The following is a 57671-nucleotide window of genomic DNA, read 5'->3' on the forward strand; positions in this document are numbered from 1 at the left end:
CGTTCTTCCCGCGGCAAGGCAAGACGTGGATGGCCGGGCCAAGCCCGGCCATGACGAACGGCGACTGGCCTAACCCGGCCGGTACGCTCCGGTCACGGGGTCACGCTTCAGCGTCTGGATATTCCCCCTTTGCCTTGATTCCCACCCCCGCCGTCGATACGGTCCCGCGCGATTCAAAACCCCCGCGAGAGCCTGATCTGACGATGGACGCCTCATTGCCCGCCCATATGCACCCGGAACGCTCGTTCCAGGGCTTCATCCTCGCGCTTCAGCGGTTCTGGGCCGAGCAGGGCTGCGTGATCCTGCAGCCTTACGACATGGAGATGGGCGCAGGCACCTTTCATCCGGCCACCACGCTGCGTGCGCTCGGCCCGAAGTCGTGGAATGCGGCCTATGTGCAGCCCTCGCGCCGCCCTAAAGACGGCCGCTACGGCGAGAACCCGAACCGGATGCAGCACTACTACCAGTTCCAAGTCATCATGAAGCCGTCGCCGCCGAACCTTCAGGAGCTGTACCTGAAGTCGCTCGCCGCGATCGGCATCGATTGCGCCGTGCACGACATCCGCTTCGTCGAGGACGATTGGGAGAGCCCGACGCTGGGCGCCTGGGGTCTCGGCTGGGAGTGCTGGTGCGACGGCATGGAAGTCAGCCAGTTCACTTATTTCCAGCAGGTCGCCGGCTTCGAATGTGCGCCGGTCGCGGGCGAGCTCACCTACGGCCTCGAGCGCCTCGCCATGTATGTGCAGGGCGTCGATCGCGTCTACGACCTCAACTTCAACGGCCGCGAGGGCGACGCCAAGGTGACCTATGGCGACGTCTTCCTCCAGGCCGAACGGGAATATTCGCGGCACAATTTCGAAGTCGCTGATACCGCGATGCTGTTCGAGCAGTTCAAGATGGCGGAAGCCGCTTGCCGGAAATATCTCGAGTCCGGCTGGCGCGAAGGTAACCGCAGAGAGCATCTGATGGCGCTGCCCGCCTACGACCAGTGCATCAAGGCGAGCCACGTCTTCAACCTGCTCGACGCGCGCGGCGTGATCTCGGTGACGGAGCGGCAGAGCTACATCTTGCGGGTGCGCGAATTGGCAAAAGCCTGCGGCGAGGCCTGGATCCACACTGACGCGGGCGGAGCGGCCTGATGCCCGATCTTTTGCTTGAACTGTTTTCGGAAGAAATCCCCGCACGCATGCAAGGAAAGGCGGCCGACGATCTGCGTCGCCTGGTCACCGACAAACTGGTCGCCGAAGGCCTCGTCTATGAGGGCGCGAAAGCGTTCGCGACGCCGCGCCGCCTCGCGCTCACCGTGCACGGCATCCCGGCGCGTCAGCCTGACCTCAAGACCGAACGCCGCGGCCCGAAGGTCGGCGCGCCCGATGCGGCCGTGCAGGGCTTTCTGAAGGCGACCGGTCTGAAGTCGCTGGACGAGGCCAAGATCCAGCGCGACCCCAAGGGTGACTTCTACATCGGATTGATCGAGAAGCCCGGCCGCGACGCCATCGACGTGCTCGCGGAAATCCTTCCCGTCATCGTCAGGACCTTCCCCTGGCCGAAGTCGATGCGCTGGGGCGCACGCTCGGGCAAGCCGGGCTCGCTGAGCTGGGTGCGTCCGCTGCACGCGATCACCGCGACCTTCGGGCTCGAGACCGAAGAGCCCGATGTCGTGAAGTTCGAGGTCGACGGCATCGAGAGCGGCCAGACGACGTACGGCCATCGCTTCATGGCGCCTGCTGCGATTCAGGTCCGCCGCTTCGAGGACTATGAAGCCAAGCTGCTCGACGCGAGGGTCGTGCTCGATCCCGAGCGGCGCAAGGACGCGATCCTCACCGACGCCAAGCAGCTTGCCTTCGCGCAAGGATTCGAACTGGTCGAGGACCAGAACCTGCTCGACGAAGTCTCGGGTCTCGTCGAATGGCCGGTCGTGCTGATGGGCTCGTTCGAAGAGGAGTTCTTGAAGACGCCGGATGAGGTGATCCGCGCCACCATCCGCAACAACCAGAAATGCTTCGTGGTGCGCGACCCCAAGACGGGCAAGCTCGCCAGCAAGTTCATCCTGGTCGCCAACATCGAGGCCACCGACGGCGGCAAGACCATCATCGGCGGCAACGAGCGCGTGATCCGCGCGCGGCTGAGCGATGCGAAGTTCTTCTACGAGACAGACCTGAAGATCAAGCTCGAGGATCGGCTGCCGAAATTCGAGCAGATCGTGTTCCACGAGAAGCTCGGCACCCAGGCTGCACGCATCAAGCGCATCGAGCGTCTCGCCGCCGAGATCGCGCCGCTGGTCGGCGCCGATGCCGCCAAGGCCACGCGCGCCGCGCACCTGGCCAAGGCGGATCTGCTGACGGAAGTCGTTGGCGAATTCCCCGAGGTGCAGGGCCTGATGGGCAAATACTACGCGCTGGCCCAGGGCGAGGACGCCTCGGTCGCGGCTGCCTGCGAAGAGCACTACAAGCCGCAAGGGCCTGCGGATCGCGTGCCGGCCGATCCGGTCAGCGTTGCGGTGGCGCTCGCGGACAAGCTCGATACGCTGGTCGGATTCTGGGCCATCGATGAGAAGCCGACGGGATCGAAGGATCCATATGCGCTGCGACGTGCGGCGCTGGGCGTGATCAGATTGATCGCCGAGAACGCACTGCGTTTGTCGCTGATGAAGGTGGCCGCATCCGCGCTCGCCGGCTTGTCGGTGAAGCCAGTCGATGTGGAGAAACTCCCGAGCGATCTCCTCGCCTTCTTCGCCGACCGCCTCAAGGTCCAGCTCCGCGAGCAGGGCGCGCGTCACGATCTGGTCGATGCCGTGTTCGCGCTTGGTGGTCAGGACGATTTGCTCATGATCGTCCGCCGCGTCGAGGCGCTCGGCAAATTTCTCGAAACCGACGACGGCAAGAACCTGCTTGCCGGCACCAAGCGCGCCAGCAACATCCTCGCGATCGAGGAGAAGAAGGACAAGCGGACCTTCGACGGCGCGCCGGATGCCGCGCTCTATGGCCTCGCCGAGGAAAAGGCGCTGGCGAAAGCGATCGGCGAAGTGAAGGCGGAAGCAAGTGCCGCCGTCTCCAAGGAAGACTTCGCTGCCGCCATGAGCGCGATGGCCAAGCTTCGCCCGCCGGTCGATGCGTTCTTCAACAAGGTTCGCGTCAACGACGATGATGCGAAGGTGCGCGAGAACCGCCTGAAGCTGCTGAACGAGATCCGCAGCGCCACGCGTGCGGTCGCGGATTTCTCCAAGATCCAGGACTGAGGCGCGGTAAATAACGTTGTCATGCCCCCGGACGCAGCGCAGCGCTTCTTCAGCGGTGCGCTGCAGAGCCGGGGCCCGCGCTTGCCTCGTGCTCGGAGCTTCTGGGTCCCGGCTCGGCGCCGCAACGCTTCGCGCTGCGTCGCGTCCGGGACGCGAGAGCATGCACGTATGCCACAAAAATGCCCCGCCCGGCGGGGGGAGGACCGGACGGGGCCTGATGTCCGCTTACTCTGCTCGCGTCAGCCAGATTGATGTGACGCGCCGGACATCGAGTTGATTTCCAGGAGCGCTAGTCCATCACCTCGACGATGCGCCGCGAGCGCGGCTCGACTAGCACCGTTTCACCGTTCACGACCGTGTAGCGATAGGTCGTCGCGCCAAAACGTTGCGGCACGTCATAATAGGTGATGCCGGTTTCAGGTAAGGTGGCACCGACCACGACGCGGTCGGGAATGCTGAAGGCCGGCACGCGTTGCTCGACGACATAGTCCCGGAAAGCCGGCCGCTGCTCGACCGCAATGGTCGGGCCGCTATCGACCACCACGGGCGCGCGTCCCACTGTGATCCCGGTTTGCGCCTGCGCTGCGACGGGCGAGCCGATCGCGGCCGCGAGCGCTGCGAGGGCAAGAATCCTGTTTCGAATCCTGTTCCGCATGGGCAACTCCTTCGACGTGCTTTGCGACGTGATTGACGGGAAGCGCGAGTGGCGCGACCGGTTGCCAATGCTGCGGCGCGCGCGATGTTCCGAAAAAGCGCTGCCCTATCCGCGGCAATTTCGGGCAGTTTTCGCGAAGCCGGGAACTCGTGCCGCGTTTGTGCGTCTCTACCCGCCGAACCCGGTCCGCTATGATCCGCCCGCGATTCGCCCACGTCACGAAAGATAATTCATGCACATCACAGTCGCCCACATCTCGCCGCTCCTGTCACTGCTGGCGGGGGTGCTCATCTTGATCATGCCGCGGCTTCTCAACCTGATCGTTGCGATTTTTCTCATCATCAATGGTGCGATCGGGCTCGGTTTGTTGAAGTGGCTCCATCTCTAGGCCTTCATTTTCCGGAACTCTTCGACTTGCGCGGGCCCGCCCAAAATGGTGTAAGGCCCGCAATTTCCCGTCCCTCTCGCAGGTTGTGTGCAAGCTATGGCCAAAGCCGCCTCGAAGCCTAATAAAACTGCAGCGAAATCAAAGCCCTCCGCCAAGGCGAAAGCCGCGCCGGCGGCCCGCAAGGCGCTTTCCAAAAGCGCCCTGAAGCCGGTCGCCAAGGCTGGTGCCAAGGCTGGAGCCAAGCCGGCCGTCAAGCCGGTTTCGAAGCCGGCGGCCAAGCCGGTTGCGAAGGCTGCGACCAAACAGGCCGCGCCCAAGGTCGCTGCGAAAGCTGCTCCGGCCAAAAGCGCGCCGGCAAAGATCCCGGCCAACAAGTGGGTGTTCACGTTCGGCGACGGCAAGGCGGAAGGTCGTTCGGAGATGCGCGACCTGCTTGGCGGCAAGGGCGCCAACCTCGCCGAGATGGCCAACCTCGGCCTGCCGGTGCCTCCTGGCTTCACTATCCCGACCTCGGTCTGCACCTATTTCTATGCCCACGACAAATCCTATCCCAAGGAGTTGCAGTCGCAGGTTGAGAAGGCGCTGGACTATGTCGGCAAGTTGACCGGCAAGGTGTTCGGCGACACCAAGAATCCGCTGCTCGTCTCCGTACGGTCAGGTGCGCGTGCCTCGATGCCGGGCATGATGGACACCGTGCTCAATCTCGGCCTCAACGACCAGACGGTGGAAGCGCTGGCCGAGCTTTCCGGCGACCGCCGCTTCGCCTATGACAGCTATCGCCGCTTCATCACCATGTATTCGGACGTGGTGCTCGGTTTCGAGCATCATCATTTCGAGGAAATCCTCGACACCTTCAAGGACAGCCAGGGCTACACGCTCGACACCGACCTTTCGGCCGAGGATTGGGTCGAGCTGGTCGGCAAGTACAAGGACGCGGTCGCGCGCGAGACCGGCAAGGATTTCCCGCAGGACCCGCATGACCAGCTCTGGGGCGCGGTCGGCGCGGTGTTTTCATCCTGGATGAACGCGCGCGCGGTGACCTACCGCAAGCTGCACGACATTCCGGAATCCTGGGGCACCGCGGTCAACGTGCAGGCCATGGTGTTCGGCAACATGGGCGAGACCTCGGCGACCGGCGTTGCCTTCACCCGCAATCCGTCCACCGGCGAGAGCAAGCTCTACGGCGAGTTCCTGATCAACGCGCAAGGTGAGGACGTGGTGGCGGGCATCCGCACGCCGCAGGACATCACCGAGGAAGCGCGCAAAGAGTCGGGTTCCGACAAGGCGTCGATGGAATCGGCGATGCCGGAAGCCTTCAAGGAGCTGACGCGGATCTACACGCTGCTCGAGAAGCACTATCGCGACATGCAGGACATGGAGTTCACGGTCGAGCAGGGCAAGCTGTGGATGCTGCAGACCCGCGGCGGCAAGCGCACCGCGAAGGCCGCGCTGCGCATCGCGGTCGAGCTCGCCAATGAAGGCCTGATCAGCAAGAAGGAAGCGGTGACGCGGATCGACCCGGCTTCGCTCGACCAGCTCTTGCATCCGACCATCGATCCCAACGCCAAGCGCGACGTGATCGCGACCGGCCTGCCGGCATCGCCCGGCGCGGCCTCGGGCGAGATCGTGTTCTCCTCGGATGAAGCGGCCAAGCTCCAGGGCGACGGGCGCAAGGTCATTCTGGTCCGCATCGAGACCAGCCCGGAAGACATCCACGGCATGCACGCCGCCGAAGGCATTCTCACCACCCGCGGCGGCATGACCTCGCACGCGGCGGTCGTCGCGCGCGGCATGGGCAAGCCCTGCGTCTCCGGCTGCGGCACCATCCGCGTCGATTACGGCCGCGGCACCATGAGCATCGGCTCGCGCACCTTCAAGGCCGGCGACGTCATCACCATCGACGGCTCGCTTGGCCAGGTGCTGGCCGGCCGCATGCCGATGATCGAGCCGGAGCTGTCGGGCGAGTTCGGCACGCTGATGAATTGGGCCGACCAGGTCCGCAAGATCGGCGTCCGCGTCAACGGCGACACGCCTGACGACGCCCGCACCGCGATCAAGTTCGGCGCCGAGGGCATCGGCCTCTGCCGCACCGAGCACATGTTCTTCGAGGAGACCCGCATCCGCACCGTGCGCGAGATGATCCTCTCCGAGGACGAGCAGTCGCGCCGTGCCGCGCTCGCCAAGCTGCTGCCGATGCAGCGCGCCGACTTCGTCGAGCTGTTCGAGATCATGAAGGGCCTGCCCGTCACGATCCGTCTGCTCGACCCGCCGCTGCACGAGTTCCTGCCGCACACCCACGCCGAGGTCGAGGAAGTGGCGCGTGCCATGAACACCGATCCGCGGCGTCTGGCCGACCGTGCGCGCGAACTGTCGGAGTTCAATCCGATGCTCGGCTTCCGCGGCTGCCGCATCGCGATCGCCTATCCTGAAATCGCCGAGATGCAGGCGCGGGCGATCTTCGAGGCTGCGGTCGAAGCCGAGAAGCGCACCGGCAAGGCCGTCGGTCTCGAGGTGATGGTGCCGTTGATCGCGACCAAGATGGAGCTCGACCTGGTCAAGGCCCGCATCGACGCCACTGCGAAGGCGGTGATGCGCGAGACCAACACCAAGATCGCCTATCAGGTCGGCACCATGATCGAGCTGCCGCGCGCCTGCCTGCTCGCGGCCGAGATCGCGGAGAGCGCGGAGTTCTTCTCGTTCGGCACCAACGATCTGACGCAGACGACCTACGGCATCAGCCGCGACGACGCGGCAAGCTTCCTCGGCCCGTATGTCGCGAAGGGCATCCTCTCGGTCGATCCCTTCATCGCGCTCGATCAGGAAGGCGTCGGCGAGCTCGTCAAGATCGGCGTCGCGCGCGGCCGCAAGACGCGGCCCTCGCTCAAGGTGGGCATCTGCGGCGAGCATGGCGGCGACCCGGCGTCCGTCGCGTTCTGCCACAACATCGGCCTCAACTACGTCTCCTGCTCGCCCTACCGCGTGCCGATCGCACGGCTCGCCGCCGCGCAGGCTGCGCTCGGCAAGGAGATTGCGAGCCAGGCGTAAGGCGGAAGCGAGAGTGTGATGTGAAGAGGCGGAGCTGGGCTCCGCCTCTTTTTGTTTGAGGTGATCGCACAGCTGTTGAATTCACGCAGCTGTCTGCTCCGTCATCCTGAGGCGCGAGCGGCGCGACGCAAAGCGTCGCGCCGGGAGCCTCGAAGGATGAAGCGGCCGAGATGCAGTCGGGCCGTCGCCCTTCGAGGGCCGCTGAAGAAGCGAGCACCTCAGAGGGTGTGAATTTTTCGCGAAAACTGTAGGCGTGGCGGTCCCGGTGTGATTCCCTGCAAAGGCAGATGTGGAGGAGCGCGGGATGGCTGACGACAAGCTGTTTGGAGAACTGCCTGAGCAGCCGGCGCCGCGGGCTAATGCGGCGCCTTCGGGAGCACCGCGCCTGCGCGAACCGAAGCGCAATCAGATTGAGTTGCGGGCAGTGGATATCGAGAGCTTGATCGGGGAAGAGCATCCGGTGCGCGTGATCTGGGCTTATGTCGAAGGTCTCGACCTGAGCGAGCTTGAGGACCGGATCAAGGCGCGGGATGAGCGCCCTGGTCATCCGGCCACTTCGCCGCGGCTTCTGCTGGCGCTGTGGCTCTATGCCACCAGCGAGGGCGTCGGCAGCGGGCGTGCGCTGGAGCGGCTTTGCGAGAGCCAGGATGTGTACCGCTGGCTGTGTGGGGGCGTGTCGGTGAACCATCACACGCTAACGGACTTCCGGATTGAACACGCCGTTCTGCTTGACCGGCTGCTCGCCGAACATCTGGCGGCGTTGGCCAAGGCCGGCCTCGTCGACCTGGATACCCTGGCCCAGGACGGCGTGCGGATCCGGGCGAGTGCCGGCGCCGCTTCGTTCCGGCGGGAGGCGACGCTCGATCGTCATCTGGCGACGGCGCAAGCGGTTGTGGACGAACTCAGGCGAGAGGTCGAGACGCGCTCCGATGCCAGCAATCAGCGTATCAAGGCGGCCAAGGAACGGGCGGCGCGTGAGCGCTTGGAGCGCGTCAAGGCGGCGCAGGCGGCGCTCGCCGATATCAAGCGACAACGCGAAGCGCGCGAAGATAGGCGCAGCAACGGCAAAAAGCCGAAGGAGCCTCGCGCCTCCACCACCGATCCGCAGGCCCGCGTCATGAAGATGTCGGATGGCGGCTTCCGTCCTGGATACAACGTGCAGGTGGTCAGCTCGGCTGGCGAGCAAATCGTGGTCGGGTTCGAGGTGACCAATGTCGGCTCCGATCGGGGCCTGATGCGACCAATGCAGGATCGCCTGCGCGCACGAACGGGCCGTCTTCCACGACGCTATCTCGTCGATGGCGGCTTTGGCAGCGCCGAGGACATTGAGTGGGCACACGACCAAGGGATTGAGGTCTTTTGCCCGCCCACTCAGTCCAAGCACGGCACCGATCCCTGCCTGCCGCGGCGCGGCGACGGCCCTGGCGTATTGGCCTGGCGGACCCGAATGGCAAGCGAGGCGGGCAAGGCCCAGTACAAACCTCGCTCGATCTGCGAATGCATCCATGCCCGTTGGCGCAACTGGAACCTGCGGCTACTGACCGTACGCGGCATCGAAAAGGTCCGAGCCGCTGTGCTCTGGTACGCACTCGCCAACAACATCTTGCAAGGCCATCGGCTCGCCAACGCCTAAACGCGACACCAGCCCCCGGCCGAATCCTCGAAACCATCCCCATCGAACTTGCCCGCAGACGAAAACGCCGCGAAAATCCGAAAGCTTCAATGCTCTCAGGATGACGGTGAACTTTCGTGCGTCCCGTAATGATACGTGCGGGCAAGAACCGCCGGCAAGAGTTCCTTCACCATTCGCGTTGACCGATCGTTTACCGCTTCAAATGACGCGGCCTTTACCAACGCACATCGTCGCTCCGTGAAAACACCCGACATCGCTTGAGTGTGCCCCGCGCGCAACGCCGATTAACGCCCCGGCAACCTAAATTGGATACTCACGATAAAGATCGAATTGCACGGATGTACTGAGTTCGATCGGAGACTGGCGTAAGCGTAGCGTGAGCGTATCGATGTCAGTGTTGCGTAACCATCCGAAGGGCGCGCGGTTCGCGTCCTTCGGACTAGGTCTCCTGGTCTTCGCGCTGATGCCGCGGGAGACCGGCTATCAGGACATAGGCTCGCTGCTCGCGCGTCAGCCCGGCGTCGCCGAGCGCTGGCAGAAGCAGGTGTTCTCTGCGGCCTCTTCCATTCAGCTCGCCACTTACAGCTTCTCGCGCCCGATTGGGACCTCCGCGCCGCAGAGCGCGATGGTGCGTCTGGCGAGCCTCGATGGCCGCGACGTCACCGGCACGATTTCCCGCGGCAATCCGGTCTTGCAGGCGCCGACGCGCTACCAGGCTTCCGACTTTCCCAAGGTCGATCGCGCGCTGAAGGGCGATCGTCTCGCCACCGCGACGCCGGCACCCGCGCCGGAGACAGTTGCACCGGCTCCCGCGCCAGCGCAGCAGGATCCCGCGACATCGAACAGCTCCGTGTTCGGCGCCAAGACCGCTCAGCTTCCGCTCGCGCCGCCGCAGGCGATGTCGCCGGAATCCGCGGCGGCACTCGATCCGGAGCTCCAGGAAGCGATGCGCGCGCCGCCATTGGCTCAATATGCAAATCCGCCGAAGGCAGACGACAATGCGCTGTCTTTCGCCGCCCAACCGCTCAACACGCTGAAGCAGGCCACAGTCGCCCCGCCGCCGCGCGATGCTTTCAGCGTCAAGACGTCGAACCTGTTCTTCGGCAGCTCCTCGCTTGGCGGCAATCTCGAGAGCATCGAGAGCTGGCAACCCGGCGCCGAGCCGCTGATCGTGATGCCCGACCCGGACATGAAACTGGCCTCGCTGTCGCCGCCGAACGAGGACGTCGCGGCCGCGACCGAGAGCGGCGAGAGCGTCGCGCCGAAGGGCGAGGTCAATGCCGACAACCAGCGCGCCAAATCGCCGGCCGAGCGCCTGGCGCTCGACGAGAAGTCACGCGCCAAGTCGGAAAAATGTCTTGCCGAGGCGGTCTATTTCGAATCCCGCGGCGAAGCCGTGCGCGGCCAGATCGCGGTCGCGCAGGTCGTGATGAACCGCGTCTTCTCCGGCAAATACCCTGATACGGTGTGCGGCGTGGTCTATCAGAACAAATATCGTCACTTCGCCTGCCAGTTCACCTTCGCCTGCGACAACAATCCCGACGTGATCCGCGAGCCCGAGATGTGGGAGCGCGCCAAGAAGATCTCGAAGGCCATGCTCGACGGCCAGATCTGGTTGCCTGAGGTCGGCAAGTCGACGCACTACCACGCCTATTGGGTGCGTCCGTCCTGGGTCGCCGAGATGAAGAAGATGTACAAGACCGGCGTGCACACCTTCTACCGGCCGCGCAATTGGGGCGACGGAGCTGAGGAGCCGAGCTGGGGTACCCCGGCGCAGACCGCCGCGCTCTCGGCCGAGCTCGCGCAGGAGGCCAAGAGCTCAGCCGAGATGGGCGTGACCGAGCGAAGGTAGCCGCTCACATCTCGATATCCAGCGCGCAGTCCAAGTTTGGTGCCGAGTGCGTCAGCGCGCCTGACGAGGCGTAGTCGACGCCGGTGGCCGCGATCGCCGCAATCGAATCCGGCGTGACGCCGCCGGAGGCTTCCAGCTTCAGGCGGCCTTCCGTCATCCGGACGGCCTCGCGCAAGGTTGCGATGTCCATGTTGTCGAGCAGCACGGCATCGGCGAGGCCGGTGTCGAGCACCTCGCGTAGCTGTGCCAGCGTATCCACCTCGATCTCGATCTTGACCAGATGGCCGGCATGCGCCCGTGCCCGCTCCAGCACGGGGCGGATGCCGCCGGCGACCGCGATGTGATTGTCCTTGATCAGGATCGCGTCGTCGAGGCCGAAACGGTGGTTGAAGCCGCCGCCGCAGCGCACCGCGTATTTCTCCAGCGCCCGCAATCCCGGCGTGGTCTTCCGCGTGCAGCAGATGCGCATCTTGGTGCCCTCGGTGCGGGCGACGTAATCGGCCGTGAGCGTGGCGACGCCCGAGAGGCGGCCGACGAAATTCAGCGCCGTCCGCTCCGCGGTGAGGATGGCGCGGGCCGGCCCCGAGATCGTCAACACCTGCTGCCCGCGGGTTACGCGCGCCGCATCGCGGACATGCGCGCGCACCTCGATGTCTGCGGAGAGCTTGTGGAGCGTCGCCAGCGCCAGCGGCAGGCCGGCCATGATTCCGGACTGGCGTGCAACCAGGACGGCCTGCGCTTTGGTCGCTTCCGGGATCGTTGCGAGCGAGGTGACATCGCCGGCGCGGCCGAGATCCTCGTCGAGTGCGCGATGTACGGCCTCGTCGATGGCGAGAGGGGAAAGGAAGGCGTCGGGACAGAGCAGGGCGGTCGGGGTGATCATGGGAGTTCCTTCAGGCGATCAGGGTTTGCGCGACGCGGGGCGCTGCGTGCGCGGTGAGGCTGTGCGCGATCTCGCGCGCTTCAGCGAGTGTCGTCATGGTTCGGTGGGCCAGCGCGGGAACATCCGTCGGATGGTCCGAGCGGAAATGAGCGCCGCGGCTCTCGCGCCGGCTCCAGGCTGCGGAGGCAACGAGCAGCGCCGCGGTCGCCATGTTGCGAACAGTGACGCTCATGGCCGTGCGCTCGAGTGCAGCAAAACTGCGCACGGCCCCCGCAAGCCCGTCATGCTCGCGGATCACGCCGACCTTTGCGCTCATCATCGCGCGCAACTGCTTCACAGCGGCCGCATCCGGCGCGCTGCCGTGCGGCGTTACCAGTGCGGCTGGGAGGCAGGCGGGCGAGGGGATCGCCTGGCCGGCGATATCGTCGGCGATGCGCGCGGCATAGACCACGGCCTCCAGCAGCGAATTGGAGGCGAGCCGGTTGGCGCCATGCATGCCGGTGGACGACACTTCGCCGGCGGCCCAGAGCCCGTCGATCGAACTGCGGCCGCGTGCATCCACCGCGACGCCGCCCATGTGATAGTGAACGGCTGGCGCGATCGGGATGATCTGCGTCGCTGGATCGATGCCGGCGGCGATGCAGCTTGCATGCACGGTCGGGAATTTGTCGGCGAAACGGGCGCCCAATGCCTGTCGCGCATCGAGGAAGGCGCCGTGCCCCGCTGCAACCTCGGCAAACACGCCGCGGGCGACGATGTCGCGCGGCGCGAGTTCGGCGAGAGGATGCGTCGTGAGCATGAAGCGCTTGCCCTGACCGTTGATCAGCGTCGCGCCTTCGCCGCGCAGGGCCTCGGTCGCAAGCGGTGCCGGATCGCGGCCGACCATGATCGCAGTCGGGTGGAATTGCACGAATTCGGAATCGGTAATCACGGCGCCAGCACGCGCTGCGATCGCGAGGCCCGATCCATGGGCCTCGGCCGGATTGGTGGTGACGGCGTAGAGATGGCCGATCCCGCCGGTTGCGAGCACGACCGCGCGGGAAGCGATCATCAGCGGCCTTGCCGCAAAGTTGCCAGCCTCGCGCACCTGAAGGCCGGTGACGGCGCCATCCTCGGTGAGCAGCGCTTCGGCGACAAACCCTTCGATCAGCCGGATCGACGGCGTGCGGCGCACCGCTTCGCTCAGGGCCGCGATGATCGCGGCGCCCGCGCCGTCGCCGCGCACGTGCACGATGCGACGCGCGGAGTGTGCGGCTTCGCGTCCCACCGCGAGCCGGCCTTCGAGATCGCGGTCAAATGGCACGCCGTAGGCGAGCAGATCGTGTATCCGCGGGCCGGCCTCGCGCGCGATCCCGAGCGCGACCGTTTCATCGACGATGCCGCCGCCGACCGCGATGGTATCGGCGGCATGCGCTTCGGGAGTATCGCCTTCCGCGACGGCAGCCGCGATGCCGCCTTGCGCCCATGCGGACGACGCCCCTTGTCCGAGCGGCGCCGCCGAGATCAGCGTCACCCGCCGCGGCGCGAGCTTGAGCGCGCAGAATAATCCGGCAAGCCCGCCGCCGACGATGACGACATCGTCGGTTGAGCGGGTGAGATCGTGGATGTTATTTGTCATGGCTTTTTCCTGTTACTCCGCCGTCGTCCCGGCGAAGGCCGGGATCCATACTCCGCGGCAGTTATTGGTTTGCGGAGCTGTGTAACGCTGTTCTTCGCAACCACATCTCCCTGTGGGTATGGATCCCGGCCTTCGCCGGGACGACCGCTGTCTGTGTGTCTGCCAATTGCCCTCAATTCTTCAGATTCATCATTCGCTCGACCGAGCGCCGCGCCCGTTCTGCGAGTGCCGGATCGATCGTCACTTCCTCACCCAACGTCAGCAGGCTCTCGAGAATGTTGGACAGCGTGATGCGCTTCATGTGCGGGCAGAGATTGCAGGGACGCAGCATCTCCACGTCGGGCAGTTCGGCGCGCACATTGTCGGCCATCGAGCATTCCGTGATCATCACCAGGCGCTTCGGGCGCTTGGCGCGCACCCAGTTGATCATGTGCGCGGTCGAGCCGGTGAAGTCGGCTTCCGCCAGCACGTCAGGTGGGCATTCGGGATGCGCGATGATCTGCACGGAGGGATCGGCATCGCGGAAGGCGCGGAGCTCGTCGCCGGTGAAGCGCTCATGCACCTCGCAGGCGCCCTTCCAGGCGATGATCTTCACGTCGGTCTTGGAGGCGACATAAGTTGCAAGATAGCGGTCGGGCAGGAAGATCACGGTCGGCGCATTCAGGCTCTCCACCACCTGAACCGCGTTCGACGAGGTGCAGCAGATGTCGACCTCGGCCTTCACCTCGGCCGAGGTGTTGACATAGGCAACCACGGGTACGCCGGGAAATTTTTGTCGGAGCAGCCGCACGTCGGCGCCCGTAATGCTGGCGGCCAGCGAGCAGCCGGCGCGCGTGTCAGGAATCAGCACCGTTTTGTCCGGATTGAGCAGCTTCGATGTCTCCGCCATGAAGTGCACGCCGCACTGGACGATGATGTCCGCCTTCACCTTGGTCGCTTCGACTGCGAGCTGCAGCGAATCGCCGCCGATGTCGGCGACGCCATGAAAGATCTCCGGTGCCTGGTAGTTGTGCGCGACGATCACTGCGTTGCGTTCGCGCTTGAGCTTGTTGATTGCGTGAATCGTCGGCGCCATCAGCGGCCACTCGATCGAAGGGATCACGTGCTTGACGCGCTCATAGAGAGGGGCAGTGGCCCGTTCGACCTCGTCAGTCCATTGCAGCGAGGGCATCGGCAGCGCGGCTCCGGTTCGCGCCGGCGCTGCCCGGGACGAGGTGGAGGGGTGGCCCTGTGGCCGGTCTGTAAAGTCGTCGGGGCCGTAAATTCCAGTGATCGGCATCGAAGCCTCCCGTGCATGTCAATTATGCTCTATTTGAGTATATATGGAGCCCGAGAAATCCGGCCGAGAGGCCGGTAGGATTTCGCGGAAGATATACTCAATCTGAGTAAATCAAAGGTAACACGGTCGGCGGCCGATCGCTAGGCCCAGCCACACACATTTCCGTCAAGTCTCGCCGTGGGCAGGCTTCAAGGAAACGCAATGCTCCCGCGGCAGCCCTTCGTGGAATGCAATCATTTTTGACTTGGGATTTCCATGCATCTGCATTAAACGGCGGGGTAGCGGTTGCCCTATTCCGGACCCGCCAAACGACAGATGAGGAAGCGCATGTCGATACAAGCGGGCGAGCTCGGTTCGGCCTCACGCGTGTCCTGGCGTACTCCGGCCGTCATCATCCTCTGCGGCTGTGCGATCGGCATGCTTGGTTTCGGCCCGCGCTCGGCGCTGGGTTTCTTCGTGCAGCCGATGAGCCATGAATTCGCCTGGGGCCGCGACGTGTTCGGTCTCGCCATCGCCGTGCAGAATTTGCTGTGGGGATTAGGCCAGCCGTTCGCTGGCGCGGTGGCCGATCGCTTCGGCCTGTTTCGCGTGATGTGCGTCGGCGCGCTGCTCTACGCCGGCGGTCTTCTGTTGATGCGCTATTCGTCGACGCCGATGTCGCTGAACCTCGGCGCGGGCGTGATGGTCGGCTTCGGCCTCGCAGGCTGCTCCTTCAACCTGGTGCTGTCGGCCTTCACCAAGCTGCTCCCGGCCGAGAAGCGCGGCCTTGCGCTTGGCGCCGGCACAGCGGCGGGCTCGCTCGGCCAGTTCCTGTTCGCGCCCATCGGCGTGGCGCTGATCGACAATTTCGGCTGGCAGCAGGCGCTGACTGTATTCGGCTTCCTGATGCTGCTGATCATTCCGCTGTCGCTGGCGATCTCGACGCCGCCGGTCGCGAGCACGGCAAACGCTGCGCCTGCGGACGAGCAGACCATCACCAAGGCGCTGGCCGAAGCCTTCGGTCACCGCTCCTATGTGCTGTTGGTCCTCGGCTTCTTCACTTGCGGCTTCCAGCTTGCCTTCATCACCGTGCATCTGCCGGCATTTCTGGTCGACCGCGGCATCTCGGCGCAAACCGGCGGCTGGGTGATCGCGGCGATTGGCCTGTTCAACATCATGGGTTCGCTCAGCGTCGGCTATCTCCAGAACTCGCTGCCCAAGCGCTATATTCTTTCGACCATCTATTTCACCCGCGCGCTGGCAACGCTCGCCTTCATCTCGTTCCCGATCACGCCGTTCTCGGCGATTGCGTTCGGGGCGGTCTCGGGCCTGACCTGGCTGTCGACGGTGCCGCCGACCTCGGCGCTGGTGGCGTTGATGTTTGGCACGCGCTGGCTGGCAACGCTCTATGGCTTTGCTTTCGTCAGCCATCAGGTCGGCGGCTTCCTCGGCGTCTGGCTCGGCGGCATCGTCTTCGAGAAGTTTGGTTCATATACGCCGATCTGGTGGCTCTCGATCCTGTTCGGCGTGCTCTCCGCGCTGATCAACCTCCCGATCGTGGAGAAGCCGGTCGCCCGAGCGGTTGCGCAGCCGGCCTGATCGGCTAAACATCCCCGTCAAACAAGTCAGGGAGTACTGGCCGTGGCCACATTCAAGGCGATCAGGATCGACAAGGCCGACAAGGGTACCACCGCGCAGCTCACGCAGTTCGACGAAGCCGAGCTGATGGATGGCGACGTCACCGTCCGCGTGGAATGGTCGACGCTGAACTACAAGGATGGCCTTGCGCTGACCGGCAAGGCGCCGGTGGTGCGCCGTTTCCCGATGATCGCCGGAATCGATTTCGCCGGCACGGTCGAAGCCTCCTCTCATCCGCAATGGAAGGCGGGCGACAAGGTCGTCTGCACCGGCTGGGGCATGGGCGAGACCCATCTCGGCGCCTATGCCGAGAAGGCGCGGGTGAAGGGCGACTGGCTGGTCGCGTTGCCGCAGGGCCTGTCGGCGCGCGATGCCATGGCGGTCGGCACCGCCGGCTTCACGGCGATGCTCTCGGTGCTGGCGCTGGAGAAGCACGGCCTGTCGCCGAAGAGCGGCCCGGTCGTCGTCACGGGGGCCGCCGGCGGTGTTGGCTCGGTCGCCACCGCTGTCCTGTCGAAGCTCGGCTATCACGTCATCGCCTCGACCGGCCGCGCCTCCGAGGCCGATTACCTGACGAGCCTGGGCGCCGCCGAGGTGATTGACCGCAACGAATTGTCGGCGCCGGCAAAGCCGCTGGCCCGGGAGCGCTGGGCGGGCGGCGTCGACAGCGTCGGCTCGACCACGCTCGCGAACCTCCTGTCGATGACCAAATACGGTGGCGCCATCGCCGCCTGCGGTCTTGCGGCCGGCATGGACCTGCCGTCTTCTGTCGCACCCTTCATTTTGCGCGGATTGTGCCTTCTCGGCATCGATTCCGTGATGTGCCCGATCGAGCCGCGAAAAGCTGCCTGGCAGCGGCTCGCCTCCGACCTGGATCGGACGAAACTGGCTGAAATCACTACGGAAATCGGGCTCGACGAGGTTCCGGAATGGGGCGCGAAAATCCTGGCCGGCCAGGTCCGCGGCCGCATCGTGGTAAAAATTGTCTAACGGCGTTCAGACTTTACCAACCAAGCTGCTTCAATGTCGCCATGGTTAGTATGGTAAGCAGCGGGTAAAGAGATAAGGCATCGCCCGCTGCGGGGGTTAGTTCGGAGTTGAGCATGCTTGCGCGTATTGTGTTGGGGGCTGTCACGGCGGCCGTGACGTTTGCGCCGGCCATCGCCTTGGCCGAGGGCATGAATGCGGACGAGGCCCGCCGCTTCGTCGCCGGCAAGGTGTTCGCCTTCACCTGCTTCGACGGCACCCGCGGCGCAGGCCGCATCCTGGACGATCTCGGTGCCGCCGGCGCGGTGCAGTTCTCGGGCTCAGGTCCCGTGCGACATATCCGCCTTCCCGGCAACACGCTCCAGATCCGCGGTCAGAACGTCTGCGCCTCGATCAAGGGCATTCCGTTTGAGCCTTGTTTCAACCTGGAAAAGACTGACGATCGCAGCTTCCGCGGCTCGGTGTCCGGGATGGGCTTCGCCTATTGCGACTTCCACCATCAGGGCGGCAACCAGATGCTGATGGCGCGCGCGGTTGCGCGTCCCCGTTCGCTGCGCGCGCCCGAGCAGACCGGTTCGATCAACGCCCCGGGCACCGAAGTCGCCGCGCGTGTCGAGACGCCGCGCGTGGAGAGCAGCCGGATCGAGCCGGTCAAGTCGGAAGCGAAGTCCGAGCCTTCGAAGAACGAAGGCCCGCTCGAGCTGCGCCGCTCGACCGAGTAACGTCGAGCGCGACACGGCGAGCGCAATTTACCCGGCTTTGACCAATGTATCGCACGCGAGACCGCGGCGCCGTAGTCAGCGCCGTAGTCATACGGCTCGCCGTTTTTATGCCTTGGTAGCGACTGGCGGCTCAGCTTGCGTACGGCCGGGAGGCGGCCCTACGCAAGAGTTCAAAAAATGTCGCTGTATTTCTTCCGCATCAGCACCGGCCGCTATTCCGGCGCCGCTGATCAGCCGTACGAGTTCGAGGATCACGCTGCCGCGTGGACCGAGATGACAGAGGTCTGCGCCAATCTGCTCGGGAGCATCGCGCGCAATCTGAAGCCGAACGCGAAGTGGAGCATGGAGCTGCTCGATGAGAGCAAGGAGCCGGTGTTCCGCATCAGCCTGATCGGCGAGGCGCTCTGTTGCGCCGACACGCGCGCCGGCGGCGCGGGACGTTAACGAAGACGGCACCTGCAAAATCGCGAAATGGCGAATCCATGCACGCGAAAGCTGTGCAAGTCCGCCAACTTGAGCAGTATTCCCCGTAATTGTACCCAGGCGGCGAGCCCCCGCGCTTAACGTTAATAAGGAACCTGCCGGTTAGCCTCCCCGGGATGTTTGCGCGTCTCATCGCGGCCATGCGTACCCCTGGGAATACTGCAATGATGTTCATTCAGAACTTGCGAATTGGCACCAAGCTCGCCGTCACTTCGGCCCTGACCATCGGCCTCGTTGTCGTGCAGATCTATCTGCAGTTGAGCGGTGACGCCGACGTGCAGAAGCTCGGCGCTGCAGCGGCGGAACAGCAGTCGATCGCCCTGGACGCTGCCGAGGCGAAGGCTTTGGTGCGGGGCATGCAGATCGGCATTCGCGATATCCTGATGTCGACCTCGTCGGCCGAGATGCAGAAGGCGGCGACCTATTTCAACGACCGCCAGACCGCCGCCCTGAAATTCGCAGGCGAGATGGCCAAGCTCTCGCACTCGGCGGAGAACCACAAACGGATCGATCGCCTTGCCGAGCTCGTCGGTCATTTCGGCAAGGGAGAGCAGCAGATCGAGGCAATCCGCAAGCAGGAGCTCGCGATCGACGGCAAGAAGGACGGCGAAGCGGCGGCGCAGTTCGCCAAGCTGACCGCTGAAGTCGACCGCATCCGCAAGGAAACGCTGGCGCCAATCAACGAGGAGATCTCGGCGCTGACCGATCAGATCGCCGACTTCGCCAGGCACAGGAGCGGCGAAGCGCGCGCCGAGGCCGAAGCGGAAGCCGCCTCCGTTGCGCGGACGTCGTTCGTCACCGGCCTGCTGGTCGCGCTGGTCCTGATCGGCGCGTGTATCTTCTCGGTCTTCAGCATTGCGCGGCCGATGCGCGCACTGACGCTTGCGATGGAGAAACTCGCCGGAGGCGATTTCTCCGTGGTGCTGCCGGGATTGGGTCGCAAGGACGAGGTCGGCGAGGTCGCCGGCGCCGTCGAGAAGTTCAAGATCGTGTCCGAGCAAAAAGCGCGCGAGGAAGCGGAAGCCAAGATGCGGCAGGACCAGATTGCGGCCGAGCAGCGCAAGCTGGAGATGCGCAGGCTCGCCGATAGCTTCGAGGGCGCGGTCGGCGAGATCGTCGGCACGGTTTCGTCGGCCTCGACCGAGCTCGAAGCGTCTGCCACCACGCTGACCTCGACCGCCGAGCGCACGCAGCATCTCACCACCGTCGTCGCTTCGGCCTCGGAGGAAGCCTCCACCAATGTGCAGTCGGTGGCCTCCGCGACCGAGGAACTATCCTCCTCGATCACCGAGATTAGCCGCCAGGTGCAGGAATCCGCGCGCGTGGCGAGCGAGGCGGTCGGACAGGCCCGCACCACCACCGAGCGCGTCAGTGAATTGTCGAAGGCTGCGACGCGCATCGGCGACGTGGTCGAACTGATCAACACCATCGCCGGCCAGACCAACCTCTTGGCGCTCAACGCCACCATCGAAGCGGCGCGCGCCGGCGAGGCCGGCAAGGGCTTTGCGGTCGTCGCCTCCGAGGTCAAGGCGCTCGCCGAGCAGACGGCGAAGGCGACCGGCGAGATCGGCCAGCAGATCTCCGGAATCCAGGCGGCGACGCAGGACTCGGTCGGCGCCATCAAGGACATCAGCGACACCATCGAAAGGCTGTCCGAGATTTCCTCGGCGATCGCTGCGGCCGTTGAAGAGCAGGGGGCGGCGACGCAGGAAATCGCCCGCAACGTGCAGCAGGCCGCGCATGGCACGCATCAGGTTTCGTCCAACATCACGGACGTGCAGCGCGGTGCCAGCGAGACCGGATCGGCGTCTTCGCAGGTGCTCTCGGCTGCACAGATGCTGTCCACCGACAGCGACCGCCTGAAGCTGGAAGTGGGCAAGTTCCTGGAAACCGTGCGGGCGGCCTGATCGTGGCATCTCGATACGCGCAGGCTTGCAGCCGCCTCGCATGACGGAGCGGCGGCTGCGTACGAACATATTGCGGCGCCGCGACGAATACGATGCAGGGTTAACCTTCCGGAAAAGCGACGCCGGCATGATCCCGCAATATTCCGGGGCGCTGCGTCGCCCATCTGTATTGCGTTTTGAGCGTTCTGGAGCACATTCATGAGCGGCCTTTCGATCCGTCTGACTCACAAGGTAATGGCGATCGGATTGTTCGGCCTCTTCGGCTTGGTCGCCTTCGGCGCAATCTATGAGATGGGCAGCCTGTCCCAGGACGCGTCCCGCGATGTCGCCAACCGCGCTCGCGCGATCGCCGACCTCGACAAGCAGATCTCGATCGCGATGCTGGAGGCCCGTCGCAACGAAAAGGATTTTCAGCAGCGCCGCAACGAGAGCTTTGCCAAAGTACATGCCGAATTGGTCGGCCCGATCAATCGCGATTTCGACGAGATGGAGCGGTTGATGACGAACGGCGGCATGGGAGCCCTGTCCGACAGGACGAAGCAGGCCCAAGAGGGCTTCAAGCGTTATGCTGCAGATTTCAACGCGCTGGTCGTTGCTGAAACCAGGCTCGGGCTGAACGAGACCCTCGGCCTGACCGGTTCGCTCCGCGCTGCGGTACATGACATCGAGGCAAAGCTGAAGGAGGTCGACGATCCCAGGTCGACGAGCTGGATGCTGATGATGCGCCGGCACGAGAAGGACTTCATGCTGCGGCGCGACCCGAAATACTTGGCCGAGCTGAAGAAGGCCGCGAGCGAATTCTCCAGGGCGATCGAGGTCGTCGCGGTGCCGACGCCCGTGATGAACGACATCACGGCAAAGCTCCAGAAATACCTGTCCGAGTTCGCCGCCTGGGCCGAGACCGCACAACAGAGCGCGGCTCTCGACGCCGCCATGATGAAAGCCTTTCGCGAGATCGAGCCTGTGATGGCCGAGGTGCGGACCACCGTCGATGCCATGTCCAGACAGGCCGACGCTGCTGAAGCCGGGACTCGGGAGGCCATCCGGTTCTGGATGGTGGTCGCCTTCTTCGTCACCGTTGCGGTGCTGGCGGTGATCGGGTTCCTGCTCGGACGCTCCATTTCGAAAGCGCTGTCCGGCATGGTCGGTGCGATGACGCGGCTCGCCCGCGGTGAGCTCGCGATTGCCGTGCCCGGCATCGGACGTAACGACGAGATCGGCGAGATGGCTGATGCCGTCGAGGTGTTCCGAACCAACATGACCGAGGCCGAGCGGCTGCGTGCCGAGCAGGCGGAGGCGGATAGCCGGCGGCGTGCGCAGCGCAAAGCGGACATGAAGCGACTTGCTGACGATTTCGAAGGCGCGGTCGGCGAGATCATCGAGACCGTCTCATCGGCGGCAACCGAGCTCGAAGCCTCTTCCAACACGCTGACGCGGGCCGCCGAACGTTCCAAGGAACTCTCCACCTCGGTGGCATCGGCCTCCGAGGAAGCGTCCGCCAATGTGCAGTCGGTGTCGTCGGCGAGCGAGGAGATGACGTCGTCGATCTCCGAGATCAGCCGCCAAGTGCAGGAATCGGCGCGGGTCGCCGACATCGCTGTCGAGCAGGCTCAGCGCACCAATGCGCGCGTCGGCGAATTGACCAGGGCGGCGGGACGCATCGGCGATGTCGTCGATCTCATCAATACCATCGCCGGCCAGACCAATCTGCTGGCGCTCAACGCCACGATCGAGGCGGCGCGCGCCGGTGAGGCCGGCCGGGGCTTCGCCGTGGTGGCGAGCGAGGTGAAGGCGCTGGCCGAGCAGACTGCCAAGGCGACCGGCGAAATCAGCCAGCACATTGACGCGATCCAGACCGCGACGGAGGACTCCGTCGGCGCGATCAAGGAGATCGGCGACACCATCGCCCGGATGTCGGAGATCTCGTCGACCATCGCGGCAGCGGTCGAGGAGCAGGGCGCGGCGACGCAGGAGATCTCCCGCAACATCCAGCATGCGGCACAAGGCACCTCGGATGTGTCGGCGAATATCGGCGAGGTCGAGCGCGGCGCAAGCGAAACCGGAGCCGCTTCGGCGCAGGTGCATTCGGCGGCGCAATCGCTGTCGCAGGAGAGCAACCGGCTGAAGAGCGAAGTCGCGCGTTTCCTGGATTCCGTGCGGGCGGCCTGAGCGCGCAGGGCGTCGCATATGTTGCGGTGCTTCGGTGCGGCATTGCGCGATATCGGGACAATTGCAGCGAATGGTTGCGGGGAAGTTACGTTCCGCGCGGCCCGAGGCCGTAGTTCCCCTAGGTTCTTGTTAACGCCTGTTTGCGACTATGGGCGCAATCTTACCAACAACCAGCCAGCATCGTTGGAATGACTCCCCCCACCGCTCGGCGCGGTGGGCGCGGTGCGGCCGAGCTGTGCGTTTTATCGGGATTTGTCGTGATGTCGAAATTGTCGATCGTCTTCAAGCTTCTGACCGTGCTGTCGGTCCTGGTGCTCTCGCTCGCCGGCGTCGGCGTGGTGGCGATCGGCACCATGCAGAACATCAATTCCCATACCGTCGAGATTGCAGAGAGCTGGCTGCCGAGCGTACGTGCGCTCGGCTCGATCCGCGCCGACGTCAACGAACTGCGCGTCGCGCTGCGCCTGCACCTGATGCAGGACAGCGCCGAGGGCAAGGAAGCGGCCGAGAAGCGTCTCGCCTCGCTGCGTGAACGCATCGAGCAGACCCGCAAGACCTACGAGCCGCTGATCACGTCGACCGAAGAGCGCTCCATTTACGGACAATGGACGACGGCGTGGGGCGAGTATCTGAACGGCGTGCAGGACGTGATGGCGCTGTCGCGCAAGAGCCCCGGCAAGTTCCCGACAGAGGCCAACGAGCTGTTGCAGACCAAGGTCGCGAAGATGGCACAGGCTGCCGATCCGTTGCTGACGAAGGACATCGAGCTCAATAACCGCGGTGCCGAATTGGAGACGAAGCAGGCGGCCGACAGTTACGCCGCCATCTTCCGCGTGCTGGTCGGCATCATCATCGCCTCGGTCGCGATCGCGATCGGCGCAGCCTATTATCTCGTGCGCGACGTATCGCAAGGGATTGCCTCGATCATTGGGCCGATGCAGTCGCTCGGCGAAGGCGATCTTTCGGCCGAGGTGCCGCACCGCGGCGAGAAGACCGAGATCGGCTCGATGGCGGATGCACTCCAGATCTTCAAGGAAGCGCTGATCGCCAAGCGGGCCGCCGACGAAGCGGCAGCGCGCGACGCCGAGGCGAAGATCGAACGCGGTCGCCGTGTCGACGCCATCACCCGCAAGTTCGAAGTCATGATCGGCGAGGTCGTTGGGACCGTGTCGTCGGCATCGACCGAGCTCGAGGCCTCAGCGTCGACGTTGACCAACACGGCTCGGCGCGGGCAGGAGCTGGCGACCGTCGTGGCCGCAGCCTCCGAGGAGGCGTCCACGAACGTGCAGGCGGTGGCATCGGCTTCGGAGGAGCTGTCGTCCTCCATCACCGAGATCAGCCGCCGCGTGCAGGATTCCGCGCGGATGGCGGCGGAGGCTGTCGAGCAGGCGACGCGGACCAACGCGCGCGTCAACGAGCTGTCGCAGGCCGCCGCCCGCATCGGCGACGTCGTCGAGCTTATCAACACCATCGCCGGCCAAACCAATCTGCTAGCGCTCAACGCCACCATCGAGGCGGCGCGCGCCGGCGAAGCCGGTCGCGGCTTCGCCGTGGTCGCCTCCGAGGTGAAGGCGCTGGCCGAACAGACCGCGAAGGCGACCGGCGAGATCGGGGCGCAGGTCTCTGGCATTCAGGCGGCGACGCAGGAGTCCGTCAACGCCATCCAGGAGATCGGCGGCACCATCGAGCGGCTGTCCGAGGTGTCGGCCGCGATTGCCGCCGCGGTCGAGGAGCAGGGCGCCGCGACGCAGGAGATCTCGCGCAACGTTCAGCAGGCTTCGGTCGGCACCCGGGAGGTCTCCACGAACATCACAGACGTGCAGCGCGGTGCGATCGAGACCGGTGAGGCGTCGGTCGAGGTGCTGTCGGCGGCGAAATCGCTGGCGTCCGACAGCACGCGTCTCAAGGTCGAGGTCGCGCAATTCCTGGAGTCGGTCCGCGCGGCCTGAGTTTCAACTGCCTGTCTGCTGGACCGGCGGCGGACCCTGCCGCCGGAACAGGATGCGCTGGTAGAGCCAGCCGATCGCGACCAGCACGACGCCGAGGCACATGAACGACAATGCGCGGTAGACGCCGGTCAGCGTCGACATGTCGATCACGAAGGCCTTCAGGATCGTCAGCGCGATCACGGCTGCCGACGCGAGCCGTGCCCGCTCGGAGTTGACGAGAATGCCGGTGCCGAGCAGCACGACGCCGAAGGCGAGCCAGCCGATCGAATAGGTGTATTGCTCCGCACCCGTGGTCTCGCCGCTGGTCAGGAACGGGCCGTGATAGAAGCGGCGAATCTCCAGCGTGACGTAGGCCAGCGCAAATAGGAGAGCCGAGCCTGCAATCGCGTTCGCATAGACCTTGCCGCGTTCGCCGACCACCGCGTAGGCGAGCAACAGCATCAGCACTGCCGGCAGCGCGTAGCCGAGCAGCAGCAGGTTGAACATGGCGCCGCCGACATCGATGCGCCACAGCAGCGGGTTCTCAAGGAACAGCAGGCCGAACACGCCGATGAGTCCGGCGATCGCGGTGAGCGCGACCGCGCCGACATTGTGCACGATGCTGTGGCTGCGCAGCCGCAGCCGCTCCAGCCCAATCGCTAAGGCCAGCGCCATGCAGACCTGTAGCGCGGCTTCGAGCAGCGAGGGTGATGCGATCATGTCCCCGCCGGTCGCGAAATGGCGAATCTCCATGAAGGCGAGCAGCGCGGTAAACAGGATTGCGGCCGTCTCCACCATGCGCAGCGGCGCGTCGTCACGTCCGCGGCGCAGGAAGATGCTCGCCGCCCAGAACGAGGCCGCGGGCAGGCCATAGCCCCATAACAGCCAATTGAAGATCGGCGTGGCGCCGACGGCGTCGCCGACGATCCGCGGATCATAGCCGACGCGCGCGGTGACGATCGCGGCGAAGATCGCGGCGAGCCAGCGCAGGAACGGGATCGGCCGCTGCAGCGAGATCCAGGCGGTGCCGAGCGACATCAGCGCCAGCGCAATGGTCAGCCAGCCCTTCTCCAGCGCGAAAGTCAGCGCCAGCGCCAGCGCGCCGAGCGTGCCGGTCGCGAACAGCGCCGTCGCGGCCGCAAGGCCAGGCCGGGTTTCGCGGCGAGTCAGCGTTTCAGTCGCGGCGCCAAAGCCAGCCGCGAGCAACACTGCGAGGATCGCGAATGGGATCGAACGGTCGAGATGGGCGATGCGCGCGTAGAGCGCGACCAGGATCGCGATCGGCGTCGCGACGCCGGCCGCCGACCACACCACTGGAATGATCGCCGAGTTCGATCGGCCCTGGGCGAGGAAGCCAGCGATGCCGAAGCCGGCGGCGAAGATCGCCGCCATCACCAGGTGCTGTGCCACCGCGCTATCGGTTGCGACCGGTCCGACGCCGGGCATAGGCCCGCCCGGCAACACCAGCATATCAGGATTGGCGCGCACGGCCCATTCGGCGAACACGATGAACACGGTTGCTGCGGCGGCGCCAAGCGCCCCAACCGCGGCCTCCGCACGCCAGGCGACGTACAACATCGCCGCAACGAGCAGGGTGAAGGCGATCAGCGACAGATCGGCATGCGCGCTCGACAGCACGATCAGCATCGCGCCGAACAGATAGGCGCCGAGCGCGCTCGACGACACCGGCTCGATCTGTCCGTCCTCGATATCAGGACCGACCATGAAGCCGCAGACCACGAGCAGCGCGGCGAGCACGAAGCCTGACATCACGTGGAAGGCGTGCGGTGCGACCTGCAGGTCGCCGGTATCGAGTCCCGGGAAGGTCCAGAGCACGGCGAAGACGATCGTCGTGACCGCGAGCCAGCGCCACAGCCGGATGCGGGCGAGGCCAAAGCTCGCGGCGGTGACGATGGCAAGATAGATGTACAGCGCCCAATAGTCCGGCTTTCCGCTGGAGACGAGCACCGGCGTCGCGAAGGCGCCGACCACGCCAAGACCAGCGAGTGCCGGCCCGTGCAGCAAGGCGGCCGCGAGCGTGCCCATCGCAACGATGCCGAGCAGCACGAAGGCCGTGGCGGGCACCAGGAAGCCGTAGAGTGCGTAGGCCGCGTACACGGTCGCGAACGCCACCGCGGTTCCGGCAGCGGTGAGGATCGCCGGGATGTTGGCGATCGGCAGCGCCTGGATATTGGAGATGCTTTCCTGGCGTCGGGTCCATTCGCCGGCGCCCAGAAGTGCGGCCGCGAACAGCCCGCCAAGGAACACGCGCACGCCGGGGCCGAGGAGGCCAGCCTCGATCGAATAGCGCACCATGAAGAAGCCGCCGAGCGCGAGGGCAATGCCGCCGATCCACACCACCCAGCGCGTGCCGAGTCGTTCCTCGAAACCGGGCGTCGGCGCGGGCAGCGGCGGCGGCGCATCGGCCGAGGGGCTTGCTTCGGTGCTTGCGTCCAGCGGGGACGGCAAAGCCTCTTCAGTGACGGTCGGAGGCGGCGCGGCCTCGACTTCCGGCGCAAGCGGCGGCGGCTCAGCTGCACTTGCCGCAGGCGCGCTGGCCTGCTCCTGCACGGGCAGCGGTGGAGGTGGCTGGACCGGTCGCAGCGCCTGCAACGCGGCCTCGAGCGAGTTCAGCCGCCGGCGCAGCTCGGTCGCCTGGTTCGACGCTTTCAGCGCGATCAGGAACGCGACGATCGCAAATATCACTGCAAAGACGTCGAACGGGGCGTCGAACATGGGGCCTCCTGGCAATCGGCGGGCAGGGGCCGACCACACAACATCTCATCTAGCGTCGCGAGCGTACGCGCAAGCCGGGTGCCGGCCGCTCCTGCAATACGTCGCGCCGGAAGCGGTAGAGCGCCGCCGGCCGTCCACCCGTCTGTGTCGACATCACGCCGGTCGGTTCGACCAGCGCCTCGGCTTCGACCAAGCGGCGGAAATTCTGCTTGTGCAGGTGCCGGCCCGAGATCGCCTCTACCGTGTACTGCAGTTCAGTGAGTGTGAACTCGGCGGGCAAAAGTTCAAACACCACAGGGCGATACTTCAGTTTTGCGCGCAGCCTCGCGATTGCGGTAGCGAGAATCCGGCGGTGGTCGAACCGCATCGAGGTACCGAGGGCGGGCAGCGACTTGCGCGCCAGCGCCGCAGGCCGGCCGTCGCGTCGCGCCTCTTCGACGAGGCCGGCCTCGTACAGGAGCTCGTAGCGGTCGAGCACGCGCTCCTCGTCCCAGGAAGCCCCCTCGAGGCCGAAATAGAACCGCACACGATCCTTGCGCGGCAGCGCGCGCGTCGTTTCCGGTGTCTCCTCATCGGCCCATGCGGTCAACGCCGGGATGATGTCGCGGGCGATGATTGCGGGCGGCGCCTCGCGCCGGTCTTCCCAGGGGAAGAAGCGATACCACGGCTCGAAGCTGGCCGCATTTGCAGCGTCCTCGGCGGTGCGCGTCAGCGCGAGATAGCCGATCGACACCATATGCGCGCCGATGTCGCCGGCCTCGGCATGACGGCCGCGATCGCCGAACGTATAGAGCTGCTCGACATAGCCGAGCCGCAGACCCGCCTGTTCTTCCACCCAGGCGCGCAGACCGATCTCGAAGGTGCGATGGCTCGGCGCATCGAACGGACCGAACGGCAGGCCAACGAGCCCGTCAGCGCCGCGCGCGGTCAGCACCAGCGGCTCGTGCTGCTCGATTGCGACGATCGCGGCAGTCAGACCGATCTCGATCGGCGTCAGCGGCTTGTCACTCATGCGATGACGATCGCCGATGTCATTCGAGTTCGATCACGAAGGGGCGGCCTTCGACCAGCATCTCGCCCGGGCCCATCTCGTCGAGCGCGCGCAGCATGCGGCCGCTGCGCCCGAGCGCGCGGTCGGCGAGGCCGACGATGCGCCGGTTCGGCGAGGCGACCGGGGAGGCCGCACGGATCTTCTTCGCGATCTCGATCTCGTCGCGGTCCGGATTGAGGGCGCAGACGGCGGCGAACGCGCTTGCCGTCGAGCGGCTGATGCCGGCATAGCAATGCACCACCAGCGGCGCAGCCCGGTCCCAGCCGCGCACGAAATTCAGCACTTGGTCGATATGCGCCTCGGACGGCGCAACAAAGCCATCCATCTCCTCGGTGATGTCGTCCATCGACACCTTCAGATGATTGGCGGGAAGCACCGACACCGGCCGCACCACCTGCTCGACATTGGCCATCACGGTCAGCACGTGGCTGGCGCCGGTGCGGCGGACGGTTTCGGGAAGGGCGGCGAGCGAGCAGACGTGGATCATGGCGGTCCTTTTTGGCGATTATAGCGAGCGCGCGTAGGGTGGGCAAAGGCGCATCGCGCCGTGCCCACGATCTCGCAATTGCGCATCCCCGCTGTGTCAGGTGGGCATGCTCCGCGTTGCCCACCTACGAGGGGAGTTTGCTACGCAAACAAGGCGCCGAACCGTCCCAGAAACTGCTTCTCGGCCCGTGCCGCCGTCCAGGGCGTCAGATAGTCGCGCCTGGTACCGTCGGAGAGGCCCGGATCCTTGCCGAACAGCCGCTTGGCCTCGCTCTCGCTGAAACCTGCAAGCTCGGTCGCCTCGAGATAGGCCGCGCCGCGGTCGGCGGCCTTGATCGCCAGCGTGATCTCGTCGGGCAGCACCGGCGGCAGGCCGAAGCGGATGTGAATGGCGCCGAGCAGGCGTTTCTCCACCGCCTTGTAGTGGCCATCGAGCACCGCCTTGAACGGCGAGATCATGTCGCCGATCACATATTCGGGCGCATCGTGCAGCAGCGCGGCAAGCCGCATGCGCTGGTCGACATTCGGCATCTCATGCCGCAACACGGTCTCCACCAGCAGCGTGTGCTGTGCGACCGAGAAGATGTGCGCGCCAATGGTCTGTCCGTTCCAGCGCGCAACGCGGGCCAGCCCATGCGCGATGTCAGCGATCTCGACATCGAGCGGAGAGGGATCGAGCAGGTCGAGCCGTCGGCCCGACAGCATGCGCTGCCACGCGCGGGACTCTGCGCCGCGTGGAGTTTTCTTCGCCGTCATTTGGCCTTGAGGCGCGGCTTGCGCTGCATCTTGCTGCAGGTCGCATGGCAATGGCAGTCGATGAGATGATCGTTGACCATGCCGGTCGCCTGCATGAAGGCATAGACGATGGTCGGGCCGACGAACTTGAAGCCGCGCGAGGACAGCTCCTTGGAGATCTGCACCGACAGCGGCGTCGAGGCCGGCACGCTTGCCGTGGTCTTGAAGTTGTTGACCTTGGGCCTGCCGCCCATGAAGTCCCACAGCAGCTTCGAGAAGCCGGGGCCCTTCTCCATGATGTCGAGATACGATTTTGCGCTCAGGATCGTGCCCTCGATCTTGGCCTTGTTGCGCACGATGCCGGCATCGTTCATCAGCGCGTGCACTTTCTTCTCGGTGTAGCGCGCGATCTTCTCCGGCTGGAAATCGTCGAAGGCCTTGCGGAAATTGTCACGCTTGCGCAGGATCGTGATCCAGGACAGGCCGGCCTGAAAGCCGTCGAGGATCAGCTTTTCGTAGAGCGCGCGGTCGTCATATTCAGGCACGCCCCATTCGGTGTCGTGATAGGCGACATAGAGCGGATCCTCGCCGGGCCAGGGGCAGCGGGTCTTTCCGTCGGGATGCAGGCGGGGAGCGCGGCTCATGCGGTGGGCTGCTTCAAGGGAATCCGGACGACCTCGGGTTCTGCCAGCGTGAGCGCAAGGCCGCCCGCGGTGAGCGGCTGGCCGGCATCGAGCGCATCCGCAACGCGGTCGATGCGGACCAGTGCGATGCCTTTCCCCTGCGCCGACGAGCCCATGGTGCCGACCTGCTTGTCGCCGGCCATGACACTGACGCCCACTTCCGGCGAAAGATCGTCGAGCAGCACCTTGACGCTTCGGGTGCGCGCGGTGCCGCGATGCTGCATGCGCGAGACGACCTCCTGCCCGACATAGCAGCCCTTGTCGAAATCGACGCCGGCCAGACGGTCCATATTGGTCTCGTGCGGGAACGCATCGCTGTACATGAAATCGAGCCCGCCGCGCGGCACGCCAAGCGCTATGCGGTGCGCCTCGTAGTCGGCGGCATCGACCAGGTCGGCGCCGATCAGGTCGGACAGTTTCTGCTTCAGATCCTCGGGGATCAGGATGCGCGTGCCGAGCTCGGCGTTGCGCGGATCGACGAAGGCGAGGTCCGGCTGCGCCTCAGGCTGGCCATCCCAGGCCGCAAGCACGCCGAGATCGTCGGACAAATTGTCCACCGTGACCTTGGCGCGCAGCTTGTAGAATTTCAGCTTGGTGGCGAGGCCATCGGCCAGGGGTTTCGGGCAGTCGATCAGGAACCCGCCACCATGGCCGCTAGGGGCTTCCGTGATCAGGAAATCCACGATGATCTTGCCCTGCGGCGTCAGCAGCGCGCCGAATCGGCCCAGGCCCGGCTTGAGCCTGTCGAGGTCGGTGGTGATGAGGCCGTTGAGGAAGTTGCGCGCGTCCTCGCCCGCGACCTTGATCACGCCCCGGTCGGGAAGAAACGCTGATTTCATGCGAAAATCTCTTGCGACATGGTGCTCCGGAACGTAAGCCCGCAAGGCACAAACGACAAGACCTCGAGCCCTGCGCTCAGAGGATGAGAGGGGCCTTCAGCCATGACCCAGCGTTTCGATGTGATCCTTAGGGGTGGCACCGTCGTCAACCAGGACGGCGAGAACGTGCGCGATATCGGCGTCGTCAATGGCCGCATCGCCGAGCTGGGCCCGCTGTCGCAGGGCTCCGCCGCGGAGGTGATCGACTGCAAGGGTCTTCACATCCTGCCCGGCGTGATGGACACGCAGGTGCATTTCCGCGAGCCCGGGCTGGAGCAGAAGGAAGACCTCGAAACCGGCTCGCGCAGCGCCGTGATGGGCGGCGTCACCGCCGTGTTCGAGATGCCGAACACCTCGCCGCTCACGGTGACGGAAGCGACCTTCACCGACAAGGTGAAGCGCGCCCACCATCGCATGCATTGCGATTTCGCCTTCTTCATCGGTGGCACCCGCGAGAACGTGCAGGACCTGCCGGTGCTGGAGCGCGCCCCGGGCTGCGCAGGCGTCAAAGTGTTCATCGGCTCCTCGACCGGCGCGCTGCTGGTGGAGGACGACGAGAGCCTGCGCCGCATCTTCCAGGTGATCCGCCGCCGCGCCGCGTTTCATGCCGAGGACGAGTACCGCCTCAACGACCGCAAATCGCTGCGCATCGAGGGCGATCCGCGCTCGCATCCGGTGTGGCGCGATGAGACCGCGGCGCTGATGGCGACGCAGCGCCTCATCAAGCTCGCGCACGAGACCGGCAAGCGCATCCACGTGCTGCACATCTCGACCAAGGAAGAAATCGAATTTTTGCGCGACCACAAGGACGTCGCCTCCTGCGAGGCGACGCCGCATCATCTCACGCTGGTTGCACCCGAATGTTACGAGCGGCTCGGCACGCTGGCGCAGATGAACCCGCCCGTGCGCGGCGCTGATCACCGGGCCGGCATCTGGCGCGGCATCGAGCAGGGCATTATCGACGTGATCGGCTCCGACCACGCGCCGCATACACTCGAAGAGAAGCAGAAGACCTATCCGGCCTCGCCCTCCGGCATGACCGGTGTGCAGACGCTGGTGCCCTTGATGCTCGATCACGTCAATGCGGGGCGGCTCTCTCTCGCCCGCTTCGTCGACCTCACCAGCGCCGGCCCCGCGCGTCTCTACAACATGGCCTGCAAGGGCCGCATCGCCGCCGGCTACGATGCCGACTTCACCATTGTCGACCTCAAGCGCAGCGAAACCATCACCAACAAATGGGTCGCCTCCAAAGCCGGCTGGACGCCCTATGACGGGGTTCGCGTCACCGGCTGGCCCGTCGGCACCTTTGTGCGCGGCAAGCGCGTGATGTGGCAGGGCGAGCTGGTGACGCCGTCGCGAGGAGAGCCGGTGCGGTTTCTGGAGACGCTGCGGCAGTAGGAATTGTGGGGTGAGAGGCGCGCGCGTGCCACACATCCAGCGTCGTCCCATACCGCGGAATCTATCCGTGATCGACGGTCGCAGTACCGGCGAGGGGACTAACTGCTAGTCTTCGTCAAACGTCTCCCTGTGGTTATGGGTCCCGGCCTTCGCCGGGGCGACGTCGGGGAGGGACGGGAGTGCAATCAATGTCCCAACCATCACCCCTCATCACCACCCAACAACTCGCCGCCATCCTCGGCGATCCCAATCTTCGTCTCTACGATTGCACGACCTACAACGAGCCGGTGCCACCGGGCAGCGACGTGCCGTATCGCGCCGTCCCCGGCGACAAGACCTTTGCCGCCGGCCACATCCCCGGTGCCGATTTTCTCGATCTGCAGGGCGAATTCTCCGACGCTTCCGCGCAGCAGTTCTTCATGATGCCTGATGTGGCCCAGCTCGAGGCCGCCTTCGGCCGCCATGGCGCGGACGCGAGCAAGACCATCGTGCTCTACAGCATCGGCACCATGATGTGGTCGACGCGGTTCTGGTGGATGCTGCGCGCGCTCGGCGTCGATGCACGTGTGCTCGACGGCGGCTTCGACAAATGGAAAGGCGACGGACATCCTGTCGAGACCGGCGCCCCCAAGGGTTATCCTGCGACGACCTTCAAGGCCGTGCCCCGTGCCGGCCTCTTCGTCGACAAGAACTTTGTGAAGGCGCGGATCGGCGATCCCGCGACCGTCATCGTCAACGCGCTGGGGCCGCAGTTTCATCAGGGCCTCGAGCCGAGCCGCTACGGCCGGCCGGGCCGGGTGCCAGGCAGCGTCAACGTCTCGGCTGCGACACTCGCCAATTCCGACAAGACGCTGACGTCACTTGCGGATGCCGAAGCCAAGTTCACCGCGGCAGGCGTCACGCGCGACAAGAACGTGATCCTGTATTGCGGCGGCGGCATCTCGGCGACGATCGACCTCTTGATGCTGACGCAGCTCGGCTACGACAAGCTGACGCTGTACGACGCTTCCATGGGCGAGTGGGCGAGGGACCCGTCGCTGCCGATCGAGACAGATTAACGCGCGAAAGAATTACTGTCTTGCGAGGCAGACCGAGAATTCGCCGTTGCGGATGCGGGCCGGAAAGCCCTCGACGAATTTTGCCACCGCGTCCTCGCCATAGGTGCCGACCAGCTCGGCGAGCGCCGCGAACAGGCTCGCCTGTGCCAGGCAGTCGCCGTCGACGCCGTCATGGCGCGCTTCGGCCCAGGCCTCGTTCAGATAGCTCAGTGCGGCCTGTTTCTGCTCGTGGTCGGGCAGCGGCGCGCGGGCGGGGGCGTAGGAAATCGGCTGGCTCATGAAACTCGATCAGGCTGGGGCGCGATCCACGGCGATGCGCTGCACGAGAGGTGTAGCACGGGCGTTAACGACCGCTAGGCCACATCTTTAAGAACGGTTAACGGCTGTGTACAAAGTCGATGACAGGGTTCCGGCGAGCTCAGTTCGCGTAACGCGCCGTGAGATCGCGCGAAATTTTTGAGCCTTCCTCGATGTAGCGGCGGATCGCCACCGTCGCGGCCGGCGTGCAGCTCCGGTAGGTCTGCTGAAAGCCGTTATAGCCGCGGTTGAAGCCCGCGATCATGCGGGTGCGGCGCTCGCCGGAGGGCGTTTCGGCATCGATCAGCGCCTGCATCTCGCTGCGCCATTTATTGCCCTCGTTGGCGCCGCAGATCCCGCGCAGATAGTGCAGGCCGCCGAGGATCTCGGCCAGGCGCTGCAAATCGCCGTCGAACGGCGCCGCCACGTCCTGGGCCCGGGCGGGCACGGAGGCGCAGGCGAGGATCAGGGCAAAAATGGCCAGAAATCGGGTCGACATCGGCGGGCTGTATGCCCCCTCAGGGCTGAGGACGCAAGGCGGGCCGCTTCAGGGGCCGATCAGGCGCGCGGCGGACTGGATCACCTCCTCCAGCCCCCCCGTCAGCTTGAGGCCGCCAAGGCTGCCCGGCGCGTCCGGCGCGATCCACCTGAAATCGTCGAGTTCGTCGTTCAGGACCGGTTCCCTGGCCACCCAGCGCGCGGCAAAGGACATGATGAGGTAGTGGCCGGCGCCGGGCGCGGCCGGCAGCACCTCGCGCCAGCCGGCCAAGCCGATGATCTCGATCTCGAGCCCGGTCTCCTCGTCGACCTCGCGCTTGAGGGCCTGGTGCAGCGATTCGCCAAATTCGACCCGGCCGCCTGGCAGCGAATAGAACCCCTTGGCGGGCGAGCGGGCGCGGCGGGTCAGCAGCACCTTACCGTCGCGGAAAATCGCGGCGCTGACCGCGATCTGGGGATGGCTGGGTTGGACGACCGCGGACATTGTTAACGACCCGCCTAGTTCGCCATGATGCTGTCGACGTCGGCTTCCGCTCCGCCATTGATGATGCCGCCGCAGGCCGCGATCAGCGGCTTGACCCAGGCCGTGGCCTGCTCGGCGAGGCGGATCCGGGTGGTGTCCTTCTCGACCTCGCGCATGGCCGAGCCGACCGCTGTTAGAATCGAGGTCATGGTATCGGTGATGTGGTCGAACTGGGCGCGCACGCTTGGCTCGGCTTTCTCATAGGCCTCGATGGCGAGATCCCGGGCCTTGAAATTCGAGGCGGTGAAATGCTCGGCATAGGACAGCGGCGACCAGGTCAGAAAATCCTCGGCACATTCCGGCATGTCTGGAATCATCTCCAGCAGCATCACCGCTTCATTGAAATGGTTGAGATAGTCAGTGGCAAGCCCGGTCCGCGGGTTGATGTTGGCCACGCGCAGCCGCTCGGCCCAGGCCGCGGCCTCGGGGCCCGTCTGTGCGCGCGTGGCGGGTTGGGAGGCCATTGAGCTCATCGGCCGCAGTGTTAACGTTCGGGGTTAAAAGGACCTGAACGGACCCTATATTTGCAAAGATGTGTGGACGCTTCGTCATAACTTCGGCCCCCGCGGCTCTGCGGCAACTGTTCGGCTATATTGAGCAGCCGAATTTCCCGCCCCGGTACAATGTCGCGCCGACACAACCGATTCCGGTCGTGTTGGTCGAGAATGGCGCGCGCCATTTCCGCCTGATGCGCTGGGGATTGCTGCCGAGCTGGGTCAAGGACCCCAAGGGGTTTACGCTTCTGATCAACGCCCGATCGGAGACGGTGCTGGAGAAGCCTGCGTTCAAGAAGGCGATTCGCCGGCGGCGCGGGCTGATCCCGGCTGACGGCTACTACGAATGGAAGTCGGAGGGCGGCCGCAAGCAGCCGTTCTTCATCCATCGCGCCGACGGCGCGCCGCTCGGCTTTGCTGCGGTGTTTGAGACCTGGCTCGGCCCGAACGGCGAGGAGCTCGATACGGTTGCGATCGTCACGGCGGCCGCGGGCGAGGACCTCGCCACGCTGCATGACCGCGTGCCCGTGACGATCAGCCCACGCGATTTCGAGCGCTGGCTCGATTGCCGTGGCGACGAGATCGATGCGATTCTGCCGCTGATGACCGCACCGCGCATCGGCGAATTCGCCTGGCACCCGGTCTCCACCCGCGTCAACCGCGTCGTCAACGACGACGAGCAGCTGCTCCTGCCGATCAGCGCGCAGGAGTTGGAGGCGGAAGCGGAGGCCGCGAAGCCCAAGAAGGCGGTGCGGAAAGTTGCTGCTGCGTCGTCGGATGACGGGCAGGGCTCCTTGTTCTAGCCGAGGTGCTGTAGCGTGGGCAAAGCGAAGCGTGCCCACCATGTGTTCCTATCATGAAGAGACCGTGGGCACGGCGCGTTGCGCCTTTGCCCACCCCACGGCAGCGGAGTTTTAGACAATCTCCCTTGCCCTCAGTCCCGCAATCTCCACCGCATCAAACCCCAGCTCACCCAACACGGCATCCGTATCCGCGCCCAGCTCCGGCGCCATCCGGTCGAGCTTGCCGCCGCCATGGGCGAGCTTGAAGCCGCTGCCGGCGAAGCGCAGGCGGCCGTATTTCGTGTCGAGCTCCTGGATCGCGCCGCGTGCCTTCACTTGCGGGTGATCGATCACCTCCTCGACCTTCCAGATGCTGGCGCAGGGCGCGCCGGCATCTTCGAGGATCGTCTCCCATTCGCGCGCGGGTCGCTTCGCCAGCGCCTCCTCGATCATGGCGCGCAGCGCAGGTTCGTTCTCGTTGCGCGAAAACCAGTCGGCGAAGCGCGGATCGCTCAGCGTGTCCTCGCGGCCGAGTGCGGCCATCAGCGCGCGGTATTGCTTCTCGTTGTTGACCGCGAGCAGGATGTGGCCGTCGCCGCATTTGAACAGGTTCGCGGTGGTGCGGCGGCTCACCGCCTGGTTGCCCGAGAGCCGTTGGCGATGGCCGGCGACCGACCAGTCGGCGATTTGCCCCGAGAGAAACGCCAACGTCGCCTCCAGCATGGAGACGTCGACAAGCTGGCCCCTGCCGGTGCGGTCGCGCTGGTACAGCGCGCTCGACACCGCGAACGCGGCCGTCGCGCCCGAGAGCACGTCGCACACCGCAAAGCCGGCGCGGGTCGGACCTGTTTCAGGGTGCCCGGTGATCGCCATGATGCCCGACAGCGCCTGCATCTTGCCGTCATAGCCCGGCCGCAACCGATCCGGCCCGGTCTGGCCGAAGCCTGACACGGCGCAATAGATCAGCCTGGGATTGATCGCCGAGAGCGCCTCATAACCGATGCCGAGCTTGTCCATCACGCCCGGCCGAAAGTTTTCCATGACGACGTCGACGCTCGCCGCGAGCTTCTTCACGATCGCGATGGCCTCGGGCTTTTGCAAATCCAGCGTCAGGCTGCGCTTGTTGCCGTTAATGGCCTGGAATGCCGGTGCCAGCCCGCGTTCGGCCCATTCGCGGGACAGCGGCGTGCGGCGCATGTCCTCGCCCTCGCGCCGCTCGACCTTGATGACGTCGGCCCCTAACAGCGCGAGCTGGTAGCTCGCATAGGGCCCGGCCAGCACCTGGGTGAAGTCCAGGATCTTCACGCCTTCGAACGGTCGCGTCACGCCGCTCTCCCATCTTGTTCTGGTTATTGGAGGACGTCAGGCCGCGCGGTTGCCGCGCGCGATCTCCTTCTGCTTGTCGAATTCGGCGCGGCGGCGGGCCAGCTCTTCCGGCGAAAGCTGTGCGACGTTGTTGTAGTCGAGCTTCCAGGAGGCATCTTCGCTCCAGCGCAGCGGCGACTGCATCGTGGTCTGCGGTCCGCTCGCAGTCTCCAGCAACCTCAAGGCGAGCTCCAGCGTCTCTGCCTGCGAAGCGATGTCTTGCGGCTTGCCGGCGGAATTGCCGAGCGGGAAATCGCTGAACAAAAACCGCGGCACGGCGGCATGCTCGATGATGTCCTTGGCGCAGCCCATGATCACGGTCGGGATGCCGTTGGCCTCCAGATGCCGCGCCACCAACGCGGTGGTCTGGTGGCAGACCGGGCAGTTCGGCACGAGAATGGCGGCGTCGACCTGGTCGGCGACGGCCCGCGCCAGAATCTCAGGTGCGTCGGTGTCGAGCGTGACGCGATGGCTGCGATTGGTCGGCGCGCCGAAGAAGCGGGGCGCGACGTCGCCGATGCGGCCGGCGGCGGCGGCCTTCAGGAGCTGCTGCAGTGGAAACCAGGTGCCGTTGTCGGTTGCCGAGGTGTGCTTGCGGTCGTAGCCGATATGGGAGATGCGAAGGTCGTGCGCTTTCGACGTGTCGCCGTCATAGACCTGGTAGAACTTCGCGCTGCCGTTGTACGGCGCCCCCGGCCCCTGATCGCCCTTGGCGGGATCGTAGGGTGCGGCGGTCGTGATGATGGTGACCCGCGACTGCGCCAGCGGCTTTTTCAACGGCTGGAATGGTGCTGCGGTGTAGTGCGCCCAGCGATAGGGCGTGGTGTAGCCGATCGCCGCATAATAGTCGCGCGTGCGCTGCATATAAGGGATCGGGGAATCATAGTCGGGCGCAAAGCCGAATTCGTCGTCGCGCGGAGCGGACATGAGCGCGTCTCCTGGTTCTTGGTTGGAAGCCAGACTAGAGATAGTCAGCGGTTTGCTCAACAGGCGCCGAGCCGGCGCAAGCCAGAATTGCCTGCCCAGCGGAGCTCACCTGAAAATATGCAGCGCCGCGTATTGCAGCAGCATGATCGCCTTGGCATCGATGATGCGGCCGTCGGCGATCATCGCAAGCGCCTCGTCGATGGAAAGCTCCAGCACCTCGATGTCCTCGCCCTCGTGCTCGAGGCCGCCGCCGGCGCTGACCCGCATGTGCGGCTCGTACTCGGCGACGAAGAAATGCAGTTTTTCGGTGATGGCGCCGGGGCTCATGAAGGCTTCGAACACCTTGTGCACATCGTGCAGGCGATAGCCGGTTTCTTCCTCGGCCTCGGCGCGGATGCGCACTTCGGGCGCGGCGTCGTCCAGCACGCCGGCCGCCGCCTCGATCAGCAGGTCGTCATAGCCGCGGATGAAGGCGGGCAGGCGGAACTGGCGTACCAGGATCACGGTCCGGCCCGCGCGATTATATGGCAGGATGGCGGCGGCGTTGTCGCGCTCATAGGTCTCGCGATGCTGCGTCTGCCACTCGCCATTGGCGCGGCGGTAATCGAACGTGGTGCTCTTCAGCGTGGTCCAGCCGTCCGAGAGCACACGGACGTCCTTGATGCGGACGCGGTCGGAAATGGTCATGACTGTCTTTCAGTGTTCGCGGCCGTCGAGCCACTTCTGAAACATCACCGAGGTCGATTCCTCGAAGTGAAGCGACTGGTAGAACGCATTGGCCTTGGCATTCTCACGCCGGACCAGCAGCTGCAGCTTGGCGATGCCAGCCGTTCGCAACCAGTCCTCTGCTGCGGCCATGATGAGGCGGCCATAGCCGCGCTTCTGGCTGTCGGGATCGACCGCGACGTAATAGGCCCACCCGCGATGGCCGTCGTGGCCGACCATGACGGTCGCGACGATCGCGCCATTGTCGCGGCCAACAAGCACCGTCGAATTGTCGCGCCGCCGCGCCAGCGCGATGTCGGCATGCGGATCGTTCCAGGGTCGCGTCAGGCCGCAGCGCTGCCACAGCGCCACGACCGGCTCGACATCGGCATCCCTGATGGCATCGATCGTGAGTGCAGACGTGCTCACAGCACTTTCCCCGGATTCATGATGCCGTGCGGATCGAGCATCGTCTTGATCGACCGCATCAGCTCGATCGCGGTCTTGTCCTTCACCTCAGGCAGCTCGTCGCGCTTCAGCACGCCGATGCCGTGCTCGGCCGAGATCGAGCCGCCCATGCGCAGCACGATCTCGAACACCACGGCATTCATCTCGTGCCAGCGCGCGAGATAATCCGCGGTGTTGGCGCCGATGGGCTGGCTGACATTGTAGTGCAGATTGCCATCGCCGAGATGGCCGAACGGCACCGGCCGCGCGCCGGGAATCAGCTTGACCACGGCAGCGTTCGCTTCCTCGATGAAATCAGGCACGGCAGCGACGGGCACGGAGATGTCGTGCTTGATCGAGCCGCCCTCGGGCTTCTGCGCCGCCGACATCTCTTCGCGCAACTTCCAGAAATTGTTGCGCTGGCTGAGATTGGCCGCGATCACGGCATCGTCGACGATTTCTTCTTCCATGGCGCGGGCGAGGATCGTCTCCAGCGGCGTGCGGGCATCGTCGCCAGGGGAGGACAATTCCATCAGCACGTACCAGGAGTGTTTCTCGGCAAGCGGATCACGCACGTCGATGCCGTGGCGAACCGAGAAGTCCACCGCCATCTCCGACAGCAGCTCGAAGCTCGTCAGCGCATTCGCGGCCTCGCTTTGCGCGATCGTCAGCAGCTTGAGCGCCGCCGCGGGCGACTTCAGCCCGACATAGGCGGTCTCGACCGCGCGCGGCTTCGGAAACAGCTTCAATGTCGCCGCGGTGATGATGCCGAGCGTGCCTTCGGCGCCGATGAAGAGGTTGTGCAGATTATAGCCGGTGTTGTCCTTCTTCAGCTTCGACAGCACGTTGAGCACGCGCCCGTCGGCGAGCACGACCTCCAGCCCGAGCGCCATCTCGCGTGCCACGCCATAGGCGAGCGCGGCGGTGCCGCCGGCATTGGTCGAGAGATTGCCGCCGATGGTGCAGCTGCCTTCCGCGCCCAGCGACAGCGGAAACAGCCGGTCCACATCGGACGCTTTCTGTTGCGCGACCTGCAGCACCACGCCGGCCTCGCACGTCATGGTGTTGGAGGCGGTGTCGACCTCGCGGATCTTGTCGAGCCGGCGCAGCGACACCACCACCTCGCCATTGTGCGGCGTCTGTCCGCCGACCAGCCCGGTATTGCCGCCCTGCGGCACCAGCGCGATTCTGTGCTCGGAGGCGAGCTTGCAGATCGCAGAGACTTCCGCCGTCGAGCCCGGACGCAGCACCAGCGGCGAGCGGCCGTGGAACAGGTTGCGCTCCTCGGTGACATAGGCCTCGATGTCGGCGGCGTCAGTGATCGCGTGGCGATCGCCGACGATCTTGCGGAATTGCTCGATCAGTTCGGGCGCGAGCGGCGGAGTGGCGGATTGATTGATGTTCATTGTCCTGTCTTCTACTCTTATCTCGCAACGGCCGCGCGCCGCAGCCGGTCGTTGATTGCTTCACCCAGGCCTTCCTCGGGGATCGTCATCACGGCGATCGCCCGCGGGCTCTTCGCATCGAGCGTGCGAAGATAGCCGAATAGATTGGCAGCGGCTTCATCGAGATTGGCCGTGGGCGACAAATTCATGACAGCGGCGGCAGCCTCCTGGCCGGGCAGGCGATCGGGGCCGAAGGCCAGCAGCGCTTCGTCAGGCGCAACCTCCTGCACGCGCAGCCGCACGGTCGCGCGCGGCGCGTAATGCGAGGCCAGCATCCCCGGCGCCAGCGGCTGGCTGTCGTCGCTCTCGGCCTCCACGACGGGTCGCGCCAGCGGTGTGCCCAGCACGGCCTCGATCCGTTCGCGCGACAGCCCGCCCGGTCGCAGCAGCATCGGCGCCTCGAAGCATCCGACGATGGTCGATTCGACGCCGACCGTAACAGGCCCGCCGTCGACGATCAGGTCGATCCGCCCGGCAAGATCGCCCTCGACATGGGCGGCGAGCGTCGGCGAGACATGGCCGGAGATATTGGCTGACGGCGCCACCACGGCTCCGCCGAAGGCGCGCAGGATCGCTTCCCCGACGGGGTGGGCGGGAATGCGGATCGCGACGGTGTCGAGGCCGGCGGTCGCGAGATCGGACACCGGGCAATCCACTGTCTTCGGCACCACCAGCGTCAGCGGCCCCGGCCAGAACGCCTCGGCCAGCTGCAAGGCGCGCGCATCGAACCGGCCGATCCGCCGCGCGGCGGCGAGGTCCGCGACATGGGCGATCAGCGGATTGAAGGCCGGCCGGCCCTTGGCGCTGTAGATATGGGCGACCGCGGTGGCATTGGCGGCGTCCGCACCGAGCCCATAAACCGTCTCGGTCGGAAACGCGACCAGCCCGCCGGCGGCGAGGGTCCGGGCGGCAGCCTCGGCGGCGGCGCGGCCGGCCGGCAAAACCAGTGTTTCAAGACCCGTTTTCACAGGGGCAAAATTCCTCGTATCGGCCGCTTGCGGTGCGCCAAACCCGACGCTATAAGCCGGCCTCTTGTCGGAGTGTGGCTCAGCCCGGTAGAGCACTGCGTTCGGGACGCAGGGGTCGCAGGTTCGAATCCTGCCACTCCGACCATTATTTCAAGTACTTATAGTTTCTATGTTTTTTCGGCGCAATGAAATGCGCATTGATTTGGGGCACGGCAGCCATGCCCGTCGATCTCAAGGCTTATGCCGGGGATGTCCTCAACGCTTGGAAAGAGAGCTCGCGATCGGCATCTGCAGCCGCGAACCCCATCAAACAGACCGTTCATCGTGGGCTGCGCCCGCCGTGGTCCGCCGACGCCTTTTGGTCGTGTTGCGCTCCGGCAGGGGGGCAGCCGTCCGGCTTTGCAAGTCAGGCTGATAACCCAGTCGGATCGATAGAAGTTCGGCATGGGTCATCACGGCGCGGGCGAGTTCCGGCACCCGTTCAGGCGTGACGCGGCGGGCCGGCCCGCTCACACTGATCGCCGCGAAGACGCGACCGGTGCTGTTGCGGATGGGCGCCCCCACGCACCGCAACTCCGGTTCATGCTCGCAGTCATCAATCGAGTATCCGCGAGTCCTGATCGCGGCCAGCTCGGCCTTCAGGCGCTTCGGCTCGACGATGGTGTTCGGCGTGAAGCGGGCGAGGCCGGCACGGATGACGCGGTCGATCACCGCATCGCTCTGGAAGGCGAGCGCGGCCTTGCCGACGCCGGTCGAGTGACAGGGCGAGGCTTCCATCGTGATGACGGTGTTGTGGGGCCGCGCGATCTGGTTGCGGCGGTTGACGAAAACCATCTGCGCGCCGTCGAAGATGCACAGATGCACGTCCTCACCACTGAGTTTGGCGAGCGTATCGACGAAAGGCGGCGCCTCGCGATAGAGCGGCAGGTTCGTGAGCGCGCTGCCGCCGAGCTCGAACAGTTTTATGCCAAGGCGATAGCGGTCGCGGCTCGCGTCCTGTTCCAGGAACCCGACGCTGCGCAGGCTGTCGACGATGCGATGGACGGTGGTGCGGGGCAGGCCGGTGCGGCGGGCAATCTCGACCACGCTGAGCTCGGGATCGGCGGAGGAAAATGCCTCCAAGACCTCGAGCATCTTGAAGAGCGACTTCACGCTCTGTCGACTGCTGTCGACGCTAGTCATGTCGGACCTTTCGGGCGGCGCCACGATGCAATATCCAGGACGCGGACCACATCCGACTTAGACGGAATCGGGCGCGGCGGCAATGCAGCCGCGCCCGTCGTCGAATGCTCACTCGGCCGCGACCAGCCTCACGCCGCTTTCGACCTCCATCAGCGGCTTGAGCGCGGCGGCGATCGCCTCCTTCTGCCGGCTGGTCGGCGCCGGCATCGGCTGCCGCGGCAGGCCGCTCGGCGAGCCCTGAAGGGTGAGCGTGTGCTTCACGCAGGCCGGGAGATTGTCACCGACGATCGTGTTCCAGAAACGCAACAGGCGCTTGTGAATCTCGAGCGCGGTGGCGTGGTCGCCACGCTGGACCGCATTCCATAGCGCGACGCAGGCGCCGGGCACGGCGGCCGGGTTGGCCGCGATCGTGCCGTGCGCGCCGAGCGCGAAGGACGGGTAGAGCAGCGCATCGACCGCGGTCAGCACCACCTTGCCCGCGGGCACGTCGAGCAGCAGGTCGGCCATCAGCTTGAGATCGCCGGCGCTCTGCTTGACGCCGATCACGCCCGGCAGCTCGTTCATGATGCGCAGGAGCAGCGCGGGGCTCAGATAGTTCCAGGGCACAACGTTGTAGATGATGACCGGTTGCTTGACCTGCTCCGACAGCGTCTTGAAGTGTCCGACGGTCGCATCCTCGTCCGGCTTGAAGAGATAGTGCACCGGCGTGATCTGGAGCGCGGCGACGTTGACGTGCTCGATGGCGCGGGCGCGGGCGATAGCCTCGCGGGTCGAGTTGGCGATGATGCCGGCGACGAGCGGGATCTTGCCATTGAGCTCTTCAGCGCAGGCCTCGATCAGGCGGCGGAATTCGTCGGCGGTGAGGGTGTGACCCTCGCCGGTGCTGCCGCCGACGCAGACGCCATGCACGCCCTTGTCGAGCAGGAATTTCACCTGGCGGCGAAACGCCCTCTCGTCGATGTCTCCGTTCTGGTCGAACGGCGTGGTGAGGGGCGGAATGATCCCGGTGATCCTTGCTGGCACGTTTTCCTCCTATAATTGTCCGGAATGTGAACAAATAAATAGGACAGATGATCGTTCGGCGTCAAGCACTGTCAGTCATGAGCTGAACTGCTGGGGCCACCAATTGCTACTCGCGGTAGGCGCGGCTGAAAAATCTCCTTGACATGGGAGATCACAGGTTGCTCATTATGTCCGCAATACGGACAAAAATCCGAGCAAGGCACCGCCTTGCCGAAGCCGGAGGTGACGTCATGAGCGAGTTGGTAGGGTCGATCGGGGTCGACAGGGCCGCGGATCAGTCGGCCGCGGCGGTCAAGGCGCGGCAGTCCAGCGACATCCGCAAGGTTGCGGTGGCAAGCGCCATCGGCAACATGATCGAGTATTACGACTTCACGCTCTACGCGACCGCGACGGCGCTGGTGTTTAACAAGATCTTCTTTCCGAGCGCCGATCCGCTGGTCGGCTCGCTGCTCGCCTTCGCCACCTTCTTCGTCGGCTATTGCGCGCGCCCGCTCGGCGGCGTGCTGTTCGGCCATTTCGGCGATCGGGTCGGCCGCAAGACGGCGCTGCTCCTCACCATCCTGATCATGGGGCTCGGCACCTTCCTGATCGGGCTGATGCCGACCTATGAGCAGGTCGGCGTTGCCGCGCCGGTCTGCTTGATCGCCTTGCGCCTGCTTCAGGGCATCGGCATCGGCGGCGAGTATGGCGGCGGCATGGTGATGACGGTCGAGCACGCGCCGGCTGATCGGCGCGGCTTCTTCTCCTCGCTGGTCCATATCGGCGTGCCCGGCGGATTCCTGATTCCCATTGCCTTGCTCGGAATCTTGTCGACCTCGATGAGCGAGGGCGACTTCCTGGCCTGGGGCTGGCGGATTCCGTTCCTGTTCTCGATCGTGCTCGTCGCCATCGGACTCTTCATCCGCTTCCGCATCTCCGAGACGCCTGCGTTCAAGCGCGTGCTCAACGAGGAGGGCACGGCCAGCGTCCCCGTCGTCGAGGCAGTGCGCAACCATGCCGGCAACATCCTGTTCGGCATCGGCGCCAAGATCGCCGAAAGCGGGCTGTTCAACATCTACGCCGTGTTCGCGATCACCTATTGCAAGACAAAGCTCGGTCTTCCGAGCCAGACCATCCTGAACGGCGTCCTGGTCGGCTGTGCGCTCGAATGCGCGACATTGCCCGTGTTTGGCGCGCTGTCGGATCGTATCGGTCGCCGCGCGGTCTATGTCGGCGGCATGCTGTTTCAGGTCGCGCTCGCGCTCGTGTTCTTTCAGATGCTCAACACCGGCCATACCGGCATGATCTGGCTGGCGATCGCGCTCGGTCTCGCGCTCGGTCACGGCTCGGTCTACGGCGCGCAAGGGGCCTATTTCTCGGAGCTATTCCCGGCACGCATCCGCTACAGCGGGCTGTCGTTGGTGCAGCAGCTCGGCCCGATCCTCGGCGGCGGCCTGTCGCCATTGATCGCGACCGCGCTGCTTGCCGAATACGGCGCGCCGTCCTGGGTGGCCGGTTACATGGCTGCGATGGCACTACTCTCGGCCGCCTGCACCTTCGGCCTGCGTCCGTTGCGCGCGGGCGCTTGAGGCCCGCTCCTCGCTCTTGAATTTCGACGCAATCTGATCAAGGCGTTCAATTCGACCCGCCAGCGCCGTGCGGGCGCACCAAATTCTCTGTCCAGGTCTCGGCAATGTGGGGCAGGCACAGTGTTGGTCTTTGGTCGAGGAGGAGTTCGAGCACCCGCGGCGGAGTCAATGGCAGTTCCTGGACCGCCTTTCCGGTTGCGTTGGCGATGGCGCATCCGACGGCGGCCGCGACATTCAGGATCGGCACTTCGCCAGCGCCCTTCGTGCCCAGCGGCCCGATCGACGGCGCGCCCTCGTACAGGTTGATCTCGACCGGCACGACATCGAGGGCCAAGGGCAGGCGATAGGTCTCGAGGCCATTTTGGCAGACGCGGCCATTGCTGCCGATCGTCACTTCCTCGTGCAAGGCGTAACCCAATCCCTGAACCACGCCGCCCTGGATCTGGCCACGGATCGCGCGCGGGTTCAGCGCGCGGCCAACGTCCTGGACGACGCGATAGCTCAACACCTCGACCTGTCCTGTCTCCGTGTCGACGGCGACCTCGCAATCATGGACGGCGAAAACGGGGATGTCGATCGCGTCGATGAAATGGCCCGCGACGCAACCTGGCATTGCGGACACACCGGCTCCTGTGAAGGCGCCGGTGCCGGAGATTGGGCCCATCTGCGCCTGGGCGCGCGTCGCAACTTCGGAGATCAGGCGGCCGGAGCCGGGTGCGCCGGCGATTTCAATTCGTCCGGAGCGCATCACAAGGTCCTCAGGCGCGGCCTCGATCATCTCGGAGGCGACCTTCAGCAGCTTCGTGCGGACCTCTTGTGCCGCCGACAGGCTGGCTGCCCCGAGCGAGACAGTCGTTCGGCCGCCTCCGACGCCGACATCGTAGCCGGCGGCGTCGGTGTCGGCTGAGCGAACGATCACGTCGTCGGGGCTGAGGCCGAGCGTGCCGGCCACGATCTGAGGCAGAGCCTGCATCATGGAGCCGGACCCGATCTCGACGCCGGATGTCACCAGCGTTGCCGTTCCGTCGGCGTTCATGTTCACGGTCGCGGCCGATGGGCCGACAAAGACGAACCAAGTGCCTACCGTGGTCGCGCGTCCATAGAGCCGGCCGTCGGCCCGCGCGGGCGGTGCTGCTGCGGCATTGCGCATCGTATCCATCCGGTCGAGCATCGGGCCAAGCACGTCGCCCTCGAATACCTGGCCGGTGGCGCCGAGATCGCCGTCGCCGAGCACGTTGCGGCGGCGGAAGGCGAGCGGATCCATGCCGATCCGGGTCGCGATTTCGTCGGTATGCCGCTCGAGCGCGAAGGTGTTGTAGACGCCGTTGCAGGCGCGGAAAGCGCCGTTCGGGGCGGTGTTGGTATAGATCGCGCGCGAGACCAGCCTCACCGCGCCAAGTGAATAATTTCCCCCGAGCGTGTGAGCGGTCATCGTAGTCAGGAAAATCTGCTCGCCGCCATACGCGCCGCAATCCATCAGGACGACGGCTTCGCGTCCGATGATCTCGCCATCGCGCGTCACCGCCGAACGTATGCGGATGTCGGCATTTTCGCGAAACAGGCAGGTGAGCATCTCTTCTTCGCGTGAATTGACCAGCCGGACCGGGCGTCCGCTCGCCCGAGCGAGCAAGGCGGCAAAAGGTTCGATCGCGAGATCGAATTTGAGGCCGAAGCCGCCGCCGACCGGCGGTACCGTGACGCGAACCCGGGAGGCGGGCACGCCCAGCAGGCGCGCGGTTGCGTTGCGGATGGTCCAGGGTACCTGGGTCGATGTCTCGATGTGGAAGCGCCCGTCTTCATAACTTGCGACCACCGCACGCGGCTCGAAGGCGACATGGTTCTGGCGGCCGACCCGGAAGCAGCTTTCGATGATCTCGACATCGGGTCGGGCAAAGGCGGCATCGACGTCGCCGCGAACGACGGTCGCTTCCCAGGCGACGTTGCCGCCGCGGGCGCCGCCTTCGAGCAGAACCTCGTAGTTGCGCCAGTCGGGATGGACGAGCGGCGCGCCCGGAGCAAGTGCTTCCGCCATGGTGAGCACCACGGGTAGTCGTTCAATCTCGACGTCAATTGCAGCCAGCGCGGCCTGGGCCTGCATCGGCGTGTCCGCCGCGATCGCGGCGATCGGCTCGCCATCGTAGCGGATCACGTCGCGGGCAAAGAGCGGATGGTCGGCGATGCCGATTCCGATCATGCCGGGCGCATCGGCTGCGGTCACGATGGCGCGCACACCGGGCATGCGGGCCGCCTTGGTAAGATCGAGGCGGGCGATCCGACCTGAGGGCACACCGGCGCGCAATATCGCCGCGTGCAGCATGCCGGGCAGGTAGCGATCGATTGTGTAGCGCGTGCGGCCGCGCAGCTTGTCCGCCGCGTCGCGTCGCGCAAAATTCATGGTTGCGGAAGCGTCAGACATCTTTGCGTCTCCCGTCATGCCGTCGCAAGTGCCAGTAGTGCGGCCTCGATGATGCGTTCGTATCCGGTGCAACGGCAGATGTTGCCTGTGAGAGCTGCACGAATGTCCTCGCGCGTGGCGTCGGGACGGGTGGACACGAGATGCGTCAGGCTCACCACCATGCCGGGAAAGCACATGCCGCATTGGACCGCATCGCAGGCCTCGAGCGCGGCCTGGATCGGGTTCAACCCGCCATTTGCGGCAAGGCCCTCAACAGTACGGATATCGCAACCGTTGGCGAGCGCAGCCGGCACCAGGCAGGATGGGGTGGGATCGCCGTCGATCAAGACCATGCAAGCGCCGCAAAAGCCCTCGCGACACACCGGCTTTGCGCCTGTCAGATGAAATTCCTCGCGCAGCACATCGACGAGAGGGGTCACGGGATCGGAAGTGGATGTGAGGTGATCGCCGTTGACGGTCAGGTCAATGCCCATGTTCATCCCCGACGGCTCCAGACCCAAGCGCGGCGACTGCACGGCGGACGAGGGCGGGGAGGACGCGCACCCGGTACCAGGCAGGCACGTCGGGACTGTCGCGCCCCGTAAATTCACCGGCCAGTTCGGCCGCCGCATCGGTCGCCTTCGCCGCGTTGAGCGGATGTCCGACAAGAGCATGCTCGAGGCGCTGCCATCGACGCGCGACCGGCTCGACCGAACCGACGGCGACACGCGCCGTCCGAACGTGACCGGCCTCGTCGAGGCTCACGGCCAGACTGACGATGGCGGTCGGATAGTCGCCGGCCTGTCGCAGAGGCAGGCGGGCGTGAACCGTCCTGCGACCTCGCCGGGGCACGATGATCCGGTGAAGCAATCGTCCCGGCGCCAGTGTCGATCTCATCGTCAGGAACCGTTCCAGGCTGGTTCGCTCCGGGCCGCCTCGGCTCGCGATCTCGACGTCGGCATCGAGGCAGAGCAACGCGGGCACGCAATCGGCCGCAGCGAATGCCGTCGTTGCGAGGTTGCCGCCAATGGTCGCCATTGTGCGGATAGCCGGATTGGCGGAGCGGCTGGCTGCGGCCGTGAGCACGTCGAACTCCGCAAGTTCCGCCAGCGTTGCGGCCAGCGCGGCGTGCGTGACCGCGGCGCCGACCTCGACCGCATCGGCATCGACCTTGATCGCGCGGAGCTCCGGAATTTTCCCGATTGCGACGTAAAGGGACTTGAGTGGCTCGTGCCGGATTGGAGCGCGCATGATCCAGGTGCCCCCAGCGAAGGGCGCGGCCGCGGCGCCGCCTTCGTCGAGGGCATCGAGCGCGGCCGGCAGAGATGGTGCGATGTAGACGGACCTCGAAGCGGGTGCCTGCATGGCGTCGGAGCTCTCGGTTTGGTCGGTCAGCCTGCGCTCCATTTCGCCACTGAGCGCCGCTCGAACACCTCGCGGAACTGACTTGTGGATTTTGGAAGAAGCGCTCCGGTGCCCCAGTCGAGGATCACGGCATGCTGCCGGATCACGTCGAGCACGCTGATCGCACCGCTGCGATAATTTTCCGCCACGACCTCGGGATCGAGCCGCACTTTGGCGACACGCTCGGCCCTGATTTTGGCGCGAAGTGCCGCGGTGGCGGCCGTGTCGACCTCGTATTCGCAAAGCTCCGCGTCAATCGTGCGCACGACAACGCCGTAATCCTTCGCGGCGCGCTCGACCGAGACATAGTCGTCCTTGATGTCCTCGACCACAAGGGCCGGGTCGCGCTCGAGCGGATCGCCGAACCCGCCGCCGCCCGCTGTCGGGCGCGAGAAGATATCGCCTTCGCCGATCGGAACATCCGAGAAGATCGAGCCGAGCCGTTCTTCGCCCTGGCCGCCGGCGCGCATCAACGTCAGGCCGTGCGGCATGGATGGCAGACCCCCTTCAATGCCCCACACCACGGCGCGCTCGCGGTCGCAGATGTAGGAAATCACGGTCTTCTCCGCCTGCAGCATGCGCGAGGTCTTCACGACGCCGGCGCCGCCGCGCCATTTGCCGGGACCAGGCGAGTCCTTGAGGATTTCGCATTCCGTGGTCAGGATCGGATTGGCGCGTTCCTGGCCTTCGACGGGTTGCGACATCAGGCCGGTACCGAAGCAAGCCGTCGTGACATTGCTGCCATCCTTGCCGTTGCGTCCGCCCCAGCCGCCGGGCAGCCAGTCATAGAACATGAAGATGGGCTTGTCGGAGCTGCGGGCGTCGAGCCCGCCGGTGAGCAGATATTCGAGATTGAACGCACAGGCGAGCGCGCGCTCCGGCATCAGCTTCGACCACATCTCGTAGATCGAGTTCATGATCTTCTCGAACGGCATCAGGAAGCCGGTAACTGCGATCGGCCATTTTGCATCGATGATCGAGCCTTCCGGCGCGATGATCTCAAAGCAGCGGTAGAATCCGGAATTGAGCGGAAGATCCGGGAAGAAGGTTTTCATGCCGGCCGCGACGGCTGAGAAGGTGGTGCCGAAGGCCGAGTTGTAGATCGAGCCGATGGTCGGGTGGCTGCCGGTGAAGTCGTAGATGGCGCGGTCGCCCTTGATCGTCAGCTTGATACGGATCGGGATCATGCCCTCGCCGCCGGCTGGATCGCGGTCGATGAAGTCGACCGTCTCCCATTCGCCATCGGGCAGCGCCGCGATGCGCTGCCGCACCGAGCGTTCGACATAGTCCTGTACGGCAGCAAGGCCGGTCTCGACGGTGTCGCGACCATATTTGTTAACGAGACGCAGGATCTCGCGCGCGCAGACCTGTGTGGCCTGGGACTGCGCCTGGATGTCGCCGATGATCGACGCTGGATCTCGGGTGTTGGAGGCGACCAGATGCGCAACGTCCTTGCAGAAGCGCCCTCTGTCGAACAGGCGGACCGGCGTGATGCGCAGGCCTTCGCGGAACATTTCGCGTGCGGCGACGTCGAACGATCCCGGCACGCTGCCGCCAACATCCGACCAATGCCCGTTCGACTGGCTGAAGGCGATAATCTTGCCGTCGGCGAAGATGGGTCGGATCAGGCGCACATCCGGGAAGTGTGTGCCACCGGCATAGGGGTCGTTGATGGCGAAGACGTCACCCTCATGCATATCGTCGCCGAAAAAGCGCATGACGTCCTTGCAGGTGAAATGCAGCGTGCCGACATGGACGGCGATGTCCTGATTGCCCTGTGCGGCGCATTCGCCGTGGGCGTCATGCAGAGCACTTGAGAAATCGCGATTGTAGATGACGAAGGAGTAGCAGGTCCGAAGGACCTGCTCGCCCATCTGGTCGACGCTGGTGATGAAGGAATTCTTCAGCACTTCGAAGGTCACGGGGTCGAGCGGGAGATCTCCGGCCATGGGTTCACTCCTTCACGCGGATGATGATGTTGAGATATTTGTCGACCTCGGCGCTTGCACCCGGCGGCACGACAGTCGTCGCGTCGACCTGTTCGACGATCGCGGGCCCTTGAAAGGAGAAGCCGCAGGGCAGGTCGTCGCGCTCGTAGACGGGCGTGTCCAACCCGTTGCCTTCGAACCATACCCTGCGGCGACCAACCGGCTCAGGGATCGCACCGGTCGGTTCGTGGACGGCGAACTCCGCCTTGGGGACGACGCCCACCGCCTTCAGATTGAGACGAAAGAAGCTGACCGGGGCGCTGTCGCGGCGGAAGTTGTATTCACGCTGGTGCTCGGAATGGAAGCTCTGGACGAGGTCGGCGATCGCCCCGATGGGGCTCGGCGCATGGACCGCGAGCGACCGCCACTGGCCCCGATACATCATGTCGATCGAGCGCTGGAGCACGATATCCTGTGATGCGATACCTTCGTGGGTGAGCCGGGCGAGTGCTTCCTCCTCAAGCGCCGCGAACCGCGCCTCGATGTCGGCCGCATCAGCCTCGTCGGCGCCGACCATGCAGCTCTGCGAGAAATCGTGCTGCATATCGACCAGGAGACAGCCGAGCGCGGAAGTTACGCCGGGATTGGGCGGCACAATAACGACGGGGATCGCAAGCTCCCGGGCAATATCGACCCCGTGCAGGGCACCGGCGCCGCCAAAGGCCACGAGGGCGAAGTCGCGCGGATCGTAGCCGCGGCTGATCGAGATCAACCGTACGGCATCCGACATGTTGGCATTGGCGACCTTGACGATCGCGTCCGCGGCCTCGTGCAATCCGAGACCGAACGGCTTTGCAACGCCGTCTTCGACGGCCTGACGTGCCAGCGCGGGGGCGAGCTGCACCTTGCCACCGGCGAGATTGCTGCCGAGCCGGCCCAGCGTGACGTTAGCGTCCGTATTGGTCGGCTGCGTATTGCCGTTGCCGTAACAGGCGGGGCCCGGAAAGGCGCCGGCCGATTGCGGGCCGTTGCGCAGCGAGCCGGCCGAGTCGGTCCATGCCAGCGATCCACCACCGGCACCGATGGTGAGGACCTCGATGGACGCAAAGCGGATCGGATAGCCGAACTCGATATGCCAGTCCTTTGTGATGCGCGACTGCCCTTCGTAGGCCAGCGAGACGTCAGTGGAGGTGCCCCCCATGTCGAGGCCGATCGAGTTGGGATAGCCGCAGAGGCCGGCGATGTAGCGGCTGGCGATGGCGCCGGCGGCAATCCCGGAGCCGGCGAGGCGCGCGGCAAAATCCCTGACACTGGCCGGCGTCATGACGCCGCCACCGGTGTGCAGCAACAGCAGATCACGGGTATAGCCCTCATTGGCGAGACGCTCGCCGAGCCGGCTTGTGTAGCTGACCACGACCGGGCTCACGACGGCGTTGGCGACCGTCGTGGAAAACCGCTCGTGCTCGAAGATTTCGGGCAGCACCTGCGATGAGATCGAGACAGGAATGTCGGGCACTTCCTCCAGGAGGATCTCCCGCATGGCGCGTTCATTCGCTCCGTTGAGATAGGCGTTCATGAAGCAGACGGCGATCGCAGCAACGTTGCGGCGCTTGAGAATACGCGCGACCTCGCGCGCGGCCTCGACATCGAGCGGCTCAACCACGAGTCCACCGGCGTCAACGCGTTCCGGCACGGTCAGCCGGTCGCGTCGCGGGACGTAAGGTTTCACGACGTCCTTGTAGGTATCCCAGAGGTCTTCCTTGTTGGCGCGCCGGATCTCGATGACGTCGCGAAACCCCTTGGTCGTGACCACCGCGGTGCGGGGCAGGCGGCGCGTGATGAGCGCGTTGGTTGCAACGGTGGTACCGTGGGAAAAGAGCGCCACCTCCGAAAGATCGATTCCTGCCTTGGACACGCCGCCCATGATCCCCTCGATGGGATCGGGGGTCGACGACGTCTTTTCGATGCGGATGAGGCCGGTTGCCTCGTCCATGATGCAGATATCGGTAAACGTGCCGCCGACGTCGACGGCTACACGAAGGTTCTGCACCATGCGACTTCCTCATTGAATTGCGATCGCCGATCATAGGCAGATCGGGGTCGGCAATTCTTGACGCTGAGCGCAGGAAGATTTGTGCGAGAGAGCACCAACGACCGCCGCACCGGCGCCGACTGCCTAAAGCCAGGTCAGGTGCGCCAACGGGCCTTCAGGGAAGGGCGGTGCGCGCCGCAGCGCGAGCCTCGCTCGGGGTGCAGCCGAACCGGCTGCGGTAGTTCCGACTGAACTGCGCCTGGTCGCCGAAGCCCCATTGATAGGCGATTTCGGAGATGGTCTTGCGGCAGCCGGGATCGCGCAGCATGGCGTCGGACATCGACAGGCGCTGGTTCCGGATATAGGCGCAAACAGTGATACCCTCTCCCTCAAAAACCTGATGCAAATATCTGAGGGAGATGCCACAGCCGTCCGCGATCATTTGCGGCGTGAGCCGCATGTCGTCGAGATGCGTGCGAATGAACTGCTCGCAGCGATGGAGATGGCCGCTGCGAACGGACGAGGAATGACCCGTCAGCACGCGATCGTCCGATTCGATCACCATCGCCAGCAGATCGATGAGATGCTTGCCCATCATGGCCCTGGCCGCCTCGTCCATGTCCGCGATGCGTTCGCCGGCAAGTCGCAGCGTGTCGACGAAAAGCGCACCTACGCTGCGCTTGGCGTCGAATTGCAGCGTCGCAAGGCGTTCGGGACGGGATATGCGGGCGCGAAGGACGGCGCTCGGGATCTTCAGCACCCAGAGCGATGTCGGATCATCATGGCTGAATTCATAGGGCAGATGGCTTCGCTCGATCACGAATGCGCCGGGCCGGCACCGGACATCCTTGCCGTCCTGCTCAAACCGGATTTCGGCCAGCTCCGGGACCGTGATGAGGAAGCATTCTTCACGCTCGTTGACGAGGTGCCGTTCGCGGCGCCTGTACATCAAGCCATTCGAGACATTGCGGGATATTGAGAGCGGACCCATGGACCAGGCACCCAGGCTGGCGTGGAAGGTGCGACCGCCGGGAAACACAAGATCGAGCGGGAAATAAGTCTTGGAGACGACATCCTGCCAGAAATGCCGTCGATCTTGCGCGGGAATATCGCCGGTCGCATAAGTGGCCTGCATGCCGCACTCCGTCGCTGTCGTCAGCCGTTGGGTCTTGCGCTCTTTCGCGCCGGCCGTCCTGATCGCCAAGCTAGGCGAGGGCGGCCTGACGGCGTCAAATCGAAATAGGCGGTGGCCGATATCTCAAATTTCGATGGCCTCGTCCGATCGTTGTCGGTGGTCGGGGCCGACGGGGGGACGTGCCGGACCGACGCCCGCCACGGCAAAGCGCATGAAGTCGCGATACGCCTTCGCGGCCTCGGAAAACTGGGTGTCACGGCGCCAGGCCAGTCCGACGTCCATGCTGGGCACCTCGTTCTCGATGACGCGCGTTTCGATCCGCTGGCCCTCGAGCGACCAGGGCCGGTAGACGAGATCGGACAGGATGGTAATGCCCATTCCGCCGGCAACCATGGACCGAACGGCTTCGACGGAGGAGGTGCGGAAGATCGTTTTGGGTTCGAGCGACAGCGCGTTCCAATATCGCATCGACGTGTGCTTGGCTTCGTCGACGGTGAGCATGACGTAAGGGTAGGTTGCGATTTCAGCGAGATGGACCCGCTCGGCCCGTGTCAGCGGATGATCGGGAGCCAGCCACAGCCGGCGTGGCGACCGCAACAACGTCTCGCTCGCCAGCATGGCGTTGTTGTGCAGGTTCGAGACCAGCATGACTGCGAGATCGAGCGCTCCGTCGACGACCGCGCGTTCGAGCACGTCGCGCGGCGCCTCGAACAGTTCGACCGTGATCCCGGGAAAGCTGGCCTGGAAACGCATCTGATGGCGCGGCAGAAAATAGCCCGAAACAGTGTAGGTGACGCCGATGCGCACCGTTCCGAACAGCGGGCCCGCGGATATATGTGTCCCGCGGACGGCCTCGGCGACCGAAGCCAGGATCTGGCGTCCCTGCGACAGGAACCGGCTGCCCTCCATCGTGACGGTGACGCCGGTCGGTGTGCGTTCCAGCAGCCGAGCGCAGACGATGGCTTCAAGCTGCTGGATCGCGGCCGTGACCGCGGATTGCGAGACATTCAGGTCGATGGCCGCTTGGCTGATACGTCCAGTTTCGGCGGCGGCGACGAAATAGCGGATTTGTTTCAGAGAAACGGACATCGCGGTCGATCCGATATTTTGACTTTGCTTAACTCACGAGCGGTTGGCGCTGCTTGTCAGCGCGACAGGTTTCAATGCAACTCTCGTGCCCACCTGACGGGTAGGCAATGGGGGAACAATTTTACTGGAACAGCAGGCGGTCAGAACGACCAAGCGCCGTAGCATCGGCGTTTGGCAGTTAAGATGAAGCAAGATACCGCCCGACCGTTGCCGCGGAAGCGGCAAGGCGGTCAGGGCAAAGCGCTGCGAAGCTTGCTCAGCAGTTCGGCCCGGCTCTTGCGCGCCCCAAGAGCCTCATCCATCCCAACCTTGACGAATTTCACCGGTGTGTTGGGCTGTAGTTGGCCGATCAAATCCATGTCCGCTGCGATGACCGTGCCGACCATGAAATAGCCGCCGCCCGAGACCGCGTCACGATGCAGCACGATCGGTTCGGTGCCGCCCGGGACCTGGATCGATCCGTAGGGGTAGCAGGCATCGGTAATGTTGGACGGATCCGAACCTGCCCCGAAGGGCGGCTCGCGCGGCACGAATTCGAGCGGCTTGCCGCCCTTGAAGCGGTAGCCGATCCGATCGGCTTCCGGCGCGACCTTCCAGGTGTCTCCGAAAAACCCAATGCCAGCCATCTCCGTGATGCGATGCCAGTAAAGCCCGGGCATCACGCGCAGTTCCGTCGGCATTCCCGCCGGCAGGCCACGCAGCTCCTTCGCGACGGTGCGGCCGTCCTTGACGGACGCGCTGGCCTTGCCGATAGGAAGTTCGTCACCGGCCTCGAGCTTCCGGCCCTTGAAGCCGCCGAGTGCGCCGAGCGCGTAGGTGGAACGCGAGCCCAGGACGAGCGGCACGTCGATGCCGCCAGCGATCGCGATATAGCCGCGCGCGCCCTGCTTGAGGAAATCGAAGGACAGCTTCTGGCCGCGCTTCACCTTGAAGCTCGTCCAGGTCTCTCGCGGTTCGCCATCGAGCTTTGGCGGCAGCTCGGCGCCCGTGATTGCGACCAACGCGTCATCGGTGAATTCGAGCTCCGGCCCCATAAACACGGCCTCGAGGACGGCGGCGCCTTGCTCGTTGCCGACGAGCAGGTTTGCAGCGGCAAGCGCGTGACGATCCATGCCGCCGGAGAGCGGGATGCCGATGTGATAGTAGCCGGGACGCCCGAGGTCCTGCACGGTTGTGGCAAGTCCGGGCTTCAGGACTTTAATGGCCATGGAGAACCCCCTCGAGCTTGCGATTATAGGCGTCGATGTCGTTGTTGAATTCGGTCAGCGAGAATGAGACGTCGCGGATGATTGGCGCGAAACGGCCCGCATCGACATCGGCCACGGCCGCGTCATAGGCCGGTCGATCAATCGGCTTCCATTTCACGATGTCGCCCGGCCTGAACAGGCACATGAAGTCGCGCAGATAGCTGATCTTCTGGTTGGGATCGTAGATCGGCATCGGCGTGATGCCGAACATCTGGTAGCCGCCGGCGCCGCGTACCGAATAGATGCAGCTGAAGCATCCGCCGTGCCCGACCGTGAGTTTCGGTGTGTCCGTGCGCGGGCGCAGATATTTCGGCGCCTGGATCTGCCGCTGGCGTTCCACCATCTGGTAGAGGAACGGCAGGCCTGCGACGAAGCCGACCATGGAGACGAACCATGGCGCGCTGGAATGCGCCTTGATGAAGGCGTCGACTCCATCGAGCCCGTTGATGCGCGCGGCATATTCGAGATCGGTGCCGTTCGGATCCTGATGGCGCTCGCGGAAGCGCATCAAGGTCTCATGCGTCCAGGGATCATTGTAGAGCACCGGGATTTCGATGATCCGCGTCTTGATGACGGGAGCGGATTTCTCGGATGCCGAATCCAGCTTTTTCAGCTCGGCAAGCAGATCGTCGGGCTTGATCTGATCCGGATCGAACTTGACCTGATAGGATGCGTTGGCCGGGCAGATCTCGGTCACGCCTTTGATCTTGGCGTCGCGCACCGCATTGGTGATGAAGAGGCCTTTGAAGAAGGCCTCCAGTGACATGGACTCAGCGACCTCGGCGAAG

Annotated in this window: 48 protein-coding genes and 1 tRNA gene (1 of these 49 running past the window's edge); 18 read left to right on the plus strand and 31 right to left on the minus strand. The window is 65.1% G+C overall.

All coding sequences use genetic code 11. The annotated features are described in order from the left end of the window. Positions 1-203: 203 nt before the first annotated feature. Together G8O24_RS14025 and glyS are read left to right on the plus strand one after the other, a co-directional pair. Positions 204-1139 carry a glycine--tRNA ligase subunit alpha gene (locus G8O24_RS14025; RefSeq protein WP_188100133.1) on the plus strand — a complete coding sequence of 312 codons (936 nt, stop codon included), beginning with the start codon at positions 204-206 and terminating at the stop codon, positions 1137-1139. Next, positions 1139-3238 carry a glycine--tRNA ligase subunit beta gene (gene glyS / locus G8O24_RS14030; protein WP_188100135.1) on the plus strand — a complete coding sequence of 700 codons (2100 nt, stop codon included), beginning with the start codon at positions 1139-1141 and terminating at the stop codon, positions 3236-3238. Before G8O24_RS14025 ends, glyS begins: the two co-directional genes overlap by 1 nt. Before the next feature lie 289 nt (positions 3239-3527). Here the strand turns inward: glyS and G8O24_RS14035 are convergent, their stop codons facing one another. After that, positions 3528-3881, minus strand: a complete 354-nt coding sequence (locus G8O24_RS14035) for a DUF1236 domain-containing protein (RefSeq protein ID WP_188100380.1) — start codon at positions 3879-3881, stop codon at positions 3528-3530. 244 nt (positions 3882-4125) lie between these two features. Here G8O24_RS14035 and G8O24_RS14040 point away from each other — a divergent pair, with 244 nt between their 5' ends. From G8O24_RS14040 to G8O24_RS14055, 4 genes are all read left to right on the plus strand, one after another. Continuing rightward, positions 4126-4281 carry a DUF3096 domain-containing protein gene (locus G8O24_RS14040; protein WP_014497329.1) on the plus strand — a complete coding sequence of 52 codons (156 nt, stop codon included), beginning with the start codon at positions 4126-4128 and terminating at the stop codon, positions 4279-4281. A 96-nt stretch (positions 4282-4377) separates the two neighbouring features. Further along, the gene (gene ppdK, locus G8O24_RS14045) at positions 4378-7326 is read left to right on the plus strand and encodes a pyruvate, phosphate dikinase (protein WP_188100137.1); all 2949 of its coding nucleotides are present in this window, start codon (positions 4378-4380) and stop codon (positions 7324-7326) included. 304 nt (positions 7327-7630) lie between these two features. Further along, positions 7631-8959, plus strand: coding sequence for an IS1182 family transposase (locus G8O24_RS14050; protein ID WP_188100139.1), 1329 nt, complete (start codon positions 7631-7633; stop codon positions 8957-8959). Positions 8960-9347: 388 nt separating this feature from the next. Continuing rightward, the gene (locus G8O24_RS14055) at positions 9348-10811 is read left to right on the plus strand and encodes a cell wall hydrolase (RefSeq protein ID WP_188100141.1); all 1464 of its coding nucleotides are present in this window, start codon (positions 9348-9350) and stop codon (positions 10809-10811) included. Positions 10812-10815: 4 nt separating this feature from the next. Here the strand turns inward: G8O24_RS14055 and nadC are convergent, their stop codons facing one another. The 3 genes from nadC to nadA form a co-directional block, all read right to left on the minus strand. Continuing rightward, entirely contained in the window at positions 10816-11694 is an 879-nt protein-coding gene (gene nadC, locus G8O24_RS14060; protein ID WP_188100143.1) for a carboxylating nicotinate-nucleotide diphosphorylase, read from the minus strand. Between the two features lie 10 nt (positions 11695-11704). Beyond that, the gene (locus G8O24_RS14065; protein ID WP_188100145.1) at positions 11705-13312 is read right to left on the minus strand and encodes an L-aspartate oxidase; all 1608 of its coding nucleotides are present in this window, start codon (positions 13310-13312) and stop codon (positions 11705-11707) included. A 172-nt stretch (positions 13313-13484) separates the two neighbouring features. After that, positions 13485-14591, minus strand: coding sequence for a quinolinate synthase NadA (gene nadA, locus G8O24_RS14070; RefSeq protein WP_188100146.1), 1107 nt, complete (start codon positions 14589-14591; stop codon positions 13485-13487). A gap of 327 nt (positions 14592-14918) precedes the next feature. Between nadA and G8O24_RS14075 the strand changes: the two genes are divergently transcribed. The 7 genes from G8O24_RS14075 to G8O24_RS14105 all read left to right on the plus strand — a co-directional run bounded on the left by G8O24_RS14075 (position 14919) and on the right by G8O24_RS14105 (position 24425). Next, positions 14919-16169, plus strand: a complete 1251-nt coding sequence (locus G8O24_RS14075) for an MFS transporter (protein WP_188100148.1) — start codon at positions 14919-14921, stop codon at positions 16167-16169. 42 nt (positions 16170-16211) lie between these two features. Beyond that, positions 16212-17198, plus strand: a complete 987-nt coding sequence (acuI, locus tag G8O24_RS14080; RefSeq protein ID WP_188100150.1) for an acrylyl-CoA reductase (NADPH) — start codon at positions 16212-16214, stop codon at positions 17196-17198. A gap of 113 nt (positions 17199-17311) precedes the next feature. Then, complete coding sequence (locus G8O24_RS14085; RefSeq protein WP_188100152.1) at positions 17312-17917, plus strand: hypothetical protein; 606 nt, start codon at positions 17312-17314, stop codon at positions 17915-17917. Positions 17918-18094: 177 nt separating this feature from the next. Beyond that, positions 18095-18361 carry a DUF6894 family protein gene (locus G8O24_RS14090; protein WP_188100154.1) on the plus strand — a complete coding sequence of 89 codons (267 nt, stop codon included), beginning with the start codon at positions 18095-18097 and terminating at the stop codon, positions 18359-18361. A gap of 203 nt (positions 18362-18564) precedes the next feature. Further along, the gene (locus tag G8O24_RS14095) at positions 18565-20307 is read left to right on the plus strand and encodes a methyl-accepting chemotaxis protein (RefSeq protein ID WP_188100156.1); all 1743 of its coding nucleotides are present in this window, start codon (positions 18565-18567) and stop codon (positions 20305-20307) included. Between the two features lie 198 nt (positions 20308-20505). Then, positions 20506-22476, plus strand: coding sequence for a methyl-accepting chemotaxis protein (locus G8O24_RS14100; protein ID WP_188100158.1), 1971 nt, complete (start codon positions 20506-20508; stop codon positions 22474-22476). 260 nt (positions 22477-22736) lie between these two features. Beyond that, a complete protein-coding gene (locus G8O24_RS14105; RefSeq protein ID WP_188100160.1) occupies positions 22737-24425 on the plus strand; it encodes a methyl-accepting chemotaxis protein in 1689 nt (562 codons plus the stop codon). Positions 24426-24428: 3 nt separating this feature from the next. On the opposite strand, the gene G8O24_RS14110 is transcribed toward G8O24_RS14105, so the two are convergent. From G8O24_RS14110 to ygfZ, 6 genes are all read right to left on the minus strand, one after another. After that, on the minus strand, positions 24429-27140 hold the full coding sequence (locus G8O24_RS14110; RefSeq protein WP_188100162.1) for a DUF2339 domain-containing protein: 2712 nt from the start codon (positions 27138-27140) through the stop codon (positions 24429-24431). Between the two features lie 49 nt (positions 27141-27189). Next, the gene (locus G8O24_RS14115; RefSeq protein WP_188100164.1) at positions 27190-28152 is read right to left on the minus strand and encodes an NUDIX hydrolase; all 963 of its coding nucleotides are present in this window, start codon (positions 28150-28152) and stop codon (positions 27190-27192) included. 19 nt (positions 28153-28171) lie between these two features. Then, on the minus strand, positions 28172-28678 hold the full coding sequence (locus tag G8O24_RS14120) for a tyrosine phosphatase family protein (protein ID WP_188100166.1): 507 nt from the start codon (positions 28676-28678) through the stop codon (positions 28172-28174). 140 nt (positions 28679-28818) lie between these two features. Then, on the minus strand, positions 28819-29433 hold the full coding sequence (locus tag G8O24_RS14125) for a YfbR-like 5'-deoxynucleotidase (RefSeq protein ID WP_188100168.1): 615 nt from the start codon (positions 29431-29433) through the stop codon (positions 28819-28821). Beyond that, entirely contained in the window at positions 29430-30056 is a 627-nt protein-coding gene (locus tag G8O24_RS14130; RefSeq protein ID WP_188100170.1) for a DNA-3-methyladenine glycosylase I, read from the minus strand. Before G8O24_RS14130 ends, G8O24_RS14125 begins: the two co-directional genes overlap by 4 nt. Next, positions 30053-30934, minus strand: a complete 882-nt coding sequence (gene ygfZ / locus G8O24_RS14135) for a CAF17-like 4Fe-4S cluster assembly/insertion protein YgfZ (RefSeq protein ID WP_188100172.1) — start codon at positions 30932-30934, stop codon at positions 30053-30055. Before ygfZ ends, G8O24_RS14130 begins: the two co-directional genes overlap by 4 nt. 102 nt (positions 30935-31036) lie before the next feature. Between ygfZ and G8O24_RS14140 the strand changes: the two genes are divergently transcribed. Both G8O24_RS14140 and G8O24_RS14145 read left to right on the plus strand, forming a co-directional pair. Beyond that, entirely contained in the window at positions 31037-32371 is a 1335-nt protein-coding gene (locus tag G8O24_RS14140) for a dihydroorotase (RefSeq protein ID WP_188100174.1), read from the plus strand. A 188-nt stretch (positions 32372-32559) separates the two neighbouring features. Further along, positions 32560-33429 carry a sulfurtransferase gene (locus tag G8O24_RS14145; protein ID WP_188100175.1) on the plus strand — a complete coding sequence of 290 codons (870 nt, stop codon included), beginning with the start codon at positions 32560-32562 and terminating at the stop codon, positions 33427-33429. Positions 33430-33441: 12 nt separating this feature from the next. On the opposite strand, the gene G8O24_RS14150 is transcribed toward G8O24_RS14145, so the two are convergent. From G8O24_RS14150 to G8O24_RS14165, 4 genes are all read right to left on the minus strand, one after another. Further along, positions 33442-33708 carry a hypothetical protein gene (locus G8O24_RS14150; protein ID WP_092227477.1) on the minus strand — a complete coding sequence of 89 codons (267 nt, stop codon included), beginning with the start codon at positions 33706-33708 and terminating at the stop codon, positions 33442-33444. 139 nt (positions 33709-33847) lie between these two features. Beyond that, complete coding sequence (locus G8O24_RS14155) at positions 33848-34225, minus strand: TIGR02301 family protein (RefSeq protein ID WP_188100177.1); 378 nt, start codon at positions 34223-34225, stop codon at positions 33848-33850. A 48-nt stretch (positions 34226-34273) separates the two neighbouring features. Next, positions 34274-34708, minus strand: a complete 435-nt coding sequence (locus tag G8O24_RS14160) for an NUDIX hydrolase (RefSeq protein ID WP_188100179.1) — start codon at positions 34706-34708, stop codon at positions 34274-34276. Between the two features lie 14 nt (positions 34709-34722). After that, positions 34723-35220, minus strand: coding sequence for a hypothetical protein (locus G8O24_RS14165; protein ID WP_188100181.1), 498 nt, complete (start codon positions 35218-35220; stop codon positions 34723-34725). Positions 35221-35279: 59 nt separating this feature from the next. Between G8O24_RS14165 and G8O24_RS14170 the strand changes: the two genes are divergently transcribed. Continuing rightward, the gene (locus G8O24_RS14170) at positions 35280-36044 is read left to right on the plus strand and encodes an SOS response-associated peptidase (protein WP_188100183.1); all 765 of its coding nucleotides are present in this window, start codon (positions 35280-35282) and stop codon (positions 36042-36044) included. Between the two features lie 111 nt (positions 36045-36155). Here the strand turns inward: G8O24_RS14170 and G8O24_RS14175 are convergent, their stop codons facing one another. The 6 genes from G8O24_RS14175 to G8O24_RS14200 form a co-directional block, all read right to left on the minus strand. Further along, on the minus strand, positions 36156-37349 hold the full coding sequence (locus G8O24_RS14175) for a CaiB/BaiF CoA transferase family protein (RefSeq protein ID WP_188100185.1): 1194 nt from the start codon (positions 37347-37349) through the stop codon (positions 36156-36158). Positions 37350-37385: 36 nt separating this feature from the next. Next, entirely contained in the window at positions 37386-38315 is a 930-nt protein-coding gene (locus G8O24_RS14180) for a glycine/sarcosine/betaine reductase selenoprotein B family protein (protein ID WP_188100187.1), read from the minus strand. A 105-nt stretch (positions 38316-38420) separates the two neighbouring features. Further along, positions 38421-39002 carry an NUDIX hydrolase gene (locus G8O24_RS14185; RefSeq protein ID WP_188100189.1) on the minus strand — a complete coding sequence of 194 codons (582 nt, stop codon included), beginning with the start codon at positions 39000-39002 and terminating at the stop codon, positions 38421-38423. Positions 39003-39011: 9 nt separating this feature from the next. After that, complete coding sequence (locus tag G8O24_RS14190; protein WP_188100191.1) at positions 39012-39449, minus strand: GNAT family acetyltransferase; 438 nt, start codon at positions 39447-39449, stop codon at positions 39012-39014. Continuing rightward, positions 39446-40873, minus strand: coding sequence for an FAD-binding oxidoreductase (locus G8O24_RS14195; protein ID WP_188100193.1), 1428 nt, complete (start codon positions 40871-40873; stop codon positions 39446-39448). The genes G8O24_RS14190 and G8O24_RS14195 overlap by 4 nt, the downstream gene beginning before the upstream one ends. Before the next feature lie 17 nt (positions 40874-40890). Then, positions 40891-41880, minus strand: coding sequence for an L-threonylcarbamoyladenylate synthase (locus G8O24_RS14200; protein WP_188100195.1), 990 nt, complete (start codon positions 41878-41880; stop codon positions 40891-40893). Between the two features lie 68 nt (positions 41881-41948). On the opposite strand from G8O24_RS14200, the gene G8O24_RS14205 reads away from it, so the two are divergent. Continuing rightward, positions 41949-42025 (plus strand) — tRNA-Pro (locus G8O24_RS14205). Positions 42026-42186: 161 nt separating this feature from the next. On the opposite strand, the gene G8O24_RS14210 is transcribed toward G8O24_RS14205, so the two are convergent. Both G8O24_RS14210 and G8O24_RS14215 read right to left on the minus strand, forming a co-directional pair. After that, complete coding sequence (locus G8O24_RS14210; protein WP_188100197.1) at positions 42187-43062, minus strand: IclR family transcriptional regulator; 876 nt, start codon at positions 43060-43062, stop codon at positions 42187-42189. A gap of 108 nt (positions 43063-43170) precedes the next feature. Continuing rightward, positions 43171-44085, minus strand: a complete 915-nt coding sequence (locus G8O24_RS14215; RefSeq protein WP_188100199.1) for a dihydrodipicolinate synthase family protein — start codon at positions 44083-44085, stop codon at positions 43171-43173. A 230-nt stretch (positions 44086-44315) separates the two neighbouring features. On the opposite strand from G8O24_RS14215, the gene G8O24_RS14220 reads away from it, so the two are divergent. Continuing rightward, positions 44316-45653, plus strand: a complete 1338-nt coding sequence (locus G8O24_RS14220) for an MFS transporter (protein ID WP_188100201.1) — start codon at positions 44316-44318, stop codon at positions 45651-45653. Between the two features lie 46 nt (positions 45654-45699). On the opposite strand, the gene G8O24_RS14225 is transcribed toward G8O24_RS14220, so the two are convergent. The 9 genes from G8O24_RS14225 to G8O24_RS14265 all read right to left on the minus strand — a co-directional run. Then, positions 45700-48069, minus strand: coding sequence for a xanthine dehydrogenase family protein molybdopterin-binding subunit (locus tag G8O24_RS14225; RefSeq protein ID WP_188100203.1), 2370 nt, complete (start codon positions 48067-48069; stop codon positions 45700-45702). Positions 48070-48083: 14 nt separating this feature from the next. Then, on the minus strand, positions 48084-48548 hold the full coding sequence (locus G8O24_RS14230) for a (2Fe-2S)-binding protein (RefSeq protein ID WP_376708104.1): 465 nt from the start codon (positions 48546-48548) through the stop codon (positions 48084-48086). Then, complete coding sequence (locus G8O24_RS14235) at positions 48532-49413, minus strand: FAD binding domain-containing protein (protein ID WP_188100205.1); 882 nt, start codon at positions 49411-49413, stop codon at positions 48532-48534. Before G8O24_RS14235 ends, G8O24_RS14230 begins: the two co-directional genes overlap by 17 nt. 26 nt (positions 49414-49439) lie before the next feature. Continuing rightward, complete coding sequence (locus G8O24_RS14240; protein WP_188100207.1) at positions 49440-51401, minus strand: hydantoinase B/oxoprolinase family protein; 1962 nt, start codon at positions 51399-51401, stop codon at positions 49440-49442. Between the two features lie 4 nt (positions 51402-51405). Then, positions 51406-53430, minus strand: coding sequence for a hydantoinase/oxoprolinase family protein (locus G8O24_RS14245; protein WP_188100384.1), 2025 nt, complete (start codon positions 53428-53430; stop codon positions 51406-51408). Positions 53431-53587: 157 nt separating this feature from the next. Then, positions 53588-54547, minus strand: a complete 960-nt coding sequence (locus G8O24_RS14250) for an AraC-like ligand-binding domain-containing protein (protein ID WP_188100209.1) — start codon at positions 54545-54547, stop codon at positions 53588-53590. Between the two features lie 123 nt (positions 54548-54670). After that, positions 54671-55636 carry a LysR family transcriptional regulator gene (locus G8O24_RS14255; RefSeq protein WP_188100211.1) on the minus strand — a complete coding sequence of 322 codons (966 nt, stop codon included), beginning with the start codon at positions 55634-55636 and terminating at the stop codon, positions 54671-54673. Positions 55637-55866: 230 nt separating this feature from the next. Next, complete coding sequence (locus tag G8O24_RS14260) at positions 55867-56844, minus strand: 5-oxoprolinase subunit C family protein (protein ID WP_188100213.1); 978 nt, start codon at positions 56842-56844, stop codon at positions 55867-55869. Further along, positions 56834-57671, minus strand: the 3' portion of a protein-coding gene (locus tag G8O24_RS14265; RefSeq protein WP_188100214.1) for a 5-oxoprolinase subunit B family protein. 38 nt of this gene lie beyond the right edge of the window; only the last 838 of its 876 coding nucleotides appear in the window; the start codon falls outside the window, past its right edge; its stop codon occupies positions 56834-56836. Before G8O24_RS14265 ends, G8O24_RS14260 begins: the two co-directional genes overlap by 11 nt.

It is taken from the genome of Bradyrhizobium campsiandrae, assembly GCF_014529705.1.
Lineage (GTDB): Bacteria > Pseudomonadota > Alphaproteobacteria > Rhizobiales > Xanthobacteraceae > Bradyrhizobium > Bradyrhizobium campsiandrae.

Bases quoted from the DNA above. Each gene is read 5' to 3' on its own strand.
- nadC (WP_188100143.1), bottom strand. From the start codon at position 11,694: ATGATCACCCCGACCGCCCTGCTCTGTCCCGACGCCTTCCTTTCCCCT.
- nadA (WP_188100146.1), bottom strand. From the start codon at position 14,591: ATGCCGATCACTGGAATTTACGGCCCCGACGACTTTACAGACCGGCCA.
- G8O24_RS14250 (WP_188100209.1), bottom strand. From the start codon at position 54,547: ATGCAGGCCACTTATGCGACCGGCGATATTCCCGCGCAAGATCGACGG.
- G8O24_RS14260 (WP_188100213.1), bottom strand. From the start codon at position 56,844: ATGGCCATTAAAGTCCTGAAGCCCGGACTTGCCACAACCGTGCAGGAC.
- G8O24_RS14170 (WP_188100183.1), top strand. From the start codon at position 35,280: ATGTGTGGACGCTTCGTCATAACTTCGGCCCCCGCGGCTCTGCGGCAA.
- G8O24_RS14195 (WP_188100193.1), bottom strand. From the start codon at position 40,873: ATGAACATCAATCAATCCGCCACTCCGCCGCTCGCGCCCGAACTGATC.
- G8O24_RS14095 (WP_188100156.1), top strand. From the start codon at position 18,565: ATGATGTTCATTCAGAACTTGCGAATTGGCACCAAGCTCGCCGTCACT.
- G8O24_RS14130 (WP_188100170.1), bottom strand. From the start codon at position 30,056: ATGAGCCGCGCTCCCCGCCTGCATCCCGACGGAAAGACCCGCTGCCCC.
- G8O24_RS14100 (WP_188100158.1), top strand. From the start codon at position 20,506: ATGAGCGGCCTTTCGATCCGTCTGACTCACAAGGTAATGGCGATCGGA.
- G8O24_RS14125 (WP_188100168.1), bottom strand. From the start codon at position 29,433: ATGACGGCGAAGAAAACTCCACGCGGCGCAGAGTCCCGCGCGTGGCAG.
- G8O24_RS14255 (WP_188100211.1), bottom strand. From the start codon at position 55,636: ATGTCCGTTTCTCTGAAACAAATCCGCTATTTCGTCGCCGCCGCCGAA.
- G8O24_RS14105 (WP_188100160.1), top strand. From the start codon at position 22,737: ATGTCGAAATTGTCGATCGTCTTCAAGCTTCTGACCGTGCTGTCGGTC.
- G8O24_RS14240 (WP_188100207.1), bottom strand. From the start codon at position 51,401: ATGGCCGGAGATCTCCCGCTCGACCCCGTGACCTTCGAAGTGCTGAAG.
- G8O24_RS14180 (WP_188100187.1), bottom strand. From the start codon at position 38,315: ATGTCCGCTCCGCGCGACGACGAATTCGGCTTTGCGCCCGACTATGAT.
- G8O24_RS14075 (WP_188100148.1), top strand. From the start codon at position 14,919: ATGTCGATACAAGCGGGCGAGCTCGGTTCGGCCTCACGCGTGTCCTGG.
- G8O24_RS14140 (WP_188100174.1), top strand. From the start codon at position 31,037: ATGACCCAGCGTTTCGATGTGATCCTTAGGGGTGGCACCGTCGTCAAC.
- G8O24_RS14120 (WP_188100166.1), bottom strand. From the start codon at position 28,678: ATGATCCACGTCTGCTCGCTCGCCGCCCTTCCCGAAACCGTCCGCCGC.
- G8O24_RS14025 (WP_188100133.1), top strand. From the start codon at position 204: ATGGACGCCTCATTGCCCGCCCATATGCACCCGGAACGCTCGTTCCAG.
- G8O24_RS14085 (WP_188100152.1), top strand. From the start codon at position 17,312: ATGCTTGCGCGTATTGTGTTGGGGGCTGTCACGGCGGCCGTGACGTTT.
- G8O24_RS14225 (WP_188100203.1), bottom strand. From the start codon at position 48,069: ATGTCTGACGCTTCCGCAACCATGAATTTTGCGCGACGCGACGCGGCG.
- G8O24_RS14040 (WP_014497329.1), top strand. From the start codon at position 4,126: ATGCACATCACAGTCGCCCACATCTCGCCGCTCCTGTCACTGCTGGCG.
- G8O24_RS14185 (WP_188100189.1), bottom strand. From the start codon at position 39,002: ATGACCATTTCCGACCGCGTCCGCATCAAGGACGTCCGTGTGCTCTCG.
- ygfZ (WP_188100172.1), bottom strand. From the start codon at position 30,934: ATGAAATCAGCGTTTCTTCCCGACCGGGGCGTGATCAAGGTCGCGGGC.
- G8O24_RS14145 (WP_188100175.1), top strand. From the start codon at position 32,560: ATGTCCCAACCATCACCCCTCATCACCACCCAACAACTCGCCGCCATC.
- G8O24_RS14150 (WP_092227477.1), bottom strand. From the start codon at position 33,708: ATGAGCCAGCCGATTTCCTACGCCCCCGCCCGCGCGCCGCTGCCCGAC.
- G8O24_RS14235 (WP_188100205.1), bottom strand. From the start codon at position 49,413: ATGCAGGCACCCGCTTCGAGGTCCGTCTACATCGCACCATCTCTGCCG.
- G8O24_RS14230 (WP_376708104.1), bottom strand. From the start codon at position 48,548: ATGAACATGGGCATTGACCTGACCGTCAACGGCGATCACCTCACATCC.
- G8O24_RS14090 (WP_188100154.1), top strand. From the start codon at position 18,095: ATGTCGCTGTATTTCTTCCGCATCAGCACCGGCCGCTATTCCGGCGCC.
- G8O24_RS14165 (WP_188100181.1), bottom strand. From the start codon at position 35,220: ATGAGCTCAATGGCCTCCCAACCCGCCACGCGCGCACAGACGGGCCCC.
- ppdK (WP_188100137.1), top strand. From the start codon at position 4,378: ATGGCCAAAGCCGCCTCGAAGCCTAATAAAACTGCAGCGAAATCAAAG.
- G8O24_RS14055 (WP_188100141.1), top strand. From the start codon at position 9,348: ATGTCAGTGTTGCGTAACCATCCGAAGGGCGCGCGGTTCGCGTCCTTC.
- G8O24_RS14220 (WP_188100201.1), top strand. From the start codon at position 44,316: ATGAGCGAGTTGGTAGGGTCGATCGGGGTCGACAGGGCCGCGGATCAG.
- G8O24_RS14050 (WP_188100139.1), top strand. From the start codon at position 7,631: ATGGCTGACGACAAGCTGTTTGGAGAACTGCCTGAGCAGCCGGCGCCG.
- G8O24_RS14065 (WP_188100145.1), bottom strand. From the start codon at position 13,312: ATGACAAATAACATCCACGATCTCACCCGCTCAACCGACGATGTCGTC.
- glyS (WP_188100135.1), top strand. From the start codon at position 1,139: ATGCCCGATCTTTTGCTTGAACTGTTTTCGGAAGAAATCCCCGCACGC.
- G8O24_RS14110 (WP_188100162.1), bottom strand. From the start codon at position 27,140: ATGTTCGACGCCCCGTTCGACGTCTTTGCAGTGATATTTGCGATCGTC.
- G8O24_RS14160 (WP_188100179.1), bottom strand. From the start codon at position 34,708: ATGTCCGCGGTCGTCCAACCCAGCCATCCCCAGATCGCGGTCAGCGCC.
- G8O24_RS14115 (WP_188100164.1), bottom strand. From the start codon at position 28,152: ATGAGTGACAAGCCGCTGACGCCGATCGAGATCGGTCTGACTGCCGCG.
- G8O24_RS14155 (WP_188100177.1), bottom strand. From the start codon at position 34,225: ATGTCGACCCGATTTCTGGCCATTTTTGCCCTGATCCTCGCCTGCGCC.
- G8O24_RS14210 (WP_188100197.1), bottom strand. From the start codon at position 43,062: ATGACTAGCGTCGACAGCAGTCGACAGAGCGTGAAGTCGCTCTTCAAG.